Annotated in this window: 58 protein-coding genes and 2 tRNA genes (1 of these 60 only partly in view); 37 read left to right on the forward strand and 23 right to left on the reverse strand. The window is 66.6% G+C overall.

Annotated elements, in window-relative coordinates; all coding sequences use genetic code 11:
* The first annotated feature begins 28 nt into the window (after nt 1-28).
* Nucleotides 29-595, forward strand: a complete 567-nt coding sequence (locus tag ACFVV5_RS00265; protein WP_387237169.1) for a hypothetical protein — start codon at nt 29-31, stop codon at nt 593-595.
* A 113-nt stretch (nt 596-708) separates the two neighbouring features.
* A complete protein-coding gene (locus ACFVV5_RS00270) occupies nt 709-909 on the forward strand; it encodes a PspC domain-containing protein (RefSeq protein ID WP_387237172.1) in 201 nt (66 codons plus the stop codon).
* On the opposite strand, the gene ACFVV5_RS00275 is transcribed toward ACFVV5_RS00270, so the two are convergent.
* A complete protein-coding gene (locus tag ACFVV5_RS00275) occupies nt 906-1,325 on the reverse strand; it encodes an NUDIX hydrolase (RefSeq protein WP_387237174.1) in 420 nt (139 codons plus the stop codon). The two genes, ACFVV5_RS00270 and ACFVV5_RS00275, sit on opposite strands and share 4 nt — an antisense overlap.
* 64 nt (nt 1,326-1,389) lie before the next feature.
* On the opposite strand from ACFVV5_RS00275, the gene ACFVV5_RS00280 reads away from it, so the two are divergent.
* Nucleotides 1,390-2,253 (forward strand): Fpg/Nei family DNA glycosylase, encoded by an 864-nt coding sequence (locus tag ACFVV5_RS00280; RefSeq protein WP_387237177.1) that lies wholly within the window; start codon nt 1,390-1,392, stop codon nt 2,251-2,253.
* 15 nt (nt 2,254-2,268) lie between these two features.
* On the opposite strand, the gene ACFVV5_RS00285 is transcribed toward ACFVV5_RS00280, so the two are convergent.
* On the reverse strand, nt 2,269-2,724 hold the full coding sequence (locus ACFVV5_RS00285) for a rhodanese-like domain-containing protein (protein ID WP_387237180.1): 456 nt from the start codon (nt 2,722-2,724) through the stop codon (nt 2,269-2,271).
* Nucleotides 2,725-2,817: 93 nt separating this feature from the next.
* On the opposite strand from ACFVV5_RS00285, the gene ACFVV5_RS00290 reads away from it, so the two are divergent.
* The gene (locus ACFVV5_RS00290) at nt 2,818-3,282 is read left to right on the forward strand and encodes an Lrp/AsnC family transcriptional regulator (protein ID WP_387237183.1); all 465 of its coding nucleotides are present in this window, start codon (nt 2,818-2,820) and stop codon (nt 3,280-3,282) included.
* A gap of 26 nt (nt 3,283-3,308) precedes the next feature.
* Here ACFVV5_RS00290 and ACFVV5_RS00295 read toward each other — a convergent pair.
* The 10 genes from ACFVV5_RS00295 to dnaA all read right to left on the reverse strand — a co-directional run bounded on the left by ACFVV5_RS00295 (nt 3,309) and on the right by dnaA (nt 14,302).
* Nucleotides 3,309-3,381 (reverse strand) — tRNA-Ala (locus ACFVV5_RS00295).
* Nucleotides 3,382-3,438: 57 nt separating this feature from the next.
* Nucleotides 3,439-3,512, reverse strand: a tRNA-Ile gene (locus ACFVV5_RS00300).
* A 79-nt stretch (nt 3,513-3,591) separates the two neighbouring features.
* A complete protein-coding gene (locus ACFVV5_RS00305; protein WP_271176528.1) occupies nt 3,592-4,005 on the reverse strand; it encodes a DUF3566 domain-containing protein in 414 nt (137 codons plus the stop codon).
* The gene (gene gyrA / locus ACFVV5_RS00310; RefSeq protein WP_387238769.1) at nt 3,995-6,544 is read right to left on the reverse strand and encodes a DNA gyrase subunit A; all 2,550 of its coding nucleotides are present in this window, start codon (nt 6,542-6,544) and stop codon (nt 3,995-3,997) included. The genes ACFVV5_RS00305 and gyrA overlap by 11 nt, the downstream gene beginning before the upstream one ends.
* 28 nt (nt 6,545-6,572) lie before the next feature.
* Complete coding sequence (gene gyrB, locus ACFVV5_RS00315) at nt 6,573-8,555, reverse strand: DNA topoisomerase (ATP-hydrolyzing) subunit B (protein WP_387237187.1); 1,983 nt, start codon at nt 8,553-8,555, stop codon at nt 6,573-6,575.
* A gap of 124 nt (nt 8,556-8,679) precedes the next feature.
* A complete protein-coding gene (locus ACFVV5_RS00320; RefSeq protein WP_387237190.1) occupies nt 8,680-9,183 on the reverse strand; it encodes a DUF721 domain-containing protein in 504 nt (167 codons plus the stop codon).
* The gene (gene recF, locus ACFVV5_RS00325; RefSeq protein ID WP_387237193.1) at nt 9,176-10,351 is read right to left on the reverse strand and encodes a DNA replication/repair protein RecF; all 1,176 of its coding nucleotides are present in this window, start codon (nt 10,349-10,351) and stop codon (nt 9,176-9,178) included. The genes ACFVV5_RS00320 and recF overlap by 8 nt, the downstream gene beginning before the upstream one ends.
* 21 nt (nt 10,352-10,372) lie before the next feature.
* On the reverse strand, nt 10,373-11,260 hold the full coding sequence (gnd, locus tag ACFVV5_RS00330) for a phosphogluconate dehydrogenase (NAD(+)-dependent, decarboxylating) (protein WP_387237196.1): 888 nt from the start codon (nt 11,258-11,260) through the stop codon (nt 10,373-10,375).
* A 42-nt stretch (nt 11,261-11,302) separates the two neighbouring features.
* Nucleotides 11,303-12,448 carry a DNA polymerase III subunit beta gene (dnaN, locus tag ACFVV5_RS00335; protein ID WP_387237199.1) on the reverse strand — a complete coding sequence of 382 codons (1,146 nt, stop codon included), beginning with the start codon at nt 12,446-12,448 and terminating at the stop codon, nt 11,303-11,305.
* A 435-nt stretch (nt 12,449-12,883) separates the two neighbouring features.
* Complete coding sequence (dnaA, locus tag ACFVV5_RS00340) at nt 12,884-14,302, reverse strand: chromosomal replication initiator protein DnaA (protein WP_387237202.1); 1,419 nt, start codon at nt 14,300-14,302, stop codon at nt 12,884-12,886.
* 441 nt (nt 14,303-14,743) lie between these two features.
* Here dnaA and rpmH point away from each other — a divergent pair, with 441 nt between their 5' ends.
* The 9 genes from rpmH (at nt 14,744) to ACFVV5_RS00385 (ending at nt 23,399) form a co-directional block, all read left to right on the forward strand.
* Complete coding sequence (gene rpmH / locus ACFVV5_RS00345) at nt 14,744-14,881, forward strand: 50S ribosomal protein L34 (protein WP_055897189.1); 138 nt, start codon at nt 14,744-14,746, stop codon at nt 14,879-14,881.
* 26 nt (nt 14,882-14,907) lie between these two features.
* Nucleotides 14,908-15,261 (forward strand): ribonuclease P protein component, encoded by a 354-nt coding sequence (gene rnpA / locus ACFVV5_RS00350; RefSeq protein ID WP_387237205.1) that lies wholly within the window; start codon nt 14,908-14,910, stop codon nt 15,259-15,261.
* Complete coding sequence (yidD, locus tag ACFVV5_RS00355; protein ID WP_387237208.1) at nt 15,258-15,569, forward strand: membrane protein insertion efficiency factor YidD; 312 nt, start codon at nt 15,258-15,260, stop codon at nt 15,567-15,569. The genes rnpA and yidD overlap by 4 nt, the downstream gene beginning before the upstream one ends.
* A 7-nt stretch (nt 15,570-15,576) precedes the next feature.
* On the forward strand, nt 15,577-16,539 hold the full coding sequence (gene yidC, locus ACFVV5_RS00360; protein WP_387237211.1) for a membrane protein insertase YidC: 963 nt from the start codon (nt 15,577-15,579) through the stop codon (nt 16,537-16,539).
* Nucleotides 16,540-16,552: 13 nt separating this feature from the next.
* Complete coding sequence (locus tag ACFVV5_RS00365; RefSeq protein ID WP_387237214.1) at nt 16,553-17,122, forward strand: protein jag; 570 nt, start codon at nt 16,553-16,555, stop codon at nt 17,120-17,122.
* A 28-nt stretch (nt 17,123-17,150) separates the two neighbouring features.
* Nucleotides 17,151-17,780 carry a 16S rRNA (guanine(527)-N(7))-methyltransferase RsmG gene (gene rsmG / locus ACFVV5_RS00370; protein ID WP_387237217.1) on the forward strand — a complete coding sequence of 210 codons (630 nt, stop codon included), beginning with the start codon at nt 17,151-17,153 and terminating at the stop codon, nt 17,778-17,780.
* 373 nt (nt 17,781-18,153) lie between these two features.
* On the forward strand, nt 18,154-19,146 hold the full coding sequence (locus tag ACFVV5_RS00375; protein ID WP_387237220.1) for a patatin-like phospholipase family protein: 993 nt from the start codon (nt 18,154-18,156) through the stop codon (nt 19,144-19,146).
* A gap of 2,406 nt (nt 19,147-21,552) precedes the next feature.
* Nucleotides 21,553-22,470 carry a ParA family protein gene (locus tag ACFVV5_RS00380; protein ID WP_387237223.1) on the forward strand — a complete coding sequence of 306 codons (918 nt, stop codon included), beginning with the start codon at nt 21,553-21,555 and terminating at the stop codon, nt 22,468-22,470.
* Nucleotides 22,470-23,399 (forward strand): ParB/RepB/Spo0J family partition protein, encoded by a 930-nt coding sequence (locus ACFVV5_RS00385; protein WP_387237225.1) that lies wholly within the window; start codon nt 22,470-22,472, stop codon nt 23,397-23,399. The genes ACFVV5_RS00380 and ACFVV5_RS00385 overlap by 1 nt, the downstream gene beginning before the upstream one ends.
* 18 nt (nt 23,400-23,417) lie before the next feature.
* On the opposite strand, the gene ACFVV5_RS00390 is transcribed toward ACFVV5_RS00385, so the two are convergent.
* The 6 genes from ACFVV5_RS00390 to ACFVV5_RS00415 all read right to left on the reverse strand — a co-directional run bounded on the left by ACFVV5_RS00390 (nt 23,418) and on the right by ACFVV5_RS00415 (nt 31,197).
* Nucleotides 23,418-24,395, reverse strand: a complete 978-nt coding sequence (locus tag ACFVV5_RS00390; RefSeq protein ID WP_387237228.1) for a D-alanine--D-alanine ligase — start codon at nt 24,393-24,395, stop codon at nt 23,418-23,420.
* 28 nt (nt 24,396-24,423) lie between these two features.
* Nucleotides 24,424-25,746: a PLP-dependent aminotransferase family protein gene (locus tag ACFVV5_RS00395; protein WP_387237231.1), complete on the reverse strand. Its 1,323-nt coding sequence runs from the start codon at nt 25,744-25,746 to the stop codon at nt 24,424-24,426.
* A 157-nt stretch (nt 25,747-25,903) separates the two neighbouring features.
* On the reverse strand, nt 25,904-26,230 hold the full coding sequence (trxA, locus tag ACFVV5_RS00400) for a thioredoxin (protein WP_387237234.1): 327 nt from the start codon (nt 26,228-26,230) through the stop codon (nt 25,904-25,906).
* Nucleotides 26,231-26,244: 14 nt separating this feature from the next.
* Nucleotides 26,245-27,231, reverse strand: a complete 987-nt coding sequence (gene trxB / locus ACFVV5_RS00405) for a thioredoxin-disulfide reductase (RefSeq protein WP_387237237.1) — start codon at nt 27,229-27,231, stop codon at nt 26,245-26,247.
* 74 nt (nt 27,232-27,305) lie between these two features.
* On the reverse strand, nt 27,306-28,925 hold the full coding sequence (murJ, locus tag ACFVV5_RS00410) for a murein biosynthesis integral membrane protein MurJ (RefSeq protein ID WP_387237240.1): 1,620 nt from the start codon (nt 28,923-28,925) through the stop codon (nt 27,306-27,308).
* Nucleotides 28,918-31,197, reverse strand: coding sequence for a DUF6049 family protein (locus ACFVV5_RS00415; RefSeq protein ID WP_387237243.1), 2,280 nt, complete (start codon nt 31,195-31,197; stop codon nt 28,918-28,920). The genes murJ and ACFVV5_RS00415 overlap by 8 nt, the downstream gene beginning before the upstream one ends.
* A 96-nt stretch (nt 31,198-31,293) precedes the next feature.
* Between ACFVV5_RS00415 and ACFVV5_RS00420 the strand changes: the two genes are divergently transcribed.
* The 6 genes from ACFVV5_RS00420 (at nt 31,294) to dnaB (ending at nt 36,447) form a co-directional block, all read left to right on the forward strand.
* A complete protein-coding gene (locus tag ACFVV5_RS00420; protein WP_387237246.1) occupies nt 31,294-32,727 on the forward strand; it encodes a CCA tRNA nucleotidyltransferase in 1,434 nt (477 codons plus the stop codon).
* 159 nt (nt 32,728-32,886) lie between these two features.
* A complete protein-coding gene (gene rpsF / locus ACFVV5_RS00425) occupies nt 32,887-33,276 on the forward strand; it encodes a 30S ribosomal protein S6 (RefSeq protein WP_387237249.1) in 390 nt (129 codons plus the stop codon).
* Nucleotides 33,277-33,280: 4 nt separating this feature from the next.
* Nucleotides 33,281-33,781 carry a single-stranded DNA-binding protein gene (locus ACFVV5_RS00430; protein WP_387237252.1) on the forward strand — a complete coding sequence of 167 codons (501 nt, stop codon included), beginning with the start codon at nt 33,281-33,283 and terminating at the stop codon, nt 33,779-33,781.
* A 62-nt stretch (nt 33,782-33,843) separates the two neighbouring features.
* Nucleotides 33,844-34,107, forward strand: coding sequence for a 30S ribosomal protein S18 (gene rpsR, locus ACFVV5_RS00435; RefSeq protein ID WP_055897232.1), 264 nt, complete (start codon nt 33,844-33,846; stop codon nt 34,105-34,107).
* An 11-nt stretch (nt 34,108-34,118) separates the two neighbouring features.
* Complete coding sequence (gene rplI, locus ACFVV5_RS00440; RefSeq protein WP_387237255.1) at nt 34,119-34,571, forward strand: 50S ribosomal protein L9; 453 nt, start codon at nt 34,119-34,121, stop codon at nt 34,569-34,571.
* A 502-nt stretch (nt 34,572-35,073) separates the two neighbouring features.
* Complete coding sequence (gene dnaB / locus ACFVV5_RS00445; protein ID WP_387237258.1) at nt 35,074-36,447, forward strand: replicative DNA helicase; 1,374 nt, start codon at nt 35,074-35,076, stop codon at nt 36,445-36,447.
* 3 nt (nt 36,448-36,450) lie between these two features.
* Here the strand turns inward: dnaB and ACFVV5_RS00450 are convergent, their stop codons facing one another.
* The gene (locus ACFVV5_RS00450) at nt 36,451-37,053 is read right to left on the reverse strand and encodes a class I SAM-dependent methyltransferase (protein WP_387237261.1); all 603 of its coding nucleotides are present in this window, start codon (nt 37,051-37,053) and stop codon (nt 36,451-36,453) included.
* A gap of 126 nt (nt 37,054-37,179) precedes the next feature.
* On the opposite strand from ACFVV5_RS00450, the gene ACFVV5_RS00455 reads away from it, so the two are divergent.
* Nucleotides 37,180-37,683 (forward strand): hypothetical protein, encoded by a 504-nt coding sequence (locus ACFVV5_RS00455; RefSeq protein WP_387237264.1) that lies wholly within the window; start codon nt 37,180-37,182, stop codon nt 37,681-37,683.
* Nucleotides 37,684-37,718: 35 nt separating this feature from the next.
* Here ACFVV5_RS00455 and ACFVV5_RS00460 read toward each other — a convergent pair whose 3' ends face one another.
* Nucleotides 37,719-38,369, reverse strand: coding sequence for a GntR family transcriptional regulator (locus ACFVV5_RS00460; RefSeq protein ID WP_387237267.1), 651 nt, complete (start codon nt 38,367-38,369; stop codon nt 37,719-37,721).
* Between the two features lie 134 nt (nt 38,370-38,503).
* Between ACFVV5_RS00460 and ACFVV5_RS00465 the strand changes: the two genes are divergently transcribed.
* Nucleotides 38,504-39,091 carry a DUF308 domain-containing protein gene (locus ACFVV5_RS00465; protein WP_387237270.1) on the forward strand — a complete coding sequence of 196 codons (588 nt, stop codon included), beginning with the start codon at nt 38,504-38,506 and terminating at the stop codon, nt 39,089-39,091.
* On the forward strand, nt 39,088-39,396 hold the full coding sequence (locus tag ACFVV5_RS00470) for a hypothetical protein (protein WP_387237273.1): 309 nt from the start codon (nt 39,088-39,090) through the stop codon (nt 39,394-39,396). Before ACFVV5_RS00465 ends, ACFVV5_RS00470 begins: the two co-directional genes overlap by 4 nt.
* Nucleotides 39,397-39,632: 236 nt before the next feature.
* Here the strand turns inward: ACFVV5_RS00470 and purB are convergent, their stop codons facing one another.
* On the reverse strand, nt 39,633-41,012 hold the full coding sequence (purB, locus tag ACFVV5_RS00475) for an adenylosuccinate lyase (RefSeq protein ID WP_387237276.1): 1,380 nt from the start codon (nt 41,010-41,012) through the stop codon (nt 39,633-39,635).
* 70 nt (nt 41,013-41,082) lie between these two features.
* Complete coding sequence (locus ACFVV5_RS00480; protein WP_387237279.1) at nt 41,083-41,472, reverse strand: phage holin family protein; 390 nt, start codon at nt 41,470-41,472, stop codon at nt 41,083-41,085.
* 111 nt (nt 41,473-41,583) lie between these two features.
* Here ACFVV5_RS00480 and ACFVV5_RS00485 point away from each other — a divergent pair, with 111 nt between their 5' ends.
* The 14 genes from ACFVV5_RS00485 to ACFVV5_RS00550 all read left to right on the forward strand — a co-directional run bounded on the left by ACFVV5_RS00485 (nt 41,584) and on the right by ACFVV5_RS00550 (nt 53,860).
* Nucleotides 41,584-42,669: a histidinol-phosphate transaminase gene (locus tag ACFVV5_RS00485; protein WP_387238772.1), complete on the forward strand. Its 1,086-nt coding sequence runs from the start codon at nt 41,584-41,586 to the stop codon at nt 42,667-42,669.
* 4 nt (nt 42,670-42,673) lie between these two features.
* The gene (locus tag ACFVV5_RS00490) at nt 42,674-43,813 is read left to right on the forward strand and encodes a thiamine pyrophosphate-dependent dehydrogenase E1 component subunit alpha (protein WP_387237282.1); all 1,140 of its coding nucleotides are present in this window, start codon (nt 42,674-42,676) and stop codon (nt 43,811-43,813) included.
* A 314-nt stretch (nt 43,814-44,127) separates the two neighbouring features.
* Nucleotides 44,128-45,087: an alpha-ketoacid dehydrogenase subunit beta gene (locus ACFVV5_RS00495; RefSeq protein WP_387238775.1), complete on the forward strand. Its 960-nt coding sequence runs from the start codon at nt 44,128-44,130 to the stop codon at nt 45,085-45,087.
* A gap of 60 nt (nt 45,088-45,147) precedes the next feature.
* A complete protein-coding gene (locus ACFVV5_RS00500; protein ID WP_387237285.1) occupies nt 45,148-46,593 on the forward strand; it encodes a dihydrolipoamide acetyltransferase family protein in 1,446 nt (481 codons plus the stop codon).
* Nucleotides 46,594-46,665: 72 nt separating this feature from the next.
* The gene (locus tag ACFVV5_RS00505; RefSeq protein ID WP_387237288.1) at nt 46,666-47,088 is read left to right on the forward strand and encodes a GNAT family N-acetyltransferase; all 423 of its coding nucleotides are present in this window, start codon (nt 46,666-46,668) and stop codon (nt 47,086-47,088) included.
* 82 nt (nt 47,089-47,170) lie between these two features.
* The gene (locus ACFVV5_RS00510) at nt 47,171-48,082 is read left to right on the forward strand and encodes a metal ABC transporter solute-binding protein, Zn/Mn family (protein WP_387237291.1); all 912 of its coding nucleotides are present in this window, start codon (nt 47,171-47,173) and stop codon (nt 48,080-48,082) included.
* The gene (locus ACFVV5_RS00515; protein WP_387237294.1) at nt 48,079-48,963 is read left to right on the forward strand and encodes a metal ABC transporter ATP-binding protein; all 885 of its coding nucleotides are present in this window, start codon (nt 48,079-48,081) and stop codon (nt 48,961-48,963) included. The genes ACFVV5_RS00510 and ACFVV5_RS00515 overlap by 4 nt, the downstream gene beginning before the upstream one ends.
* On the forward strand, nt 48,960-49,841 hold the full coding sequence (locus ACFVV5_RS00520) for a metal ABC transporter permease (RefSeq protein WP_387237297.1): 882 nt from the start codon (nt 48,960-48,962) through the stop codon (nt 49,839-49,841). The genes ACFVV5_RS00515 and ACFVV5_RS00520 overlap by 4 nt, the downstream gene beginning before the upstream one ends.
* A 10-nt stretch (nt 49,842-49,851) precedes the next feature.
* Nucleotides 49,852-50,238 (forward strand): Fur family transcriptional regulator, encoded by a 387-nt coding sequence (locus ACFVV5_RS00525; protein WP_387237299.1) that lies wholly within the window; start codon nt 49,852-49,854, stop codon nt 50,236-50,238.
* Between the two features lie 194 nt (nt 50,239-50,432).
* Nucleotides 50,433-50,669 carry a 50S ribosomal protein L28 gene (gene rpmB / locus ACFVV5_RS00530; RefSeq protein WP_387237302.1) on the forward strand — a complete coding sequence of 79 codons (237 nt, stop codon included), beginning with the start codon at nt 50,433-50,435 and terminating at the stop codon, nt 50,667-50,669.
* Nucleotides 50,669-50,836: a 50S ribosomal protein L33 gene (gene rpmG / locus ACFVV5_RS00535; RefSeq protein WP_027692168.1), complete on the forward strand. Its 168-nt coding sequence runs from the start codon at nt 50,669-50,671 to the stop codon at nt 50,834-50,836. Before rpmB ends, rpmG begins: the two co-directional genes overlap by 1 nt.
* Before the next feature lie 4 nt (nt 50,837-50,840).
* Entirely contained in the window at nt 50,841-51,146 is a 306-nt protein-coding gene (rpsN, locus tag ACFVV5_RS00540) for a 30S ribosomal protein S14 (RefSeq protein WP_387237308.1), read from the forward strand.
* 322 nt (nt 51,147-51,468) lie between these two features.
* Nucleotides 51,469-51,756, forward strand: coding sequence for an HU family DNA-binding protein (locus ACFVV5_RS00545; RefSeq protein ID WP_387237311.1), 288 nt, complete (start codon nt 51,469-51,471; stop codon nt 51,754-51,756).
* Nucleotides 51,757-51,949: 193 nt separating this feature from the next.
* Complete coding sequence (locus ACFVV5_RS00550) at nt 51,950-53,860, forward strand: cytochrome c oxidase assembly protein (RefSeq protein WP_387238778.1); 1,911 nt, start codon at nt 51,950-51,952, stop codon at nt 53,858-53,860.
* Nucleotides 53,861-53,922: 62 nt separating this feature from the next.
* On the opposite strand, the gene ACFVV5_RS00555 is transcribed toward ACFVV5_RS00550, so the two are convergent.
* Nucleotides 53,923-54,999, reverse strand: a complete 1,077-nt coding sequence (locus tag ACFVV5_RS00555; protein WP_387237314.1) for a hypothetical protein — start codon at nt 54,997-54,999, stop codon at nt 53,923-53,925.
* A gap of 90 nt (nt 55,000-55,089) precedes the next feature.
* Here ACFVV5_RS00555 and ACFVV5_RS00560 point away from each other — a divergent pair, with 90 nt between their 5' ends.
* Nucleotides 55,090-55,628 carry the 5' end (the start) of an ATP-dependent RecD-like DNA helicase gene (locus tag ACFVV5_RS00560; protein WP_387237317.1) on the forward strand. The gene runs 760 nt beyond the window's last position, so only the first 539 of its 1,299 coding nucleotides appear in the window; its start codon is at nt 55,090-55,092; its stop codon lies off the right edge, out of view.

The following is a 55,628-nucleotide window of genomic DNA, read 5'->3' on the forward strand; positions in this document are numbered from 1 at the left end:
TCCGCTACAAGACGCAATGGAGGTCCAGATGAGCCCGACACGGAAGCGTACGAAGGAACTCAAACGCCTGCGCAGTAGCGCCGAAGAATTATGGGGGGCGCAGCAAGACCTGCTCGCGAACGCGAACGCGGTCGCGGCGGAGGCCCGCCGGCAGGCGGCGAACTACACGCGCGAGGAGCTCGCGCCCCGCGTTCGCGATGGGTACCACACCTACGTGCGCCCCGCGGCTCAGTCCGCCAGGCAGGCCGCGAGCGAGATGGCCGGCTCGGCACGCGACCGCCTGGTCTCGGATGTGATCCCGGCCGTCGGTGCGACGATCGGCACCGCGATGTCGGTGGTCGACCACGCCCGTGACGCCCGCGCGCGGGCATTCATCGGCGACGTGAGGAACGAGGTCCGGAGCGCCGGCAAAGACATCTCGAAGAAGGCGCAGGCCGTCACCGAGAAGTCCGGCCCCAGCGCCGGCACGGTCATCGCCGTCGGTCTCGGCATCATCGCCGCCATCGGTCTGCTCTACGCGGTCTGGCAGACCTTCCGCGCCGACGACGAGCTCTGGGTCGCCGACGAGGAGCCCACGGCACCGGTCGCCGAATAGCATTCCCGGTTCGAGAGGGCGGCGCCTGCTGGTGCCGCCCTCTCGTGCATCTCAGGGTCATTACGGGGGTTTCCCCGATGGCCCGGGTGCGCGCGGAGTGAGACCGTTGAAGCATGAACACTCTCCAACGACCTCTCGACGGCCGGATCATCGGCGGTGTCTGCGCCGGACTCGCTCAGCGTTTCGGGTGGAAGCCCCTCACGGTGCGCATCCTGTTCCTGCTTTCGTGCCTGCTGCCCGGTCCGCAGTTCATCGCCTACATCGCCCTCTGGATCATCATGCCCAGCGAGGGATCTGCGCGAGCCACCGCTTAGGGCGCGAGTCCAGCCATCCGCAGCCCCACGCTGACCAGCTCGACGCGACGCGACGGAATGCCCGTGAGCGGAAACCAGGCCGCCTCGTCCGTCGACCCGTCCAGCTCGTTCGTGAGCGCTCCGGACACGACGCTCGCCCGGTAGACGATGCGCAGTGCGTGCAGGGGCCCCGCCTCCGCGACGAACCGCTGCTCGGCGGGGACGATGTGCGAGTCGATGCCGAGCAGTTCGCCGGCCTCGGCCGCGTAGCCGGTCTCTTCGGCGATCTCGCGGATGACGGCATCCGCCGGGTCCTCCCCCGGATCGATGCCGCCGCCGGGCAGCGTCCACCCGGAACGACCGCCTTCGTTCCAGTGCGCGAGAAGGATCCGGCCCTCGTCGACGATCACGCCGTATGCGGCGACCCGGATGTCCATTCCGCCACCATACTCGCGGGGCTCGGCACTCGCGGATGTCGGCGCCTCGATGCAGACTGGGTCCGTGCCCGAGCTGCCTGAAGTCACCGCGCTGGCAGCCGACTTGAACGCGCGCCTGAGCGGCCGCACGATCGATCGGCTGAGCATCGTGTCGTTCGCTGCGCTCAAGACGTTCGACCCGCCGGCTTCCGCCCTGTCGGGGACGACGATCAGCGGCGTCACCCGGCACGGCAAGTTCCTCGACATCGCGGCGGGCGACCTCCACGTGACCATCCACCTGGCGCGGGCCGGCTGGATTCGCTGGCGTGACGCACCTCCTCCTCCGCCGACGGGGCGGCCGGGCCGGGGCCCGCTCGCCGCCCGTCTGGTGCTCGACGACGGAACCGGCTTCGACGTCACCGAGGCCGGCACCAAGAAGAGTCTCGCGATCTCGGTCGTGCACAGTCCGGATGAGGTGCCCGGCATCGCGCGCCTGGGTCCCGACCCGCTCGACCCGGCCTTCACGCTCGACGTCTTCACGCGCATCCTGCACGATGCCGGGCGCGCGCAGATCAAGGGCGTGCTGCGCAACCAGTCGATCATCGCGGGCATCGGCAACGCCTACTCCGACGAGATCCTCCACACGGCCCGCATGTCCCCGTTCAAGCCGGCCGCCATGCCCGAGGCCGACATCGCTCGTCTCTACGAGGCGATGCAGTCGACGCTGCGTGACGCGCTGGCCCGGGCCGACGGTCTGGCCGCCTCCGAGCTCAAGAGCGAGAAGAAGCTGGGGATGCAGGTGCACGGCCGCACGGGTCAGCCGTGCCCGGTGTGCGGCGACATCGTTCGCCAGGTGATCTTCGCCGACTCGACCCTGCAGTACTGTCCCACCTGCCAGACGGGCGGCAAGCCCCTCGCCGATCGCGTGCTCTCGCGGCTGCTCAAGTAGCCGGGAGGCGGCGGGTCAGCAGGCGCAGTCGATCGCGCCGGGACCGATCGGCGCCGTGAGCTCGTCGACCGAACGGTCGATCGCACCGTTGTCGTCGACGATACCGAGACCTTCACGAGCCCAGTACTCGAAGCCGCCGATCATCTCCTTGACCGGGTAGCCGAGCAGGCTGAACTCCAAGGCCGCCCTGGTCGACCCGTTGCACCCGGGTCCCCAGCAGTAGACCACCACGGGTGTGCCCCGCGGGATCAGCGCCGAGGCGCGTCCGGCGATCTCGGCGGTGGGCAGGTGCAGCGCTCCCGGCAGCCGCCCTTGCTGCCAAGCCGCCTCTCCCCTCGAGTCGACGAGCACGAAGCGCTCCCCCGCATCCATTGCCGCTTTCACGTCGGAGGGGTCGGTCTCGTATTGGAGCTTCGCGGCGAAGTGCTGAACAGCCTCGGCCGTCGTGGGAGCGGAAGTGGTGATCGTCATGACCACAAGATTAGGAACCATTCCAGCCGATCTGAAGAGAGATCCGACGGCGTTCGGCCGTGATCGCCGTGTATTTCGTGGAAGAATCCGGGCATGGCCGGAGATTCCACAGTGAGCACCGATTCGATCGACGACGCCCTTCTTGCCGAGCTGCAACGCGACGGCCGGCAGTCGATCGCCGAGCTGGCCCGCTCCATTCACATGTCGAACAGCGCTGTCGCCGAGCGGGTGCGGCGACTCGAAGAGGCAGGGGTGATCGGCGGCTATCGTGCCGTGATCGACCCGGAACGGCTGGGGTATTCGATCCTGGCCTTCCTGCGGCTGCGCTATCCGAGCAGCGTCTACACACCGCTGCACGACCTGCTGGCGAAGACGCCGGAGGTGATCGAGGCGCATCACGTGACGGGTGACGACTGCTTCATCCTGAAGGTGGTGGCGACGTCGATGCGGCATCTCGAGCAGGTGAGCGGCACGATCGGGACACTCGGCAGCGTGACCACGAGCGTCTCGTACTCGAGCCCGTTTCCTGCCCGCCCCATCGTTCCGCCTGCTCAGTGAGCATCCGACGGTCCGTCATCTTCCTGTGGAGCCTAGGAGATTCGAACTCCTGACATCCTGCTTGCAAAGCAGGCGCTCTACCAACTGAGCTAAGGCCCCAAACTCGACGTGACGATCGAATCGCCGGGCAAAGCCGGTGAAGCAATCGACACAGTGTGGGGATACGAGGACTTGAACCTCGGACCTCTTCGTTATCAGCGAAGCGCTCTAACCGCCTGAGCTATATCCCCGATTGGGCAGATTCGAGACTACCCGATCTGCCCCGTCAAACGAAATCGAGCAGGGTCCGAAACGTGCGGCGTTCCTGGTCTAGCTGTTCGTGAATCCGACCAGCAGACCGCCCGTGATCTTCACGGACAGGTTGTACAGCAACGCGAACACCGCACCGAGCGCGGTGATCACGATGATGTCGAGGACTCCGACAACGAGCGAGAAGCCCATCACCTGACCGAGTCCCAGGATCGCCTTCAGGTCGGTCCCGCCGGCGCCCGAGATGTCTTTGAACAGGCTGTTCACCTGGTCGAAGATTCCGGTGCGGTCGAGCACGGTCCACACGAGGAACGTGCCGACGATGGCGATGATCGCGAGGCAGATGCCTGCGAGGAACGACAGCTTCACAGTCGACCAGAAGTCGATGTAGACCAGCTTGAGCCGGACCTGCTTTGCCGACGTCGGTCGACGCGACGACTTCTTCGCGAGTTTCTCGGCGACACTACTGCTCATCTACGGTTTCTTCCTTCCCGGCGTCCTCGTTCTCTTCGTCAGTCTCCTGAGCAACGAGGTTACGTTCGGTGTTCTTCGCCAGAGCGATGATCTTGTCTGTCTCGGCGAAACGAGCGAAAACGACACCCATGGTGTCTCGGCCCTTGGCGGGTACCTCGGCCACGGCAGAGCGTACCACCTTGCCGCTGGCAAGAACCACAAGGACCTCGTCGTCTTCGTCCACGATGAGCGCCCCGACCAGATCGCCGCGATCGTCGCTCAACTTGGCCACCTTGATGCCCAGTCCGCCGCGGTTCTGCAGACGATACTGGTCGGCCGCAGTGCGTTTTGCATAGCCGCCTTCGGTGACGACGAACACGTAGCCCTCGTCGGAGACGACCGACGCGTCGAGCAGTTTGTCCTCACCGCGGAAGTGCATGCCGATCACGCCCGAGGTCGAGCGTCCCATGGGACGCAGCGCCTCATCCGATGCGGTGAAGCGGATGGACATGCCCTTGCGCGAGACAAGCAGCAGGTCGGAGTCCTCCTCCACCAGCAGCGCGGAGACGAGTTCGTCCTCTTCGCGCAGCTTGATGGCGATGATCCCGCCGGAACGGTTGGTGTCGTACTCGCTGAGCGCCGTCTTCTTGATGAGCCCGTCGCGCGTGGCGAGCACCAGGTACTTGGCCGCCGTGTAGTCGCGGATGTCGAGGATCTCCGCGATCTCCTCATCCGGCTGCATCGCGAGAAGGTTGGCGACGTGCTGGCCCTTGGCGTCGCGGCCGGCCTCCTGCACCTCGTATGCCTTGGCGCGGTAGACGCGCCCCTTGTTCGTGAAGAAGAGGAGCCAGTGGTGCGTGGTAGTGACGAAGAAGTGGTCGACCACGTCTTCTCCACGCAGCTGGGCGCCCTTGACGCCCTTGCCCCCACGGTGCTGGCTGCGGTAGTTGTCGCTGCGCGTGCGCTTGATGTAGCCGCCGCGGGTGACGGTGACCACCATCTCCTCTTCGGGGATGAGGTCCTCGACGCTCATGTCGCCGTCGAAACCGAACATGATCTCGGTGCGGCGGTCGTCGCCGAAGCGGTCGACGATCTCGGTGAGCTCGTCGCTGATGATCGTGCGCTGACGCTGCGGGTCGGCCAGGATCGCCTTGAAGTCCTCGATCTCGCGCTCGATCGCGGCGGCCTCGTCGATGATCTTCTGGCGTTCCAGGGCCGCGAGGCGGCGCAGCTGCATGGTGAGGATCGCGTCGGCCTGGATCTGGTCGACCTCGAGGAGCGTCATCAGTCCCTCGCGGGCGTCGTCCACCGTTGGCGACCGGCGGATGAGCGCGATGACCTCGTCGAGAGCGTCGAGCGCCTTCAGGTAGCCGCGCAGGATGTGTGCGCGCTCCTCGGCCTTTCGCAGACGGTACTGCGTGCGGCGCACGATCACTTCGATCTGGTGGTCGACCCACGCCGTGATGAAGCCGTCGAGCGGCAGCGTACGCGGCACGTTGTCGACGATCGCCAGCATGTTGGCGCCGAAGTTCTCCTGCAACTGTGTGTGCTTGTAGAGGTTGTTGAGCACGACCTTGGCGACGGCGTCGCGCTTGAGCACGATGACGAGCCGCTGGCCGGTGCGTCCACTGGTCTCGTCGCGGATGTCGGCGATGCCGCTGATCTTGCCGTCTTTGACGAGCTCGGCGATCTTGATCGCGAGGTTGTCGGGGTTCACCTGGTACGGCAGCTCGGTGACCACGAGGCAGATGCGGCCCTGGATCTCCTCGATCGACACGACGGCTCGCATCGTGATCGAGCCGCGACCCGTGCGGTACGCGTCCTGGATGCCCTTGATGCCGAGGATCTGCGCGCCGGTCGGGAAGTCCGGCCCCTTGATGCGCTTGATCAGCTCTTCGAGCAGCTCTTCACGCGGAGCATCCGGGTTGGCCAGGTGCCAGAGCGCACCGGCTGCCACCTCCCGCAGGTTGTGGGGCGGGATGTTCGTGGCCATGCCGACCGCGATGCCGACCGAGCCGTTGACGAGCAGGTTGGGGAACCGGCTGGGCAGGACCGCCGGCTCCTGGGTGCGGCCGTCGTAGTTGTCCTGGAAGTCGACGGTCTCTTCGTCGATGTCGCGCACCATCTCGAGCGCGAGCGGGGCCATCTTGGTCTCGGTGTATCGAGGAGCGGCGGCGCCGTCGTTTCCAGGAGAGCCGAAGTTGCCCTGACCGAGCGCGAGCGGGTATCGGAGGCTCCACGGCTGCACGAGGCGGACGAGGGCGTCGTAGATCGCGGTGTCGCCGTGCGGGTGGAACTGGCCCATCACGTCGCCGACCACGCGGGCGCACTTGGAGAACGCCTTGTCGGGGCGGTAGCCGCCGTCGAACATCGCGTAGATCACCCGGCGGTGCACGGGCTTCAGGCCGTCGCGCACCTCGGGCAGCGCGCGACCGATGATCACGCTCATGGCGTAGTCGAGGTAGGAGCGCTGCATCTCCGACTGCAGATCGACCTGGTCGATCCGGCCGTGGATGCCGTAGCCGCCTGTCGGCTCGATGGCGTCTTCGCCGTCGGTCACGATGTTCTCGTCTCCGGTGGTGTTGTCGTCAGATGTCAAGGAACCGCACGTCCTTCGCGTTCTTCTGGATGAAATTACGGCGCGACTCGACGTCCTCACCCATCAGGGTGGCGAAGATCTCGTCGGCCGCGGCGGCGTCGTCGAGGGTGACCTGCAGCAGAGTGCGGGTCTCGGGGCTCATCGTGGTCTCCCACAGCTCCTTGTAGTCCATCTCGCCGAGGCCCTTGTAGCGCTGCACGCCGTTGTCCTTCGGGATGCGCTTGCCGGCCGCGATGCCGTCGGCGAGGAACGCGTCGCGCTCACGATCGCTGTAGACGTACTCGTGCTCGGCATTGGTCCACTTCAGCCGGTAGAGCGGCGGCTGCGCGAGGTAGACGTAGCCGAGCTCGATGAGCGGACGCATGTAGCGGAAGAGGAGGGTGAGCAGCAGTGTGGTGATGTGCTGACCGTCGACGTCGGCATCCGCCATCAGCACGATCTTGTGGTAACGCGCCTTGTCGGGGTTGAAGTCCTCGCCGATGCCGGCGCCGAACGCCGTGATCATCGCCTGCACCTCATTGTTGGCGAGGGCGCGGTCGAGGCGGGCCTTCTCGACGTTCAGGATCTTGCCGCGCAGCGGGAGGATCGCCTGCGTCTCCGGGTTGCGTCCCTGAACCGCGGAGCCTCCGGCGGAGTCGCCCTCCACGATGAAGATCTCGGAGATCGACGGGTCTTTCGACTGGCAGTCCTTGAGCTTTCCGGGCATCCCGCCGCCCTCGAGCAGGCCCTTGCGCCGTGCGGTCTCGCGCGCCTTACGGGCGGCGAGTCGTGCCGTGGCTGCCTGAAGAGCCTTGCGGATGATGTCTTTGGCCTGGTTGGGATTGCGGTCGAACCAGTCGCCGAGCTGGTCGCCGACCACCTTCTGCACGAACGCCTTGGCCTCGGTGTTGCCCAGCTTGGTCTTGGTCTGGCCCTCGAACTGCGGCTCGGAGAGCTTGACCGAGATCACCGCGGTGAGGCCTTCGCGGACGTCGTCGCCCGAGAGGTTGTCATCCTTCTCTTTGAGGATGCCCTTCTCACGTGCGTACTTGTTGACCAGCGTGGTGAGCGCGGCACGGAAGCCCTCTTCGTGCGTTCCGCCCTCGTGGGTGTTGATCGTGTTCGCGTAGGTGAAGACGCTCTCGTTGTAGCCCGTCGTCCACTGCATGGCGACCTCGAGGGCGATCTTGCGATCGGTGTCCTCGGACTCGAACGAGATGATCTCCTCGTTCACGACCTCCGCCTTCTTGGCGGCGTTGAGGTAGTGGACGTAGTCGGTGAGGCCCTGTTCGTAGAGGAAGACCTCGGAGCGCGGCTCGCTCTCTTCGTCTTCGGGGTCGCGGGGACGCTCGTCGGTCAGCGAGATGCGCAGTCCCTTGTTGAGGAACGCCATCTGCTGGAACCGGGTGCGGAGCGTGTCGTAGTCGAACTCGACGCTCTCGAACGTGTCGGGGCTCGGCCAGAAGGTGATCGTGGTGCCCGACTCGTCGGACTCCTCACCCTTCTCGAGCGGTGCCTGCGGGACTCCGTGACGGTAGCTCTGGCGGTAGACGTTCCCCTGACGCCGCACCTCGACGTCGAGACGCGAGGAGAGCGCGTTGACGACGGAGCTGCCGACGCCGTGGAGGCCACCGGAGACCGCGTATCCGCCGCCGCCGAACTTGCCGCCGGCGTGCAGGATGGTCAGGACGACCTCGACCGTGGACTTCTGCTCGACGGGGTGGATGTCGACGGGGATGCCGCGGCCGTTGTCCACGACACGCACAGCTCCATCGGGGAGAATGGTGACCTGGATGTTGTCGGCGAACCCGGCGAGGGCCTCGTCGACCGAGTTGTCGACGATCTCCTGCACGAGGTGGTGGAGTCCGCGGGGACCAGTGGAACCGATGTACATTCCGGGTCGCTTGCGTACGGCTTCGAGACCTTCGAGTACCTGGATCTCATTGGCGCCGTAGTCGTGTTCTGCCTCGGCCTTGTTCGGTTCCATCGTCATATGAAATTAGGCTCCTTGACCGCACTGGGTGTGACCTCTCCAGTCTACCAAGAGCCTGATGGCGGATTGCCCGAAATCGCCCGTCTGACGCGTTATTTTTACTCGGCTGACCTCTTTTGTGCACTCAACCGTAAGTATCGCGCGGGCCGCGCCCTGGAATCGACCTGGGGCCTCTTTTCCAGGAGGGGGCGTCGGGCCCCTGGAAACGGATCGATTGGATGTCCGCCTCAGGAAACCGGTCGGCGATGCGCGCGAGCAGGTCGGAGCGCATCATCCGAAGCTGCGTCGCCCACGCCGTCGACTCGCACCGCACGGTGAGGACGCCCTCGGTGATCCCCTCCGGGACGGCATGCTTCGCCGTCTCCTCGCCCGCGAGCTCGCGCCAGCCCTCGAGAAGATCGGACTGCGCCAGCGACGCTCCCCAGCCGAGTTGCGCGGTCAGCTGATCCACCACGTCGCCGAGCCCTCGAGGATCGCGGCCCTTGCCGAACGGCTGGCTCGCGCTCGGGTCGCGGTCGTCCTTCTTCCGGATTCGTCGTGAACGACTGCTCGGCACACCGCCGAACAGTTCACGGAACCGCAGGTAGACCGCCGAGGCCTCGCTCAGCTCGCGCGGCTCGTCAGGCATCGCTCTGCTCCACGACCGCTCCGGCCTCGATGCGGACGGTGTGGGCGGTGAGGTCGCCCGGAACATCGTCGAAGACGGCGGCAGTGATGAGGACCTGCTCGTAACCGGCTACGGCGGTTGCGAGCATCCGGCGCCTCGTCTGGTCGAGCTCGGCGAAGACGTCGTCGAGGATGAGCACCGGGTCGCCGGTGTTCGACTCGCGCCGCAGCAGCTCGGCCGACGCCAGCTTGAGTGCGAGCGCAAAGGACCACGATTCGCCATGGCTGGCGTAGCCCTTCGCCGGGAGGCCGTTCAGCTCGAACAGGATGTCGTCGCGGTGCGGGCCGATCAGGGTCAGTCCACGATCCAGTTCTTTGCGGCGAACGGTCGCGAGGGCCTGCCGGAACGCGTCAGGTGTCGTGACACCGGTCGAGTCGGTTACAGCATCATCGCCGGATGCCGCGTCGGCATCCGGATCGTCGACCTCTGCACCGCGCACGGTCAGCAGCGGGACCAGCCGAGGATGGTGATCGTCGCCGGCCACCGACTGGTAGGCCGCGATGAGCGGATCGGTCAGCCGCTGGATCAGGTCGACCCGCGCATCCACGAGTTCGGAGCCGAGGGCGACGAGCCGCTCGTCCCAGATGTCGAGAGTGCCGAGCTGGCTCTCGCGCAGCCCGGACGACCGCGCCGACTTGAGCAGGGTGTTGCGCTGCTTGAGCACGCGCTCGTAGTCGGACAGCACTCCGGCGAACCGCGGATTGCGCTGCACGAGCAACTGGTCGATGAAACGGCGCCGGATGCTCGGCTCACCACGCACGAGCGCGAGATCCTCCGGCGCGAACAGCACGCTGGAGAAGTATCTCGGCAGCTCCCGGGTCTTGATCGCCGAACGGTTCACCTGGGCGCGATTGGCCGATCCCCGGTTCAGCTGAAGTTCGACCAGCAGTTCGCGGCCGTCGTGCTGGATGCGCGCCCGGACGATCGCGGACTCCGCGTCCTGCCGGATCATCGCCTGATCGCTCGACACCCGGTGCGACCCGAGGGTGCTCAGGTAGCCGAGCGACTCGACCAGATTGGTCTTGCCCTGACCGTTGCGGCCGACGAAGAGGTTCGCGCCGGCCGCAAGCGGGACTTCCGCACGTCGATAGTTACGGAAGTCGGTCAGGGAAAGATGGGTGACTCGCACTCTGGTGGTCGGTCGCCCAGGTCAGTCGACGGCTTTGACGGCGTGGCCGCCGAACTGGTTGCGCAGCGCCGCGACAGCCTTCATCGCCGGCGAGTCCTCCTGACGCGAGACGAATCGCGCGAAGATCGACGCGCTGATCGTGGGGACCGGGACAGCGTTGTTGAGCGCTTCCTCGACCGTCCAGCGACCCTCGCCCGAGTCCTGCACGTAGCCTTCGATGTGCTCGAAGTCCGGGTCCTGCTCGAGCGCGCGCACGAGCAGCTCGAGAAGCCAGGACCGCACGACGGTGCCACGCTGCCAGGCCTTGAACGTCCCGGTGACGTCTTTGATGATGTCCTTGCGGGAGTCGAGGAGCTCGAAGCCCTCGGCGTAGGCTTGCATGAGCGCGTACTCGATGCCGTTGTGCACCATCTTGGCGTAGTGACCCGCACCCACCTCGCCCACGTGCACGAAGCCCTCGTCGCGGGGTCCTTCCGGGCGCAGCGCGTCGAAGACCGGCATCACGCGCTCGACCTGGGCCTTGCTGCCGCCGACCATGAGGCCGTAGCCGTTGTTCAGACCCCAGACACCGCCGGAGACGCCGGCGTCCATGAAGTCGACGCCCTTCGGAGCCAGCAGCTCGGAGTGCTTGAAGTCCTCGGTGAAGCGGGAGTTGCCGCCGTCGATGACCAGGTCGCCCTTTTCGAGGAGAGGCTCAAGGTCGTTGATCACGTCATCTGTGATCTTTCCGGCCGGCACCATCACCCAGACGGTGCGAGGGGAGGGGAGGGCCGCGACGAGGTCGGCGACCGTGGCGACATCCGACACATCGGGGTTCGTGTCGTATCCGGTCACCTCGATGCCGTTCTTCTCGAGGCGGGCGCGCATGTTGTTGCCCATTTTTCCGAGACCGATGAGGCCGATGTGCATGATTGTCCTTCTTCTGTTTCTCTCGGACGCTCGCGCTACGAGTCAGCGCAGCAGCAGGTTGGGCTGCAGCAGGTACTTGTAGTTGTCCGCGCCTGCCTGGTCCTTCGAGGTTTGACTCGTTATGAGCACCGGACCCGGCTTGTTGGGGTTGTCGGTCTTGGTGAAGGAGATGCGCACGAATTCCGAGTGCACGGCACCGAGACCATCGAGCAGGAACTGTGGTTTCAATGAAACCACCGTCTCCTGGCCAGTGAGGAGAGCGTCGATGCTCTCGGATGCTTGCGCCTGCTCCGAGCCGATGGCCTCGAGAGTGAGGCCCTCCGCGGAGAAGGAGTACCGGAGGGCGGCTTCACGCTCGAGCACGAGCGACACACGTCGCGTCGCCTCGATCAGCTCTGCCGTGTTGATGACCGCGTAGTTGTCGACCGTCTCGGGGAAGAGGCGCCGCACCGGCGGGAAGTTGCCCTTGATGAGCAGGGAGGTCACGGTCTTCTTGTCGGCCGTGAACGCGATCAGCTCACGGTCGTCGCGATTGGTGATCGACACGGCGATGGTCCCGCTGTGGCCGAGCGTCTTTCCGATCTCGGTCAGCGTGCGGGCCGGCACGAGCGCGGTGACCGGCTCGCCGGAGGTCGTGCCGTTGTCCCAGTCGATCTCGCGCACCGCCACACGGTAGCGATCCGTCGCGACGAGCCCGAGGGTGTTGTCGCCGACCTCGAGCTGGACTCCGGTGATCACGGGGGTGACGTCGTCGCGCGAGGCGGCGACGCCGACCTGGGCGACGGCCTGGGCGAACTCCTCGGCTGGGACGAGGCCGGACTGACCGCTGACCTGCGGGATGCTCGGGTATTCCTCGACCGGCATGGACAGCAACGTGAAGTTCGCGGAACCGGCCCGCACGACGATCTTGGTGTCTTCGGTCGAGAACTGCACGGGTGCGTTCGGAAGCTTCGCCGCGATCTCGGCGAGCAGCCGGCCGGAGACGAGGACCCTGCCCGGCTCTTCGACCTCGGCGGCGATCTGCGTCTGAGCCGACACTTCGTAGTCGAATGACGACAGCTGGAGCCCGGTGTCGGTGGTTTCGATCAGGACGCCGCTCAGGATGGGAAGTGTCGTGCGCTGCGGCAGGAGCTTGACAGCGAACGAGACGGCTTCACTGAACACATCCCGATTGGCTTGGAACTTCACGAAGTCACCTCTGTCGTCGGCGGGAAATGGATCGTGACAAATCCTAGCGCTTGCCCCTGCCGGTGAAAGTTGTGATTCGAGCTGCGGGCGAAGGTTGTCGGCCTCCCCACTAAGAAGAGTTAACGATTAATGGTGTTAACCGCTGTGGAAACTGTGGATAACTCGGTGGAGTCCGCGAAACGACTGGGAACTACACGTCTGTCACTTGTTGATGGGTTGGGGAGACCAGGTGAATACAGGCGAATCGAGGGCAGGGCCAAAAGTGCTCAATTCACAAGAACTCATGATTCGTCCCCATTAACGGTCCGACTTTCCGGAACTTCTCCACAAGTTATCCACATGTGCGAAGAGCAGCTTGTCCCCACATTGGGGACGAGCGTGTGGATAACCCATGCCGAGCGCGGCAGAGACCCGGCCACTCGGTGGCAGACGCCGCTACTTGCTGTAGCGGTGGTTCTGTTTGATCCGGCTGGTGAGCTCCGTCACCTGGTTGTAGATCGACCGGCGCTCCTTCATGAGCTCGCTGATCTTCTTGTTGGCGTACATCACGGTGGTGTGATCGCGGTTGCCGAACAGCTGGCCGATCTTGGGGAGGGAGAGATTGGTGAGCTCGCGGCAGAGGTACATCGCGATCTGGCGCGCGGTCGCCACAGCCTGCGAACGACTCGAGCCGTAGAGGTCATCGACGGTGAGCTTGAAGTAGTCCGCCGTGTTGGTGATGATGTCGGTCGGCGCGATCACATTGTCGTCGTCGAGTGTGATGAGGTCCTTGAGCACGGTCTGCACGAGAGGCATGTCGACCGGTGTGCGGTTGAGGCTCGCGAACGCGGTCACGCGGATCAGCGTCCCCTCGAGCTCTCGGATGTTGCTCGACACTTTGGACGCCATGAACTCGAGGATGTCGTCGGGCACCTGGATCTTCTCGCTCTGCGCCTTCTTGCGCAGGATGGCGATGCGGGTCTCGAGGTCGGGCACCTGCACGTCGGTGATCAGGCCCCACTCGAAGCGGGAGCGCATCCGGTCCTCGAAGCCGGTGAGGTGCTTGGGCGGCAGGTCGCTCGTGATGACCACCTGCTTGTTGTGGTCGTGCAGCGTGTTGAAGGTGTGGAAGAACGCCTCCTGCGTCTCCACTGCGCGCTGAAGGAACTGGATGTCGTCGATCAGGAGGATGTCGATGTTCCGGTAGCGCGCCTGGAACGAAGAGCCGCGGTTGTTGGCGATCGAGTTGATGAAGTCGTTGGTGAACTCCTCGCTACTGACGTAGCGGACCCGGATGCCCGGGTAGAGGCTCATCGCGTAGTGGCCGATGGCGTGCAAGAGGTGGGTCTTGCCGAGGCCGGAGTCGCCGTAGATGAACAGCGGGTTGTACGCCTTGGCGGGGGCCTCGGCCACCGCGACCGCGGCCGCATGGGCGAAGCGGTTCGACTGGCCGATGACGAAGTTGTCGAAGCTGTACTTGGGATTGAGGCGTGTGTCGTTGTTGCGCGCCGGTGCCGTGATCTCGGGCGGCGGGGCGATGAGGGGAGCCTCGATGAACGCGGCCTCGGACGGCTCGGTGGGTCCGGCCATCGTCTCCTGCTGGATCTCCGGGTTGACGACGATCGCGAAGGTGGTCACGGCGAGGGTGTCGTCGAGCGAGCCGATCGCGTTCAGCAACGGGACCCGGCTGCGCTGCTCGATCATGCCGCGCGTGAACTCGTTCGGCACCTCCAGATAGAAGGTGCCAGCCATGATCCCTTTGGGCTCGACGAGGCTGAGGAAGCCGTGCAACTGCGGGGTGATGCGATCATCGGTCTCCAAAGACTCGAGCACGCTCTGCCATGCCGCTGAGATGGACGCTTCGCCGTCTGCCATCGTTCCCCGTGTTCCTGGTCGTGTGGATGCCGTCAACCGACTTTCGCCCTCACAGCGTCGTGAGTCGAACGTCGGGCCGGAAGCGTGTCGCCGCCGGAGAGGTATTCACAGAGTTATCCACCGCTGTGTGTCCAATACCGTAGCGATCTCCGGCCCTTGTTGGGTATGGCTGGGGATAACTTTCGTTCCCAACGGTAACTAATCCACAGGCTGTGGATCAAATTCGATGTGGGGAATACGGCGGCGCGTCGCTGCTGGCGTTCCTGCCAATCCTGTGCATAATCGATGGATTTGGCACGATCGGTTTGACCTCGTCCAGCCTAGGTCGTAGTTTTAATCAGTTGACTTCAGCCGTTCAGGCTGCCCAAAAACTTTTCATGGCCTCCCCGTGCTGGATTTTCCTCAGCGCCGGCCTGTTAAGAGACCACACGGAGATTGATTATGAGCAAGAGAACGTTCCAGCCGAACAACCGCAAGCGCGCGAAGACCCACGGCTTCCGTCTGCGCATGCGCACCCGTGCCGGGCGCGCCATCCTCGCTGCGCGTCGCAGCAAGGGCCGCACGAAGCTCTCGGCCTAGTCCCTTCCGGTTCGTCAGGCAGCCCTGTGCTGGCCAAGGCCAATCGCATCACGCGGGGGGCGGACTACAAGGCGACCGTGCGACGGGGTGCTCGCTTCACCGGAGCGAACACCGTGACGTACGTTCGCACCGGTCCCGACCCCGATGTGGTGCGATTCGGCTTTATCGTGGGCAAGACGGTGGGCTTCGCGAACCGGCGCAATCTCGTGCGGCGCCGACTCAAAGCGGCGGCATATGAGCTGCTGCCGGAAATGCCGCCTGGCATGGATGTCGTGATCAGGGCATTACCAGCGTCCGCTCATGCGGAGTGGGCTACCCTGCACGAAGAGATCTCCCGAGCCATCAGCAGAATCACCAGTAGAGGCAACGTCCGTTCATGAACACCGCGATCGCAGCTGTGCTTCTTGTTCCACGGAACGCCGCCGTCCTGTTGCTACGCGGATATCGGGCTGTGATCTCACCGCTCTACGGCGATGTCTGCCGCTATTACCCATCGTGCTCGTCGTATGCCTTGCAGGCCATTCAAGAGCACGGTCTGGTGATCGGATCGGCACTCGCCGCCCGCCGGATCGCCCGCTGTCACCCGTGGGCAGCAGGAGGGGTCGATGACGTCCCCCTCAAAAAGAAACGTCGCTATCGGGTGACTCCGTTCGGATTCGTCGTCGCCACAAGCCAGGGAAAGGCCTAGCAACCACATGGACATCTTCGGAACGATTCTGTGGCCCATCAAATGGGTCGTAGAACTGATCCTCGTGGCCTTCCACTGGCTGTTCACGAACATGGGGCTCGACCCCGCCGCCGGCCTCACCTGGGTGCTGTCGATCGTCGGCCTCACCGTGGTGGTGCGCGCGGCTCTCATCCCGATCTTCGTGCGTCAGATCAAGAACCAGCGGCGGATGCTCGAGATCGCGCCGCAGCTCAAGAAGATCCAAGAGAAGTACAAAGGCAAGAAAGACCAGTTCTCGCGCGAAGCGATGTCGCGCGAGACCATGGAGCTCTACAAGAAGACCGGCACCAACCCGCTGAGCTCGTGCCTCCCCCTGCTGCTGCAGATGCCGATCTTCTTCAGCCTCTTCCAGGTGCTGAACGGCGCGCAGAGCGGTCACGCCGGCGTCGGCCCGCTGAACGAGACTCTCGCGCAGCAGTTCGGAAACGCTTCGCTGTTCGGCATCGCTCCCCTGCACCAGAGCTTCCAGGGTGCACTGAACGCCCATCCGCAGCAGGTCGCCGTCATGGTGATCGCAGCGACCATGGTCGTGCTCATGACCGGCTCGCAGTTCCTGACCCAGTTGCAGATCGTCTCCAAGAACATGTCGCCGGAGACCAAGGCGAGCCCGCAGTTCAAGCAGCAGCGCATCCTGCTCTACCTCCTCCCCTTCGTGTTCCTGTTCTCCGGCTTCGCGTTCCCGCTCGGCGTCATGTTCTACTGGCTGACCTCGAACATCTGGACCATGGGTCAGCAGTTCCTGGTGATCCGCAACATGCCGACGCCCGGCTCGGATGCCGCCAAGGCCCGTGAGGCGCGACTCGCCCGCAAGGGGAAGCTCATCCAGGAAGACGGCGCCGTCGTTCTCTCCATCGAAGAGGAACCCAAGAAGACCACTCAGCGTGTTCAGCCAGTGAACAAGAACCGCGCGAAGAAGCAGGCCGGAAAGTAGTAGGGACCCGAGAATGACCGACGTTCAGCAGACCGAATCCGAGTCCACCGTCGACCACGAAGAGGTCGTCGAAGCGGTGTCGTCCGAAGAGACCACGGGTGAGACGGCGTACTCCGAGCCGACCGCCGACCAGCTCGACCAGGAAGGCGACATCGCCGCCGACTACATCGAAGAGCTGCTCGACATCACCGACATCGACGGCGACATCGACATCGACGCCCGCAATGGCCGCTCGTACATCTCGGTCAACGCCGGCGAAGAGACGAACCTGCGCTTGCTCTCCAAGCCGGACACGGTGAGCGCCCTCCAGGAGCTCACGCGTCTCGCCGTCCAGAACAAGACGGGGTCGTTCTCCCGGCTGATCCTCGACATCGGCGGTTCGCGGGATGCCCGCCAGGCGGAGCTCGCGACCCTCGTCGAGCGCGCGATCACTCGTATCGAGGAGGGTGCCGCGCAGGCAGCACTTCCCCCGATGTCGTCCTATGAGCGCAAGCTGGTTCACGACATCGTCTCCGAGCGGGGCTACGTCTCGAACTCGCAGGGCGAGGGACGCGATCGTCACACCGTCATCACCGCCGCCTAGTTTCACGTGAAACTCTGACGGTCGCGACGTGACTGAGACTCTCGAAACCGAGCCCGCAGCGGCGACCAGATTGTTCGGCGATCGCATCGAGCTTGCGCGCCGTTTCACGGACAACCTCGCCCAGCAGGGTGAGGAGCGTGGTCTCATCGGACCACTGGAGCTCCCCCGGCTGTGGTCTCGCCACATTCTCAACTGCGCGATCCTCGCCCCTTTGCTTCGTCCGGGGCGAACCGGCGACGTCGGCAGCGGCGCCGGACTCCCCGGGTTGGTACTGGCGATCGCGCGTCCGGATGTGACTCTCGTGCTCATCGAGCCGATGGAGCGCCGGATCGCATGGTTGTCGGAACAGGTCTCCGAACTCGGTCTCGACAACGTTGAGGTCGTCCGCGCCCGAGCCGAGGACGCGCACTTGGATGCTCCCCTCGACCAAGTGACTGCGCGTGCCGTGAGTGCGTTCCGAAAGTTGATCCCTCTCACTGCGCCGCTGGTTCGCGATGGCGGCGAGTTGATTCTGATGAAGGGCGCTGGTGCCTCCGCTGAAGTGGATGCCGCCGCCAAAGAGATCCGCAGGTTCAAATTGCACGACGTCGAGGTCCTCACTCTGGGCGAAGGTGTCCTCGATGACGTGACCCGAGTGATCAGAGCGGGCGTCCGCTGACCACGAAACGGTCTTAGGTTGGCTCTAGTGGCGCGGAAGCACCCTACTTCGCCGCTCTCAGAGCGATTCTAAGCGCCGTTCTGGAATGTGCTTCCGGCTGTTTTGGTCCTCTCGTGGCTGCATTTTGCTCGCTCACTGCTCATCGCATCACGATCGGTGGCGCTTTCGACAGGGACAGGCTGGGTGGGCCGGCGCCGGTCGTGCGCTCGCGCAGCCGGTGTGCTAGCGTCACGTTGATCGTTATTCGTCGGCAGGAGGTGAGACCCATGAACGCAGTATCCGCACTGGGTGCTCCCCTGCAGTCCACGATCACGCGACCGAGTTAGTCGCCATCGGGAGCGCCCTCTCACGCAACTCGCGAAAGCCGACTCCCATGAACACAACTCCCTTTTACACTTTGCACGTCATCTCATCGACGAGCGCCGACCGGGCGGGGTCGGATCAGCAGTTGCCACAGGTAGCTGCCGCGGGCCGGCTAGGCGCCGCGGGCCGGCGGGCGCTCGTTCTCGGCGGTGGTGGATCGACCGGAAACGCGTGGTTGATCGGCATCGTCGCCGGCCTGTTCGACGGCGGACTGGACGTGACCGCAGCCGATCTGACCATCGGGACGTCCGCCGGTGCGACGGCCGCGGCCCAGTTGGCTGGCGCGACCCCGACTGAGCTGCTTGCCGCCACCCGCGCTGCGGTCCCCCAGCAGCGGTCTGGCTCGGTTGGTTCCGACCGCGGACGCGCTCCGAACAGGCCGGTCACGGACCACCTCGAGAGGATAAGGACCATCATCGCTTCCGCTCAGGATGCACCTGACATGCGTCGCAGGATGGGCGCGGCTGCAGTCGCCATGGATGAAGCGTCCGACGGCTCGTGGCAATCGCAGTGGCGGACGACAGTCGCCTCGCGGCTACCCAGTCAGCTCTGGCCTCAACGCACGGTACTCATGACGGCTGTGGATGCTCAAACCGGTAAACCTGTGGTGTTCGACCAGCACAGTGGAGTCGACCTGGCCGACGCTGTCGCCGCCAGCTGTGCCAGTGGTCTCCCCTACCGGATCGGAGACAACCGTTACATCGACGGTGGCTACCGGCGTAACGAGAATGCTGATCTGGCAGCCGGATACGAGCGCATCCTGGTGCTGTCACCATTGGGTGGCAGGACACTGCATCCGCCTGGCTGGGGCATGCAGCTCGCGTCTCAAGTCGAAGAGCTGCGCGCACGCGGCAGCAGAGTCGAGACGATCGTCCCAGGCGCCGAGTCCGAGCACCTGTTCGGTGCCAACGCGATGGACCTGTCGCTGCGTGAGCCCGCTGCTCAGGCCGGCTATGACCAAGGCAGAGCCCTTGCCGGGCAGCTCACCGAGTTCTGGAACTGACCCGGGCGAGATCACACTGACCCCCTCAGACCGGTCGACTCGGTAGGCGTGACGACACCTGCTCGTCCTTCGTCTTTGCGACGGGGCGATGGTGGGCAGCTGCGTCCGTCGCCGATCGGTTGCGCTGACGCGGGGCGGTCGCCGCGTTCCCCTGAGTCAGTAGCAGCAAGGGGCGCGGAGCGCAGTGGTGGTCAGATTCGTCAGGAATGGGTTCCTCGCCGGCTACCTCGGATGCGCTCATCGTCGGATGGGGGTGGATTCGTCACATGGGTGCAGGTGCCTTGGCTGTTCGGCGATGCGCCATCGGCTGGACCCCACAGGCTCGGGCAGCTCAGTGCTCGGCACGTGACACCCTCGCCAATCACGTTCCCCCATGTTTCACGTGAAACAAGTTGCGCTGAAGTGATGGTTTCACGTGAAACAACGCGCTCTGCGAGTGTGACTAGGTATCCCCACGATTTCGCGATGGCCCAATCGGGGAACTACAAGCCAATCGCTGGTCGGATGGAGAACTCGGTCGGAGGTGGCGTGGGGGCGTGGTGCTCTGCTCGTTGGGCGGGCGGCAGGCGTGCGCGCTCACCGCGTTACCACTCCCCCGCCGGACTACGCTGCAGCTCGAGGCCTTCGCGCCGCAGTGCTGCCGGTATTGTCAGCGCTCCCACCTCGTCGCGCTCTCTCGCTTGTCTGTCCCGTTTTGAACCCTGCAGGCGACGCGTCTGCGCTGCCGTGCTCGCGCGGTGCTGTCTGGCGACTATTCGTCGCGGTGGCGTCGCCGTCTCGCGGCAGTTCGTCGCGGTGATCTCGTCTGGCCGTTCTCGCTACACGGCAGTTCGTCGCGTAGCGGTCCCCGTCTCATCGCGCTCACCGTCTCATCGCGCTCCCCCTCTCGCGGCGCCCCGATTGTCTTTGCTCTCGTCTTGTCGTTGCGCTCGTCTTGTAGTAGCTCTCGTCTTGTCGTTGTACTCGTCTTGTCGTTGTTCTCGCCTCAACTCTGCGTGCGTGTCGTCGGGGTGCGGAGTTGCCCCGTCCCGTCGCGCGCGGCCGTTCCCGTCTCGCGGCCCTTCCGCTCTCGCGTCTGTTGCGGATCCGCGAGTTGGTTTCGCTTCTGCGGTGTTTCGCTTCTGTGGTGTCTCGCAGTTGGGCGGTCGCGGAGCTGACCAGTGCGACCCGCAGCCCGGGCTCGCGTTCCAGCCCGCCGTACATCGTGGACAGCTCGCGGAGGAGGTCGAAGTCGGGCAGGTTCGCCTGGCTCTCGGGATGGGTGCTGACGAGGTTGGGGCTGCCGCCGCCAGATCGTCGGTGCTTCCGACTTGCCGTCCCTTCTTCCGCGGATTCGATAGGCCGCCGCTTCGGACACGTTGCTCCTCCCCTACCGTCAGCGGCTCCGTCGCGCTGCCGTCTCGGGCGCGCTGCTGCTCAGGTCAGGTCGCAACCTTCGTCACGCGCCGACCGCGTACCGAGCCGACGCACGCCGCTCTCGGCGCTCGCGTCATCTGGCGGAGTCAGCTGCGATTGCGCGAGCTCTTGTTGTTGGGGGGCGCGTCGCGTTGTGAGGTTCACTTTCTGGGTGCGTGTCGTGTTGTGGGTTCGTTTCCCGGGTGCGAGTCGTGTTGTGAGGTTCGTATTCTCGGTGCGAGTCGTTTCGTTGGGCGCGTCGTGTAGGCGGACGTGTCCGGTCGTTGGACTCGTCTAGACATGGATCCAGCGCGTTGAGGGCGGATCTCAGCGCCGCGTGGTTTCGGCGTCAGCGTGGTTGCGCCTGCGCGGGGCCACTTAGTCCCCGGAATCGCGTGGACTGCCATATGAGCGTGATTCCGGCCGAGCGAGATGGCGACGCCAGGGGACTTTCTGCGGTCTCCCGAGCGAACCTCGAAGTGGTTCAGCTGAACCATCTGGGAATGCGGAGCTCCCACGTCTCGCGGGCAGCCCGAAACGTTCGTCGAGGGGGCGTGGACCAGTGGCATGAACAGCGACGGCAATTGCCAACCGGTGTGGCCGAGTCTGTCCGGATCAGGGATGAATCGCGACCATTGCGACGCCGGCCTCAATGCTTCACGTGAAACCAGCGACGGCGGAGACAAAGCCCCGGGAGAGGAGCGGGGGGACCGGTGACCAACGCGGACGTCCAGGCCAGGCTCTCGCCCTTCGGATGTTTCACGTGAAACACTGCCGCCGGCGCGCTGCCTCATTCTACAAGCGCCGCCTAAGTCAAGCGCTGCGGCTCTAGACAAAGGCCGCCATTCTCCACAGCTGCAGTCCCCGGGAGATTCATCCACATACGGGCGTTCCAGAACGGGGCGGAGTTTCATTCAAGCTAGAGTTGTCGGGGTGGTCCGCTCCCCCTGGCGAGACTGTTCCCCGACATAGGCACGCGGTGCTGGACACCATCGAGCGACAAGGTTTCACGTGAAACATCCTGATCAGGACTCCCAGGTCGATGAGACCTCTTCCGGGTTCGATGGGTCGACGCCGCTTGCCCGGGAGATTCAAGATCTGACCAGACGCCGGCAGGCGATTGCCGCGGAAACGCTCCCCCTCCCCTCGCGAACGCGCATCTTCACGATCTCGAACCAAAAGGGCGGCGTGGGCAAGACCACGACCGTCGTGAATCTCTCTGCAGCTCTCGCGAAGTCGGGCGCTCGTGTTCTCGTCATCGACCTCGATCCCCAGGGGAATGCGTCGACAGCACTCAGTGTCGAGCACCGTGAGGGCACTCCCAGCGTGTATGACGTCATCGTCAACGACAAGGAACTCGACGAGGTCATCCAGAAGAGCCCGGAGTTCGAGGGACTCTTCGTCATTCCAGCCACGATCGACCTTGCCGGCGCCGAGATCGAGTTGGTCTCGATGGTCGCCCGCGAACAACGGCTCTCGCGATCCTTGGTCACGTTCCTCGACGAATACGACTTCGACTATGTGCTCATCGATTGCCCGCCATCGCTCGGCCTTCTCACGATCAACGCTTTCGTGGCCGCGACCGAGGTACTCATCCCCATCCAGTGCGAGTACTACGCGCTGGAGGGACTGAGCCAGCTGCTCAAGAACATCCAGTTGATCGAGAAGCACCTCAACCCCACGCTCCGCGTGTCGACGATTCTGCTCACGATGTACGACTCCCGCACGAATCTGGCGCACCAGGTCGCCGAAGACGTTCGCGAACACTTCCCGAAGGAAGTCCTCAACACGATCATCCCGCGCTCGGTGCGTATCTCGGAGGCACCCAGCTACGGGCAGAGCGTTATCAGCTACGACACGAACTCATCCGGGTCGCTCTCCTACTTGGAGGCGGCCGCAGAGATCGCAAGAAGAGGAGTACCCCGCTAATGGCAGCGAAGCGCACAGGATTGGGGCGCGGGATCGGCGCGCTCATCCCCACCACCGACCAGTCGGCACGTCCGGTGGACGTGTTCTTCCCGCACTCCTCGGCTCCGACGGAGGAGCTCGTCGCGGTCCCGGGCGCCCGACTCGCGAGCCTCTCCCCCGACGACATCGTCCCGAACGCCATGCAGCCGCGCACCGAATTCGATCGCGAGGCGCTCAACGAGCTGGTGGTGAGCATCCGCGAGGTCGGTGTCTTGCAGCCGATCGTGGTTCGTCCGATTGCGGGACAGCCGGACAAGTACGAGCTCATCATGGGCGAGCGTCGTCTGCGCGCGACCAAAGAGCTCGGTCTCGACAAGATCCCCGCGGTCGTCAAAGACACTGCGGATGAGGACATGCTGCGGGATGCGCTCCTCGAGAACCTGCACCGTTCGCAGCTCAACCCGCTCGAAGAGGCGTCCGCCTACCAGCAGCTCCTCGCCGACTTCGGAATCACCCAGGAAGAGCTCGCGACGCGTATCGGACGCTCGCGACCGCAGATCACCAACACCATCCGCCTGCTCAAGCTGCCCTCCGCCGTCCAGTCGCGCGTCGCCGCCGGCGTCCTGAGCGCCGGTCATGCCCGCGCGATCCTCTCGGTCGGCGACGAAGCTGCGATGGCCCGTCTAGCCGACAAGATCGTGAACGAAGACCTGTCGGTGCGAGCGGCAGAGGCCGCGGCGAGCTCGGCTCCCAAGCCTGTGCGCACCAAAGTCACCGCCGGCAAGCACCGCGGGCACCTCGACGAGATCGCCGATCGCCTCGGAGATCGTCTCAACACGCGCGTGAAGATCTCGCTCGGAGCAAGAAAAGGCCAGATCATGGTCGATTTCGCGACGATCCAGGACCTGAACAGGATCCTGGACGAGATCGGGCAGCCGAGCTTCAGCTGACGACCCCTGCGGGTCCGGCTATTCGGCGCCCGCCTCAGCGAGCGCCTCGCCGATCGCCGCCCGCGCGAGCGCGGCGTATACGTCACCGAGGTCTCGCCCTGAGGCGCTGATCGCCTGCGGCATGATCGACGTCTCGGTGAGTCCGGGGAGCACATTCGCCTCCAGGAACCACGGGAGACCCTCTGCGTCGATGATGAGATCGATCCGCGAGAGGTGCCGAAGCCCGAGCGCACTGTGCGCCGTAGTCGCAGCCGCCGCCACCCGGGCGGCGATCTCGTCATCGAGGCGAGCGGGCACGTAGAAACGGGTCTCTCCCGCGTTGTACCGTGCGTTGAACGTGTAAGCGCCCTCGACGGGTTCGATCTCGACCGCCGGCAGGGCCTCGGGTCCGTCACCCGTGTCGATCACCGCGACCGACACTTCCACACCGTCGACCTTGCGCTCGATCAGCGCGACATCGGCATAGGTGTACGCATCGACCATCGCGCGCGGAAGCTCATCCGCGGTCGTGACGATCGTCACCCCCTGCGCCGAACCGCCCTGCGCCGGCTTGACCACCAGCGGGAGCCCCAGACCGTCGAGCACGGCGGCGAGCACACTGTTCGCGCCGAGTTCGCGGAAGGTCTCCTTCGGCAATGTGACCGAGGCGGGAGTTGCGACACCGGCGCGGGCGACGAGAGTCTTGGCCGTCGGCTTCGACCACGCGAGCCGTGCCGCGTCGGTACGCGAGCCGACGAACGGGATCCCCGTCAACTCGAGCAGCGCACGCAGTGCGCCGTCCTCACCGCTGGCGCCGTGAAGCGCGGGCCAGATCACATCGGGACGCTTCTCCGACAGAAAAGCAAGCAGCGAAGCATCCGGATCGCGGAACGTCACCTGGTGCCCGAGCGAGTTGAGCCCGTCGGCCACGCGTCGTCCCGAGCGGAGCGAGATGTCTCGCTCGTGCGAGATCCCGCCAGCGAGAACCACAATGTAGAGCGCGGAAATATCTGCCATGATCAGGTCTTTTCTGTGCTTCTATCGGCTAACGGAGATCGGTCGGGGGGTTGTTGCTCGTGCGGTCGGCTCGTTCCGCCGACAGCGGTCCGGTGCCTGCGAAGGTGTCGAGAAGGTCCTGCTCGCCGTTGATCACGGTCGCGAGGCGCCGGATGCCGACCCGGATGTTCTCCGGGGTCGGATAGCAGAACGACAAGCGCATGTTGTGGCGGCCGGAGCCGTCGGCGTAGAACGCGGTTCCCGGAGTGTATGCGACCAGTTCGGTCACCGCTCGCGGCAGCATCGCCTTCGCGTCGAGGTGCGGCGGCAGCGTCAGCCAGATGTAGAACCCGCCGTTGGGGTCGGTCCAGCTGAGCTCCGGCAAATGCTCGCGCAACGCCGAGATCATTGTCTCTTTGCGCTCGCGATACACCCCGCGGAAGGTGTCGATCTGCGCCTTCCAGTCGGCATCCTTCAGGTACTCAGACACGACCAGCTGGGTGAATGAGCTGGGGCTGAGTACCGCCGCTTCGTTGGCGAGGATGAGCTTCTCGCGGATCGCATGCGGAGCGAGGGCCCAGCCGACCCGGAAGCCGGGGGCGAGAGTCTTCGAGAACGTGCCGAGGTACACCACCCCGTCGCGCTCGACCGAACGCAGGGCCGCCGGCGGCCTCTCGCCGAAGTAGAGCAGGCCGTAGGGGTTGTCCTCGAGCACCAGGATGTCGTTGGCCCGGGCGATCTCGAGGATCTCCAGTCGGCGCTCCCACGAGAGGGTGACGCCGGCAGGGTTGTGGAACGTCGGGATCGTGTAGAGGAACTTCACCGTGCGGCCGGCGCTCTTGAGCCGCGCGATGTGCTCGCGGAGAGCCTCGGGGATGAGGCCGTGCTCATCCATCGGGACGTGATCGACCTCCGCCTGATACGACTTGAAGATCACCATGGCGGTGACATAGCTGGGCCCCTCGGCGAGCACGACGTCACCGGGGTCGAGGAACAGCTTGCTGAACAGCTCGAGCGCGTGCTGAGACCCGGTGGTGACGACGACATCGTCGGCGCTGGCGCTGATGCCCTCCAAGGCCATCACGTCGAGGATCTGCTCCCGTAGCGCGGGGACGCCCTGACCGGAGCCGTACTGCAGGGCGACGGGGCCTTGCTCGTGCATCACCCGATCCATGGCCCCGACGACGAGGTCTTCGGGGAGGGCGGCCACGTAAGGCATCCCGCCGGCCAGCGAGACGACCTCGGGGCGGCTGGCGACGGCGAACAGGGCTCGGACCTCGCTGGCGGCCAGACCGCTCGTGCGCTGCGCGTAGTGGTCGTACCACGGGTCGAGATTGTTGCCGCGAGAACGCGGGCTGCCCTGATCAGTCACGTGTCTATCCGTTTCTAACGCCGTTCGCCAATGCTATTTGGGTGGAGCTGTGAGCTCGAAATCGAGCCGAGGTGGGAGCTGCCCCCACCACCGCGGAACCGGGTACGAAAAAGACCCGCCCGGCAGGTGCCGGACGGGTCTGTGAAGGACTGGTCGGCTACGCGAGGTAGGCGGCCAGGTCGGCTTCGAGGGCAGGCTTCGGCTTTGCGCCGATGACGGTCTTGACGACCTCACCGCCCTTGTACACCTTCATCGCGGGGATGGAGGTGATCTGGTACTTCGCAGCGGTCTGCGGGTTCTCGTCGACGTTGAGCTTGACGATCTCGATCTTGTCGGAGTGCTCAGCCGCGATCTGGTCGAGGATGGGCCCGACGGCGCGACACGGGCCGCACCACTCTGCCCAGAAGTCGACGAGGATCGTCTTCTCGCTGTTGAGGACGTCGCTCTCGAAAGAGGCGTCGGTGACCGAACGTGCTGCGGACATTGTGTGTTTCTCCTTTATGCGGTTGTGGTGAGTTCGAGATCGCTGGTCTCGGCCGTGAGGGCTTGGGCCAGCAGGTCTTTCGGGAGGGTCGACAGGTAGTGCTCGGCGTCCAGAGCCGCAACGGTTCCGGATGCTGCCGCGGTGACCGCCTGACGGTACGTCGGGTCGATCACATCACCGGCTGCGAACACACCGGCGACCTTCGTCTTGGAACTCCGGCCGGCGACCGCGATGGTCCCCTCCGAAGTGAGGTCGAGCTGGCCGTGGACCAGGTGGACGCGCGGATCGTTTCCGATCGCGATGAACAGGCCCTGCAACTCCAGGTCGCCCTTCTCGCCGGTGACCGTGTCGCGCAGGGTGATGCTCTTCACCGTCTCGTCGCCGTTGATCGCCACGACTTCGGAGTTCCAGACGAACTCGATCTTCTCGTTGGCGAATGCGCGATCCTGCATGATCTTGGAGGCGCGCAGCGAGTCCTTGCGGTGGATGACGTAGACCTTGTCCGCGAAGCGGGTGAGGAAGTTGGCCTCCTCCATCGCCGAGTCGCCGCCGCCGACGACCGCGATGGTGCGCTCGCGGAAGAAGAAGCCGTCGCAGGTGGCGCACCAGGAGACGCCGTGGCCCGACAGGCGCTCTTCGTCGTCGAGGCCGAGTTTGCGGTAGGCGGAACCGGTGGCGAAGATCACCGAGAGCGCCTGGTGCACAGCACCGGAGCCCAGGGTCACGGTCTTCACGTCACCCGACAGGTCGACGGAGACGACATCGTCGAGGATGACCTCGGTGCCGAACTTCTCAGCCTGCTCCTGCATCTTGAACATGAGGTCGGGCCCGAGGATGCCCGCGGGGAACCCGGGGAAGTTCTCGACCTCAGTCGTGTTCATCAGCTCGCCGCCGGCTTCGACGGACGAGGCGATCAACAGCGGCTGCAGGTTGGCACGGGCAGCGTAGACCGCAGCCGTGTACCCAGCGGGACCGGAACCGATGATGATGATCTGCCGCACAGCGGAGCTCCTTGCACTATCTGTAGCGGTCCCAGATGGAATCGCTGACGTGTAGAACACATCCTAAGCGGATGCTATTCCGTGTCACCTGTATGTTCGGAACCGCGTCCGACACGGGTCAGAATCGGCGCCAGACCGGCTTCGAGGTCGCGTGAATGCAGCAGCGACAGGATGCCCACATAGACGATTAGCATCACGGTTCCGACCACCGCCATCGACACGATGGCAGAGAACAGTCCCGAGACCGGGAAGGCGCCTCTGCCGACCCCGCCGAGGAGGACGAGGAACCCGGCGCCGGCGATGATCGAGGCGAGGCCGGCGACGAGGAAGCGCCAGAGGCCTGCGGCGATCCGACGGCCGTCCACTCCCCCGATCCGGCCGCGCAGCAGGACCACGGCGATGATCGCCTGGATGCCGCCGGCGATCGACACGACGAGTGCGATCGCCGCCGCACGCAGGTCGGGTGCGACCGAGAAGCAGAGCAGCACGCCGATGATGATCACCACGACCTGGATCAGGGTGAAGAAGAAGGGGGTGCGTGTGTCTCCGAGCGAGTAGAAGGCGCGCTGCGACATGAACACGATCGAGAACGGCACCAGGCCGATCACGTAGGCGATGAGGACCAGGCCCATCTGCTCGTAGAACGGATGCATGAAGACGCTCGAGATCGGGAAGGCGAGCACGATCAGCACGGCCGCGCAGAACGTGATCAGCAGCAGGATCGAGCGGGCTCCGCTGGAGAAGTCGGAGCGGAACGACAGGATGTCGCCTCGATGCGCGTGCTCGGCCATCCGGGTGTAATAGGCGGTGACGATCGAGACCGCGATGATGCCGTGCGGCAGCATGAAGAACAGCCACGCATTGCTCATCACCAGGGGTCCGGCATAGGCCGGTCCGGATGAGTTGGCCACGTTGACTTCGATGAGCCCGGCCACCTGGGTGGCGATGAGCATGGCGAAGGTCCAGCCGGCGGCCTTTCCCGCATGGCCGAGGTTGACGCCGCGCCAGCCGAAGTCGAAGCGGAACCGCAGGCCGACCCGCCGCCAGAAGTAGAACAGGATGAGGGCCTGGGCGGCCACCCCGAGGGTCGCGCCGCCCGCCAGGATGGCGACCATGCCGCCGGTCCAGTCGTGTGCGCGGTGGCCGGAGGGATCCGCCCCGAACGCCAGGATGAAGATCACGAGCATCACGATGCCGATGATGTTGTTCACGACCGGCGCCCAGGTGAAGGGCCCGAACGACTTTCGGGCGTTGAGCACCTCGCCGAGCAGTGTGTAGAGGCCGAGGAAGAAGATCTGCGGCAGCGACCAGTAGGCGAACGCGGTCGCGAGCTCGGCCTGCGCTCCCCGGAGTCCGAACAGCTGCATCAGGACCGGCGACAGGAGGGTCGCGATGAGTGCGACCACCCCGAAGACGACGATCCCGAGCGTGACGAGCTTGTTGATGTACGCCTTGCCGCCGTCGGCGTTGACCGAGGCGCGGATGATCTGCGGGACCAGGATCGCGTTCAGGATGCCCTGGGCGATGATCGCGTAGATGCTGTTCGGCACCTGCATCGATGTGCTGTAGGCGTTGGCCGCGAAGCTGATGCCCGCGATCGCCTGAAGCAGGAGGAACGCCTTGACGAAGCCGAGCAGCCGCGAGACGAGGGTTCCCGAGGCGAGCATCGCGCTCGCGCGGCCGACGCTAGCCACGCTGCGCGTCCTCGCTGCCCGCGTCCGCGCCCGTGCCCGCGCCCGCATCCGGGTCCGCGCCCGCGCCGGCATCCGGATCGTCGCCCGCCTCCGGATCGTCGCCGTCGCGACCCTTGCGGCGTCGCAGGATGTTGCGCACGATGCCGAACCCGAAGAGCAGCACGAGGAGGATGCCGAAGATCAGCGCCCCGATCCCCTCCCAGTCGGCATGCACGTCCACGGTCACAAAGCTTGGCGAGCCGATCTCCACACCAGTCGGGCTGAAGAGCCGCAGCGTGAGGGTGACCTGCCCGTTGCCCAGCTTGGCCTTGACGGGGACCAGCATCGTGGACCGCGAATCCGCCGGAATGCGCTTGGTCGCGTTCTGGTCGATCTCGAGCCGGCTGTTGGACGGGGAAGCGCTGAGCACCACGTTGGCGGCCTCGTCGGGCAGCTCGTTGCTCACGGTGAACGGGATGGAGCCCTGCGCGCTCACCAGGTTGACGTTCTCGGTCGGCAGGATCTTGATCGAGTCGAGGGTGTCCGAGGTGGCCTGCCGGCTCTTGTCGACGGCCGCCGGCCAGTCGTTGCGCGGATTCTGCCAGGAGACGGCGAGCAGGGTGAGGAACTGAGCGCGGGTGCGACCGGTCATGGTGGCCGGATCGTCGAGGATCGTCGCGAAACCGTCGATCGACTTCTCGTCTTCGAGCAGGTTCTTGATCGCTGCGATGCGGTCCGGCGACTCGGCCGCGTCTTTGAGCGTGAGACCGCTGGTCGTCGGCGACGCGAGTGTGGAGGGCAGTGTGGCAGGAAGCGACCAGGGCGAGCCGAACAGGGCGGCGAGCGTGCGCTGCAGCTGGGTTCCGGACGACGGCCAGGAGCGATCGAAGCCGATGAGCAGGTGCTTCGGATCGTTGCTCTCCTCGCTGATGAGGAGCAGCTGCGCGTTCACCTTCGACATCGCAGCGTTCCAAGCGAGGTCGCTGGGAGCGGATGCGGCCTGGCGGAGCGCGGCGGAGAGTCCGGCGTCGGCGACGGCGAGCTTGTTCCCGCCGGCCGGAAGAACCGCGTTGGGGGTGCTCGGCAGTCCGGCGGCATTGGTGTTCGTGCCGGAGACGATGGTCGTCGTCAGGCCGGCGGCGGCCAGCGGCGCCAGGTCGGAGGCTCGGACGGTCGAGTCACCGGGCCACACGACGCCCTGCATCGTGTACTTCCACGAGATGAGCTCGTCGAGGGTCGGCACGACCGGTCCGGTGGTCGGAGTCGGCGACGGGGTGGGCGCGCCGGTGTCGGCCGGGGTGGGTGTCGAGGTGGAGGCCTCGCCGACCGGAGTGGGCGACGGGGTGAAGTTCTTCGGGTCGAGCGCATAGGCGAGCGAGGTCGGGGCGAGCGGCGGCTTGATTCCGCTCTGGATCTGTCCCACCGCATCCGCATCGCCGAAGCCGAGCGAGAACACGTCGTTCGGGAGCGCCGCCAGCCGGGTCAGCCAGTCACTCGCCGACGCCGGGGCGGCGTTGCCCAGTGCGCGGATCGACGCGACGATCATCGGGTCGATGCCGATCGCCACTGTGCTGTGCCCGATGAGGCCGTCGAGGTCGCGGGTCAGCACGCCGTTCGCGGCCGTGTAGGTGGCGAGGTCTTCTGCGGAGATGAGTCCGCTCGAGGTCGAGGGGCTCACGATCGGCATCACGACGCCGACCGTCGAACGCGTCGCCGCGCCGCCCGGATTCCACACGACGCTGCTCCGGGCGTTCGCGGTGACCGATCCGGGCACGGCGACCGTGGCCCCGATGCCGTGCACAGCCTGCGCTGTGCTGGAGGTGAACGGGATGGAGGCGGCGGGCACGGTGACGGTGACCACGACGCTCGTCCCCGGCTCGAGCGCGCCGACCGCGGCCGTGGCGATCGTCGTGGCGTCGCTCACCGCATCCGTCGCCGCCAGCCAGGACGTGAGGGATGCGCGGGACGTCAGCGACTCGGGGTCGGCCCAGAGCCGCACCGTTCCGGCCGAGTAGGCGGTCTCGGAGGCGTTGGTGACAGTGAGGGAGGCGACCAGGTTCTTGCCGGGGGTGAGCACTCCCCCGTTCGCGGTCGTCAGGGAGGCCGTCAGCGGTGCCGTGGCCGCCGTGGCCGCCGAGACGGTCGAGGTCGCAGCAGTCGACACCCGTGTCGCCTCGGAAGGCGGCACGGCGCTCGCCGCGGAGGCCGGAACGACCGAGAGGGCCAGAACGGTGCCGAGAAGCGCGGCAAGGCCACGGACACCCCGACGAAGGGTGAGGCCGGGTACGCTCATGCGTCGACGCACGATCCCGATTCGGCCTCCATGTCGACGATTCTAGAGTGCGGGCCCTGAGAGACTGCGGCGAGCGCGCCCGTAAACTGGGGCACCATGCACAGCGTCGCCGAATCCCTCGCACGCCTCGGCGACCTCGCGCGGTCGGCGACGGTCTCACGGTTGTCCACCGCCTTCGCCGACGCCGGCTACGAGCTGGCGCTGGTCGGCGGGCCGGTGCGGGATGCTCTGCTCGACCGTCCCGTGCACGACCTCGACTTCACCACGAACGCCCGTCCCGACGAGATCCTCGCGGTGGTCTCCCCGCTCGCCGACGCCGTCTGGGACATCGGACGGCAGTTCGGAACGATCGGCGCCCGCCTCGGCGACGACACCGTCGAGATCACGACGTACCGCACCGACAGCTACGACGGGACGACCCGCAAGCCCGACGTCGAGTTCGGCGACACGCTCGAAGGCGACCTGCTGCGGCGGGACTTCACCGTGAACGCGCTGGCCCTGCGGGTGCCCGAGGTCAAGCTGGTCGACCCCTCCGGTGGAGTCGAGCACCTGCTGAGCCGCACCATCACCACCCCGAGCAGCCCCGAGATCTCCTTCGGCGACGATCCCCTCAGAATGATGCGGGCCGCCCGGTTCGCCTCGCAGCTCGGCTTCACCGTCGACGAGGCCACCGAGGACGCGATGGCGGAGATGGCAGACCGCATCGAGATCGTGAGCGCCGAACGGGTGCGCGACGAGATCTCCAAGCTGCTCATCACCGACGAACCGCGCACCGGGATCGAGCTGCTCGTCTCGACCGGCCTTGCCGACCGCGTGCTCCCCGAAGTCCCGGCCCTGCGGCTGGAGATCGACGAGCACCACCACCACAAAGACGTCTACCAGCACAGCCTGACGGTGCTCGATCAGGCCATCGGCTACGAGAAGGCGCGGCACCCCGGCGAGGAGCCCGACCTCGTGCTGCGGCTGGCCGCGCTCCTGCACGACATCGGAAAGCCGGCCACCCGGCGTCTTGAACCGGGCGGAGTGGTCAGCTTCTACCACCACGACATGGTGGGGTCGAAGCTCGCGAAGAAGCGCCTCACCGAGCTGCGGTTCGACAAGGCGACCATCGACTCCGTCGCCCGCCTCATCGAGCTGCACCTCCGGTTCTTCGGCTACACCGACAGCAACTGGACCGACTCCGCAGTGCGGCGCTATGTGCGGGATGCCGGAGCGGAGCTCGAACGTCTCCACATGCTCACCCGGGCCGACGTGACCACTCGCAATCGGCGCAAGGCCGACCGGCTGGGCTTCGCCTACGACGACCTCGAGGCGCGCATCCGGGAGCTGCAGGAGAAAGAGGAACTGGATGCGGTGCGCCCCGACCTCGACGGAGAGCAGGTCATGCGCATCCTCGGCCTGAGCCCGAGCCGCGAAGTGGGCGAGGCGATGCGCTACCTGCTCGAGCAGAGACTCGACGACGGGCCGCTCGGCGAAGAGGAGGCCACCCGGCGCCTGCTCGCCTGGTGGGAGCAGCGCTCCTCCTCCTAGCCGCGGCGGTTCCGGCGTTCGGCGGCGGATTGGCGTGCATCCGGGCGATCCGCTACTCTTGGTAGGTTGTCTGGGCATTTCTGTGCCCGCACGACCGATGTACAACCCTCCTGCTACAGACCGTCTGTAGCCGCTAAGTCCAAAGGAGGTGGGTTAGTCATGCATCAGTACGAGTTGATGGTCATCCTCGATCCAGAGATCGACGAGCGCACCGTAGCTCCCAGCCTTGACAAGTTCCTCAACGTCGTTCGCGACGCCGGTGGAACCGTCGAGAACGTCGACATCTGGGGCCGCCGCCGCCTCGCCTACGAGATCAACAAGAAGACCGAGGGCATCTACGCCGTCGTTCAGCTGACCTCCGACGGTGAGACCACCAAGGAGCTCGACCGCCAGCTGAAGCTCAGCGAGGCCGTCATGCGCACCAAGGTGCTCCGTGCCGAAGAGGCGATCGCCCAGGTCGCCGCCGCCGCGAAGCTCGCCGACGAGAAGGCCGCCCGCAAGGCTGCCGCTCCCGCCAAGGCTGCTGCCGCCGAGAAGGCAGGCGCTTAGTCCCATGGCAGGCGAGACCGTCATCACCGTGGTGGGAAACCTCACGAGCGACCCGGAGCTGCGCTACACGCAGAACGGGCTCGCGGTCGCCAACTTCACCATCGCATCCACCCCCCGCACGTTCGACCGTCAGGCGAACGAGTGGAAGGACGGTGAGGCTCTCTTCCTGCGCGCGAGCGTGTGGCGTGAATTCGCCGAGCACGTCGCCGGTTCGCTGACCAAGGGGTCCCGGGTCATCGCCCAGGGTCGCCTGAAGCAGCGTTCCTATGAGACGAAGGAAGGCGAGAAGCGCACGAGCATGGAGCTCGAGATCGACGAGATCGGTCCGTCGCTTCGCTACGCCACTGCTTCGATCACTCGCGCACAGTCGTCGCGCGGCCCGGGTGGAGCACCCGGCGGCGCCGTCGAGGAGCCGTGGGCGGCTTCGGCACCCTCCGACGCATCGGCCTCCGGGTCGGACGTCTGGAACACGCCGGGCAACTACAGCGACGAGACTCCCTTCTAAGGGCTCCTCCCGGGAGCTCGCTCCCGCGGACGATACAAACTTCAACGAAAGCAAAGGAAATCATGGCTGGAAAGTCGAGCGGCGACCGCCGCAAGCCGATCCGCAAGGGCAAGGACGGCAAGAACGCCGCTCCGGCGAAGTCGATCCGCGTTGGCGTGATCGACTACAAAGACGTCGCGACCCTGCGTAAGTTCATCTCGGAGCGTGGAAAGATCCGCGCCCGTCGCATCACCGGTGTCTCCGTGCAGGAGCAGCGCCTCATCGCCCGTGCCGTCAAGAACGCACGCGAGATGGCGCTTCTGCCCTACGCCGGCTCGGGCCGTTAGGAGCCACGGATATGTCGAAAGTGATTCTGACGCACGAGGTCTCCGGCCTCGGCTCGGCCGGTGACGTCGTCGACGTCAAGAACGGCTACGCGCGCAACTACCTCATCCCCCAGGGTTTCGCCATCGGCTGGAGCCGTGGCGGCGAGAAGCAGGTCGAGCAGATCAAGGCGGCTCGCACCGCTCGTGAGCTCGCCACCATCGAGCAGGCCCAGGACCTCAAGGCCAAGCTCGAGGCCACCAAGGTCAAGCTGACCGTGAAGGCCGGCCGCGAAGGCCGCCTCTTCGGCTCGGTGAAGACCTCCGATGTCGCGGACGCCGTCAAGGCGGCCGGCATCGGTGAGCTCGACAAGCGCAAGATCGAGCTGCCCAACCCGATCAAGGTCGTCGGCGACCACGAGGCGACCGTTCGCCTCCGCGACGACCTCTCGGCCACGATCACCCTTCAGGTGGTCGCTGCCAAGTAGGCACGGACAGCAGGAAATGTAGCGGCGGGCTTCGGCTCGCCGCTACACCCTGTTAAGGCCCCGCGCAAGCCGAATGCCGATGTTTGTACACAGGGTCCCTCACTTTGGGGGCAAGGTTCGACACAACATTGAGACTAGTTTCTACACACAGGGTGGGGATGGATAAATCCCTGGTCAGGGTATATATCCCAGCCAAGATTTGTTGACTTTCCACAGTTTTCCCCACAGGTTGTGCACATGGCGCGCGGCGTTTCGCGCAGTTTGTCCCCAGCGTTATCCACAGGGCGAGTTGTGGGGATCGTCCGGTGCTCCCTAGGGTGGAGCGACGTCGACGATCGGGGGTCGGCGCAACCGGCTCCAGCAAGTGCGGTGTCGGTCGTGGGTGTGAGTATCGGTCTCGTCAGCGAGCCGCAACGCGCAGAGTCGCGCGGCGGCGGTTCACTGGAACGAGTGCGCTACCCGTGCGCCTGCCGAGAATCAGAAGAAGCCAAGAGGAGAAACCGTGTCGATCGCCCATCTGGGTCTCGCAGACCAACGCGAACCGGGCGAGAGCAGGGGTCACGAGCGCACGCCGCCTCACGATCTCCTCGCCGAGCAGAGCGCCCTCGGCGGCATGCTGCTCAGCAAGGATGCAGTGGCCGATGTCGTCGAGGTCGTGCGCGGAGGCGACTTCTACATCCCCAAGCACGAGATCATCTACGACGCCATCCTCTCGCTCTACTCGCACGGCGAACCGACCGACGTCATCACGGTCACCGACGAGCTCACCAAGGTCGGCGAGCTCTCCCGGGCGGGCGGAGCCGAATACCTCCACACGCTCACCAGCCTGGTGCCGACCGCGGCCAACGCCGGTTACTACGCCAACATCGTCGCCGAGAAGGCGTTGCTGCGCCGTCTCGTGGAGGCCGGAACCCGGATCACGCAGATGGGCTACAAGGCCGAGGGCGAGGTGCTCGACCTCGTCAACAACGCTCAGGCCGAGATCTACTCCGTCACCGGTTCGCAGGAGACAGAGGACTACGTTCCGCTGACGGATGCCGTGACGGTCGCCATCGACGAGATCGAGGCCGCGAAGCACAAAGACGGCTCGATGACGGGCGTTCCCACCGGCTTCGCCGAGCTCGACGAGCTCACCAACGGCCTGCACCCCGGTCAGATGATCATCGTCGCCGCGCGACCCGCGCTCGGAAAGTCCACCCTGGCGCTCGACTTCGCTCGCGCCGCCGCCATCAAGCACGACATGCCGACCATCTTCTTCTCCCTCGAAATGGGCCGAAGCGAGATCGCGATGCGGCTGCTCTCCGCTGAGGCATCCGTGCCCCTGCAGAGCATGCGCAAGGGAACCGTGGACAACCGCGACTGGACCACCATCGCCTCCACGCGCGGCCGCATCAACGACGCCCCGCTCTACATCGACGACAGCCCCAACATGACCCTCGTCGAGATCCGGGCCAAATGCCGCCGGCTCAAGCAGCGCGTCGGTCTCAAGATGGTCATCATCGACTACCTCCAGCTCATGACCAGCGGCAAGCGGGTCGAGAGCCGTCAGCAGGAGGTGAGCGAGTTCTCGCGAGCCCTCAAGCTGCTCGCCAAGGAGCTGCAGGTGCCCGTGATCGCCCTGTCGCAGCTGAACCGTGGTCCCGAGCAGCGGGCCGACAAGCTCCCCGCGCTGAGCGACCTGCGCGAGTCCGGCTCGATCGAGCAGGACGCCGACATGGTCATCCTGCTGCACCGCGAGTCGGCCTATGAAAAGGACAACCCGCGCGCCGGAGAGGCCGACCTCATCGTCGCCAAGCACCGCAACGGCCCCACGCGAACCGTCACCGTGGCCTTCCAGGGTCACTTCTCGCGGTTCACCGACATGGCGCCGATCTAGGTCTCAGACTGCGTCTCTGCGCCGGGCGACAATCGCTGCCTGCGACCGCTGGCCGGACGTCTTCCTGACGTGCGACTCGACCACGTCGAAGCCGGCCGCGACCAGCTCGCCGCTGAGGTCATCCACAGGCCACCGGTACGCCGGGGCGACCGCATGAGCGAATTCCTCGACCACGGGTCCCTCGAAGAACCCGATGAGCAGCGTGCCACCGGGCCGGAGTGCACGGTTGAACTCGCGGAGCGGGACTGCGATCGCGCCGGGCTCGTGATGAATGAGGGAATACCAGGAGAGGATCCCGCCCACGGAACCAGCTGGGGCATCGAGCGCGTTGAGGCTGCCGATCGTGAACGGCACGTCGGGATACCGGGCCCGAGCACGCTCGATGAACTCGGGCACCAAATCCGTGCCGCGGGCAGGAAGCCCTGATTCGGCCAGGAAGTTCGTCCACTGCCCTGGACCGCAACCAGCGTCGATGACGCTGCCCTCGATCCCGCCGGCCCAGGTCGCTACAAGCTGACGATCTGAAGGGTGAACGGCGCTCATCGATCCGAAGAGTTCGATGTATTCCGCCGCTCGGCGCGAGTAGGCATCGCTGACCTCGACCATGCGATCGAGTCTATGGAGGTCTGAACGAGAAGGAATTCCCGCATCGTCCGGAATACCTCTCGAGGATGATGGGCGTCGCCCGGGCGCACGATGCGAGCGGCGCCGCTGACGGTGTGGAATAGAAGCATGAACGTCGTACTGCTCACCCTGCTTCAGGGCGTCGGCTCCGTCACGCTCTCTGTGGTGGCCTTCTCCGTCGCTCTCACCTGGCCGGCGCTCACCGCGTCGATCGAGGGCATGCGCACCGAACGCTCCCGGCTGCTGACGTACGGCGGCCTCGGCGTCGCCCTGTTGATCGCGGCAGTTCCGATCTATCTGGCCCCGGGCCTGCTCCTGCGCGACGAGCTCGGCTTCGCGCTCTCCATCCCGCTCGTCGCCACGTGGGTCATCGCGGCGGCGGCGCTCGTCGTGCGCGGGCTCCTGCTGACCGGGATCGCCCGCGTGATCTCGTACTCGTATGCGATCGTCGCCTGCGCGGGGCTGCTGGCCGGCATCGTGTCCGGCCTCTACGCCCAGCACCGGATAGCGGACACGATCACTCCGACAGGCGGGTTCCTGCTGGCCCTGGCCGCCGTCACGGGCATCGTGCTCTGGTCGAACACCGACTCCCCCACGACGCAGCGAGCCTGAGGGTCAGCGCGGCTGAGGGTCAGCGCGGCAGGGGGTCAGCGCGGCAGCCCGTGGATGGCGCCCGTCGCGAGTTCGGCGGCCACCGCATCCCGTGAATCGGTGGCGGCGCGAAGCCGCCCGTACTCGTCGTGCAGGGCCTCCCAGTCGGGCTCCATGCGGTTGCGCGCGACGCGCATCCGGAACGTGAGGCCGTCGACGTTCTCGCGCGCGAGCTTGAGAAGCGGCTCGTTTCCGCAGTTCGTCACGAAGAGCCGGAACAGCCGGCCGCGGCGGCGCGAGTAGGCGTCGGCATCCGTGGCGGCGACCGCCTCGAGCACCGAGTCGATGGCGGCGACGACGGATGCACGACCCTCGTCGCTCAGGACGGGCACGGCGAGACGCGCGGCCCCGCCGAAGATGACGCCGAGCGACCGGAGCAGTGCCCCGGCGTCCTCGTCGCTCGGGCCGGCGACGCGGGTGTACCGGTTGGCCGACATCTCGACCAGACCGGCCCGCGTGAGCTCGTTGAGGGCATCGCGGATGGGCGTGCGGGAGACGCCGAGCCAATCCTGCAGCTCTTTGTCGTGCAGGATCTCGCCGGGCTCGAAGGAGCCGTCCATGATCGCTTCGTGGATGCGCCGTTCGACCGTGTCACGCAGCATCTCGCGCGCCGGCAGTGGAGCGCGAGAGGAATCCGGGATGGGCATCCTTCATTCTGACGCGTTCTCCGGCTCGATCGAAGGGTTCGGTGGCCGTCGACGGGAGATCCGTTGGCGGCAAACGCGCAGCGAGGCCGCGACTAAACTGGGGAACAATCCATGTCTTTGAGAGAGGTCGCCGCGTGGCACCCGCTGTTCCCGCCCAGAAATCCAAACGATACTGGGTCGTCCCCGTCGTCAGGGCCGTCGTCGCTCTGATCGCGGCCGCCGTCATCACGTTCACGCGGGATGCGCACACGGCACAGTTCGGATTGATCGTCTTCGGCGCGTACGCCGTGGTCGAGGGGGCGGCCGTCGCTCTGCTGAGTCTGCGCACCGTCGCCGACTCGCTGACGCGCACGCTGTTCGTGGTCCAAGGCGCGATCGGCGTGCTCGCGGGCATCCTGGCCCTCACGCTCTCCGGCAGCGGTCTCGGCCTCTACCTGTTCGTCGTCAGCGTGTGGGCGGCTCTCACCGGCTGCCTCGAGCTGTACTGCAGCCTGCGCAACCGGGGCAAGGACCCGGCGGCGCGCGACTGGCTCGTGACAGGTGCCCTCACCGCGGTGCTCGCCGTCGTCTTCCTCCTCATCCCGTCGGATGCGGTGCTCGCGATCGGGCTGTTCGGCGCGTGGGCGGTCGTGGTCGGCGTCTTCCAGGGGATCGGCGGCGCCTCCCTGCAGATGGGCGCCCGCCACGATTCGGCCGCCGAGAACGCGGGGAGTGGATCGTGACCAAGCGCGACAAGAAGGACCCGAACGTGACCACCAGCGCCCAGCCGAGCCGTAAAGACCGTTTCCTGCCGACCGAGCTTCTCGGCATCTCGGCAGGGCTGGGCGTCTTCGTCGGCCTGATCGTGCTCATCGCCACGCGGGAGTTCGTGCTCGCGGCCGTGTCTCTCGGGGTGGCCTTCATCCTCTCGCTCGTGCTGATGGCGCTGTTCGCGCTCGCGTTCAAGCCGAATGCGGCCGAGGTCCACGACCTCGAAGAGCAGAACGCCGAGCAGAAGAAGAAGAACGACCCGCCGAGCGCTCACTGACCCCCCGGCTGCGCGCAGCCGCCCCGCTGCGCGCAGGCTCCCGCCGCGCGCAGCCGCGCAGCCGCGCCACAATCGAGTCCTGACTTGTTGGGTCGAAACCGCGCGTTTCGACCCATTAAGTCAGGACTCGATTGCGGGACGGACTCGATTAGGGGACGGGCTCGGCGGCGGGACGGACTCGATTGCGGGACGGACTCGATTGCGGGACGGGCTCGGCGGCGGGACGGGCTCGGCGGCTAGAGGTCGTCGACGAGCGCGGACGCGAGGCCGGTGTAAGTCTGCGGCGTGAGCGCGAGCAGGCGCTGCTTGGCGGCCTCGCCGATGTCGAGCGCGCTGACGAACTCGGCCAGGCCCTCGCGGTCGACGCGCTTTCCCCGCGTGAGCTCCTTGAGCAGCGCATACGGGTCGGTGATCTGCGAGCGGCCGGCGGCGACCTCGGCGCGGATGACCGTCTGGATCGCCTCGCCGAGCACCTCCCAGTTGGTGTCGAGGTCGGCCGCGAGGAGACCGCGGTCGAGGGCGATCTGCCCGAGGCCGCGCTGGAGGTTGTCGAGCGCCAGGAGCGAGTGGCCGAGGCCCACGCCGATGTTGCGCTGCGTGGTCGAATCGGTGAGGTCGCGCTGCAGGCGGCTCGTGACGAGCGTGGCGGCCAGCGAGTCGAGCAGGGCGCTCGACAGCTCGAGGTTGGCTTCGGCGTTCTCGAACCGGATGGGGTTCACCTTGTGCGGCATCGTCGACGATCCGGTGGCGCCCGGCTCCGGAACCTGGCGGAAGTAGCCGAGCGAGATGTAGGTCCAGATGTCGGTGGCGAGGTTGTGCAGGATGCGGTTGACGTGCGAGACGCGGTTGTACAGCTCCGCCTGCCAGTCGTGCGACTCGATCTGGGTGGTGAGCGGGTTCCATTCGAGGCCGAGGCTGGTGACGAACTCGCGGGAGATGCGCGGCCAGTCGGCTCCGGCATCCGCCACCACGTGCGCAGCGAACGTGCCGGTCGCACCGCTGAACTTGCCGAGGTACTCGGTGCCCGCGATCTGCTTGGCGACGCGCTCGAGGCGGTGGACGAACACGGCGAGCTCCTTGCCCATCGTGGTGGGCGTCGCGGGCTGGCCGTGGGTGCGGGAGAGCATCGCGTCGTCGCGGTACTCGAACGCCTGCGCGCGCAGTTCGCCGATCACCGCGCGCAGCTTCGGCAGCCACACCTCGTTGATCGCGGCGCTCACCGTGAGGGCATAGGCGAGGTTGTTGATGTCCTCGCTGGTGGCGGCGAAATGCGTGAGCTCGGCGATGCTGTCGAGCCCGAGCGCGTGCAGTCGCTCCCGCACCAGGTACTCCACGGCCTTCACATCGTGCTTGGTGGTGGCCTCCAGCTCGGCGAGGCGGTCGATCTCCGGCTGGCCGAAGTCCGACGCCAGGGCGCGCAGCGATTCGACCTGCTGCCCGGTGAGGGGGCTCGAGCCGAACATCCGGTGACTCGTCAGGTAGATGAGCCACTCGACCTCGACCTGCACGCGGGCCCGGTTGAGACCGGCCTCCGAGAGGTGGTCTCCGAGGCCGATGACCGCCGAGCGGTAGCGGCCGTCGAGGGGGCTCAGCGGCTGGGGAGGCAGGGCGGTCATGAGGCTCCTTGCGTGGTGGGGTACCTCTCTATTGTCCCGCATCCGCGACGGGCGCCGGACGACGCGCGCGTCAGTCGCGCCGGGTGAGCGGGCGCAGGATGAGGCCGAGCAGCCAGGCGATGATCGCCAGCACCAGCGCACCCAGCACACCCCACCAGAAGCTCGCGATGAACAGTCCGAAGCCCATCAGGCTGCTGATCCAGGCGACCAGCAGCAGGAGCAGCCCGTTCACGATGAACGAGATCAGGCCGAGCGTGAGGATGTACAGCGGGAACGCCACGATGCGGATCGCCGTGCCGATGATGGCGTTGACGACACCGAAGATGAGCGCGATCAGCAGGTAGGTCAGGATCGTCGGCAGTGTGCCCGTGTCGTACGGCTTCACGGTGACGCCCGCGACGATGAGCGTGGTCAGCCAGAGTGCCACGGCGTTGATGATCAGCCTGAGGAGGAATCGCATGGCACCCATGATGGCAGGAGGGGCGGTCGGGGCAAGCCCCGACGAGGAATTCCCCCCGAGGAATGCACCCGCGGGTAAGTTGGGTCTGTGAGTACCGATGACGCCCCTGGGGTGAGACTTCGCCAGGAGATCGTGGACGTTCCTGCCTACAAGCAGGGGAGGGCGGCGCCGTCCGACGGCTTCAAGCTGTCGAGCAACGAGAATCCGTTCCCGCCACTCACCGGGGTGATGGATGCGGTGGCCGGCGTGCTCGGCGACCTCAACCGCTACCCGAACGCCGGTGGGCTCGACCTGCGTGAGCGGCTCGCGCAGCGCCACGGCGTCGGTGTGGGCCAGGTGCATCTGGGCAACGGCTCGGTGTCGCTCCTCGCCCAGCTGATCTCGGCTGCGGCCGGAGCCGGCGACGAGGTCGTCTATTCGTGGCGGTCGTTCGAGGCGTACCCCGGGCTCGTCACCGTCGCCGGGGCGACCAGTGTCCAGGTGCCGAACCGGCCCGACGCCGGTCACGACCTGCCCGCGATGGCTGCGGCGATCACCGACCGGACGCGCGTCGTCATCGTGTGCACGCCCAACAACCCGACCGGCCCGATCGTCACGGCGGCCGAGTTCGACGCCTTCATGGCGCTGGTGCCGAGCGACCTCCTGGTGCTCCTCGACGAGGCGTACTACGAGTTCGCGACCGATGACACGTCGGTGGACGGCATCCCGCTGCTCGTGCGCCACCCGAATCTCGTGGTGCTGCGCACCTTCTCGAAGGCGTACGGGCTGGCGGCCCTCCGCATCGGCTACGCGGTCGGACCGGAGGCCGTGCTCAACGCCGCACGCTCGGCCGCGATCCCCCTCTCGGTCACCGACGCAGCTCGAGTGGCCGCCCTCGCGTCGATCGACGCCGAAGAAGAGCTCATGGAGCGGGTCGCCCGCGTCGCGATGCGTCGCGACGAGCTCCGGGATGCGCTGATCGAGCAGGGCTGGAACGTTCCGCAGGCACAGGGCAACTTCGTCTGGCTGGCCACCGGCGAGCAGACCGCCTGGGCCAACGATGCCTTCTTCGACGCCGGGCTCACCGTTCGAGCGTTCGCTCCGGAGGGCATCCGGATCAGCGTCGGGGAGCAGGAATCTGTGGGGAAACTCCTTGAGGTCGCGGGCGATCTTGTGCGAAACCTACCAAATGGGCACCCCGCCAAGCGGTTAGGTTAGTACGGTGGCTGCCACGAACGATAACCCGCGCCCGGCGAACACCGTCCAGTTGCTGACGGCCGACGGCCGTTTTCAGCCGAGCGACCCGGCCGCGGAGTACCTGCCCTACCTGGAGCGTCTCGGCGAAGACGACTACCGGCGGCTCTACCGCGATATGGCGAAGGTGCGAGCCTTCGACCTCGAAGCGGCCAACCTGCAGCGCCAAGGGCAGCTCGGCCTCTGGGTGCCGAGTCACGGCCAGGAAGGCGCCCAGGTCGGCTCCGCCTACGCCGCCAAGCCGCAGGACAACCTCTTCCCCTCCTACCGCGAGCACGTCGTCGGCATGATCCGCGGCATCGACCCGATCGGCATCATCGGCCTGCTGCGCGGAACGACGCACGGCGGCTGGGACCCGACCGACCCCGCGGTCAACAACTTCCACCTGTACACGCTCGTGATCGGCTCGCAGTCGCTGCACGCGACCGGCTACGCGATGGGCGTGAAGTTCGACGGCAAGGTCGGCACCGGCGACCCCGAGGTCGACGAGGCCGTCATGGTCTACTTCGGCGACGGGGCCACCAGCCAGGGCGACGTGAGCGAGGCGTTCGTCTTCGCCGCCAGCTACCAGACTCCGCAGGTGTTCTTCCTGCAGAACAACCACTGGGCGATCTCCGTGCCGGTGAGCACGCAGTCGCGCACTCCCCTGTACCTGCGTTCGAGCGGCTTCGGCATCCCGGGTGTGCAGGTCGACGGAAACGACGTGCTCGCGACCTACGCGGTCACCGCGAAGCACCTCGACGACGCCCGTAACGGACACGGTCCCAGCATGATCGAGGCGCTCACGTACCGCATCGGCGCGCACACCTCGAGCGACGACCCGAGCAAATACCGCACCGACGAGGAGCTCGCCTACTGGTCGGACCGCGATCCGATCATCCGGTTCCGCACGTTCCTGGAGCACCAGGGCGTCGGGCAGGGCTTCTTCGACGGCGTGGACGAGGAGGCGGCCGACCTGGCCGCCGACATCCGGCGGCGCACCCTCGAGCTCGGCAACCCGCCCGTCGCGTCGATGTTCGAGAACGTCTACAGTGAGCCGCATCCTCTGATGGAGGAGCAGAAGCAGTGGGTCGCTGACTACGAGGCATCCTTCGGAGGTGACGCATGAGCGACGTGAGAAGTGAAACAGAAGTGGTCGAAGCGGAGTTGATGGATGCTCCGCCGGAGCCGTCGACCGACGAGCAGCCGCAGACTCAGGCGATCGACGTGGTCGAGATCGTCGAGGCCGAGCCGTCGTCGACCTCGCTCGAGAACCATGTCGCCGAGCAGGAGTGGACCCGCGAGTTCGCGATCGAGGACGACGCGCCCGGCCCGGTGGCCGAGCAGGACCTCCCGCAGGAGGACCTGCAGGAGGAGCGCACGGAAGTCGCCGCGGACGCGGCCGTCGCCGAAATCCGCGAGGCTCCCGTGCAGACCCTTCCGATGGTCAAGGCGCTCAACGCGGGTCTGCGCAAGGCGCTCGCCGACAACGACAAAGTGATCATCATGGGTGAGGACGTCGGCCCGCTGGGCGGCGTGTTCCGTGTGACCGAGGGCCTTCAGCAGCAGTTCGGCGCGCAGCGCGTCGTCGACACCCCGCTCGCCGAGGCCGGCATCATCGGAAGCGCGATCGGCCTCGCCATGCGCGGCTACCGTCCCGTGGTGGAGATCCAGTTCAACGGCTTCATCTTCCCGGGCTTCGATCAGATCACCACGCAGCTGGCCAAGATGACCAACCGGCACAGCGGGAGGATCTCGATGCCGATCGTGATCCGCGTGCCGCACGGCGGGCACATCGGAGCGGTCGAGCACCATCAGGAGGCGCCGGAGGCGTACTTCGCGCACACCGCGGGCCTCCGGATCGTGGCGCCGTCCACCCCGCACGACGCGTACTGGATGATCCAGGAGGCCATCGCCTCCGACGACCCGGTGATGTTCTTCGAGCCGATGAGCCGGTACTGGCCCAAGGGCGAGGTCGACCTCACGCAGAACCCGACCCCGCTGCATGCCAGCCGGGTCGTGCGCACGGGCACCGACGTCACCGTGCTGGCCTGGGGCGGCATGGTGAGCGTGCTGCTGCGTGCGGCCGAGCTCGCCGCCGACGAGGGCATCAGCCTCGAAGTGATCGACCTCCGCTCGATCTCCCCCATCGACTACGGCCCCATCCTGGAATCGGTCCGCAAGACCGGTCGCCTTGTCGTGGGGCAGGAGGCACCCGGAAACGTGAGCGTCGCATCCGAGCTCGCCGCGACCGTGACCGAGAAGGCCTTCTACTCGCTGGAGGCGCCCGTGCTGCGCGTCACCGGCTTCGACACCCCGTTCCCGCCGGCCAAGCTCGAGGACATCTACCTCCCCGACGCCGACCGCGTGCTCGAGGCCGTCGACCGCGCACTCGCGTACTGACCGGTCTCCCGGCCCGGCCGCCGACCTCGCACCCGACCTCGTAACTGAAAGAAGCCGCCGATGAGCGAATCGAAGTTCCTCCTGCCCGATGTGGGCGAAGGTCTGACCGAGGCCGAGATCGTCTCGTGGAAGGTCGGACCCGGCGACGCCGTCGCGGTCAACCAGGTGATCGTCGAGATCGAGACGGCGAAGTCGCTCGTGGAGCTGCCGTCGCCGTTCGAGGGGGTCGTGGGCGAACTCCTCGTGTCCGAAGGCGACACCGTCGACGTCGGCACGGCGATCATCACCGTTTCGAGCTCGGGCGACGCGCCCGTCCCGGCACCGGAGCCCCTGAGCGAGGTCGCCGAGGCGGCGGCGGATGCTGCGGCCAGCGTCTCGCACGAGACCGACGCGCCCGCCGAGGCCGAGAAGCCGGGTGCTGTGCTCGTGGGCTACGGCTCGTCGGGTCACGGTGCCAGCCGTCGACGGCGGGTCACCCACCCCGGGACCAACGCGATCCCGGTGGCTGTCGCCGCGGGATCCGCCGGCGCCGCAGCGCCAGCCCCGGCCGTCGCGCCCGTTCCGACTGCTGCATCGCCCGTTGCTGCTCCGGCCGCGCCGGCCCAGCCGCTCACCGTGCGCCACGAGGTCGGCGTGAAGCCGAACGTCCCCGTGATCGCCAAGCCGCCCATCCGGAAGCTCGCCAAAGACCTCGGCGTCGAACTCTCCGAGGTCACGGCCACGGGCCCGATCGGCGACATCACCCGTGACGACGTGCTGCGCGAGGCGACCCAGGCGAGTGTGTTCCGCAACATCCAGACGCCCGAGTGGCCGGATGACCGCGAGGAGCGCATCCCCGTCAAGGGCGTCCGCAAAGCGATCGCCAACGCGATGGTGTCGAGCGCGTTCAGCGCTCCGCACGTGAGCCTGTTCGTGGACGTGGACGCGACCCGCACCATGGAGTTCGTCAAACGCCTCAAGAACTCGCCCGACTTCGCCGGGGTCAAGGTGTCGCCCCTGCTGATCATGGCGAAGGCGATCATCTGGGCGGTGCGCCGCAACCCGACGGTGAACTCGTCGTGGACGGATGAGGAGATCGTCATTCACCACTACGTGAACCTCGGCATCGCCGCTGCCACCCCGCGCGGCCTCATCGTGCCGAACGTCAAGGACGCTCAGGACATGTCGCTGCTGGAACTCGCCGGCGCCCTCGAGCAGCTCACCATCACGGCGCGCGACGGCAAGACGCCGCCGGCCGACATGGCGAACGGCACGGTCACGATCACCAACATCGGCGTGTTCGGGATGGACACCGGAACCCCCATCCTCAATCCGGGCGAGGCCGGCATCGTCGCCCTCGGAACGATCAAGCAGAAGCCCTGGGTGGTCGACGGCGAAGTGCGCCCGCGCTTCGTGACCACGCTCGGCGCCTCGTTCGACCACCGGATCGTCGACGGCGATGTGGCGTCGCGCTTCCTGGCCGACGTCGCGTCGATCATCGAGGAGCCCGCACTCCTGCTCGACTGAGGCCCGTCGGCGCGCGTCGGTCGTCCCGGCGTGCATCGGTCGCGCTGGCGGGAGGCGTCCTAGGCTGGTGGGATGACCGTCGTCGCACTCGAAGACCCCTCCTCCGTCGGCCGGGAGGAGGCGCTGGCGCTGTACGGGACCGTCGGCTGGAGCGCGTACACGAAGGACGGCGAGCGGCTGTCGCGAGCGATCGCCGGCTCGAGCCTGGTGGCGACGGCGCGCGCCGACGGCCGGCTCGTTGGACTCGCACGCGTGGTGAGCGACGGGGCGAGCATCCTGTATCTGCAGGACGTGCTGGTCGACCCGGCCCTGCAGCGCACGGGCGTCGGCCGCCGTCTGGTGAGCGCCCTGCTCGACGCGTTTCCGGATGTGCGGCAGAAGGTGCTGCTCACGGACGACGAGCCCGGTCAGAAGGCCTTCTACGAGGCGCTCGGATTCGGGGACACCCGTGAGGCGCACGGCGGAGTGCTGCGGGCGTTCGTGCGCTTCGACTGACCAGTTTTGACAATCATTATCAATAAGCGTTACGGTCGTGTGTGGCCCCTTCCGGCCCGCCCTCGACTTAGACAGGTCCCCCATGAAGACGCGATCCCTCGTCTCCTTCCTCGCCCTCGCCGCTGCCGCCGCCCTCGCGCTCACGGGATGCTCGTCCGGAGCATCCGGCCAGACGGCCCCCGGCACGCTCTCCGTCGTCGCCAGCACCAACGTCTACGGCGACATCGCCCGGACCATCGCCGGCGACGCCGTCAGTGTCACCTCGATCATGAGCAACCCCGCGCAAGACCCGCACTCGTTCGAAGCCAGCGCGCAGAACCAGCTGCAGATCTCGAAGGCGGACATCGTCATCGAGAACGGCGGAGGCTACGACGACTTCATGGACACCATGCTGAAGGCGGCGCACAACGACAAGGTCGTGGTGCTCGACGCCGTCGACATCTCCGGCAAGAAGGCGTCCGGCGGCGACGACCTCAACGAGCACGTCTGGTACGACTTCCCCACGATGCAGAAGGTCGCGGACGCGCTGGTCGCGACACTCTCGAAGGCCGACGCCTCGCAGGCGGCCACCTTCCAGAAGAACGGCCAGGCGTTCACCGCGCAGCTCACCGCGCTCGAGAACCGCACCGCCCAGCTCAAGCAGAAGTACGCCGGCGAGGGTGCGGCGATCACCGAGCCCGTCCCCCTGTACCTGCTCGACGCGATCGGCCTCACCGACAAGACCCCGAAAGCGTTCAGCGCGGCCATCGAAGCCGGCACCGACGTCTCCCCCGCCGTGCTCGAGCGGACGCTCGACCTGTTCCGCAACGGCGACGTGAAACTGCTCGCCTACAACGAGCAGACCAGCGGCCCCGAGACCCAGATGGTCCTGGCCGCGGCCAAGAAGGCCGGCGTGGCGACCGTGCCGGTCACCGAGACCCTCCCGAGCGGCACGGACTACATCGGCTGGATGACGGCCAACACTGACGCCGTAGCCAAGGCCCTCGGCGAATGACAGGCATCGCAGACGGCATCACCACCGAGCCGCTCGACCGCGTCCCCGACCCGGCCGAGGGCCCGGTGGTTCTCAGCCTCCGCAACGCGGACCTCGGCTTCGGCGACCGCACGCTCTGGAGCGGGCTCGACCTCGACGTGCACGCAGGAGAGTTCGTGGCGGTGCTCGGCCCCAACGGGTCGGGCAAGACGAGTCTGCTCAAGACGATCCTCGGCCAGCAGCAGCTCGATTCCGGGACGATCGATTTCGACGGGCATCCGGTGCGCCGCGGCGATCGCCGCATCGGGTACATCCCGCAGCAGAAGCTCATCGCGGCCGGAACGCCGATGCGCGCCCGCGACCTGGTGGCGCTCGGCGTCAACGGGCACCGGTGGGGGCTCCCCGTTCCGTCGCGGTCCGACCGCGAGCAGGTGGAGCGGCTGATCGAAGCGGTCGGCGCCCAGCGCTACGCGGACGCGCCCGTCGGCACGCTCTCCGGCGGTGAGCAGCAGCGGCTGCGCGTCGGGCAGGCGCTCGCCGGAGACCCGTCGCTGCTCCTGTGCGACGAGCCCCTCCTCTCGCTCGACCTGCAGCACCAGCGCGGGGTCAGCGAGCTCATCGACCGCCGCAGACGCGACCACGGCAGCGCGGTGGTCTTCGTCACCCACGACGTGAACCCGGTGCTCGGGATGGTCGACAAGGTGCTCTATCTGGCCGGCGGCCGGTTCCGGGAGGGCACCCCCGACGAAGTGCTGCGCAGCGACGTGCTGACCGACCTGTACGGGACGCCGGTCGACGTCATCCGGACCCACGGACGCATCGTCGTGGTCGGGATCCCGGATGCGGAGACGCACGACCACCACGCGGACACGCACGAGAGCCACCGCGAGGCGGCCTCGTGATCGCCCAGCTCGCGGACTCCCCCGATCTCTGGTCGCAGCTGTTCAACTTCGCCAACTACGGCGAACTGCTCGGGCTCGTGCAGAACTCGATCCTCGCCGGCGCCGTGCTCGGGGTGGTCGGCGGCCTGATCGGCGTGTTCGTGATGCAGCGCGACATGGCGTTCGCCGTGCACGGAATCAGCGAGCTGTCGTTCGCCGGGGCGGCCGCGGCGCTGCTGTTCGGGGCGAATGTGGTGATCGGCTCGATCGGGGGCTCGCTCATCGCGGCCGTCCTGATCGGGGTGCTCGGCGCGAAGGCGCGGGACCGCAACTCGATCATCGCCGTGCTGATGCCGTTCGGCCTCGGCCTCGGCATCCTGTTCCTCGCGCTGTATCCGGGACGCAGCGCCAACAAGTTCGGGCTGCTCACGGGACAGATCGTCTCGGTCGACGACCCGCAGCTCGGCTGGCTCATGCTGATCGGAGCCGTGGTGCTCATCGGGCTGCTGGTGATCTGGCGCCCCCTGACGTTCGACAGCCTGGATGCCGACGTCGCAGCCTCGCGCGGCGTGCCGGTGCGATTCGTCTCTCTCGCGTTCATGGTGCTGCTCGGGCTCGCGGTGGCGGTCTCGGTGCAGATCGTCGGAGCGCTCCTGGTGCTGTCCCTGCTCGTCACCCCGGCAGCGGCCGCGATGCGGATCTCGTCGTCACCCCTCGCCGTCCCCCTGCTCAGCGTCGGATTCGCGCTCGTGTCGGTTGTCGGCGGCATCCTCCTGGCCCTCGGCGGCTCGCTCCCGATCAGTCCCTACGTCACCACCATCTCATTCGTCATCTACGTCATCTGCCGGCTCGTCGGGGTGCGGCAGAGCTCACGGCGACTCGTGAGGGTGGCGGGTTAGCCTTGGACACGTGAAACGCAACACCTGGCAGCGAGAGGCCGTCCGCGAGGCTCTGACCTCGACGGAGGGCTTCATCAGCGCGCAAGGACTTCACCTGAGCCTGCACGAGACCGGCTCCCCCATCGGCCTGGCTACGGTGTACCGCGCGCTCGCGGACCTCGCCGCCGAGGGCGACGCCGACTCGCTCCAGTCCCCCGAGGGCGAGAGCCTCTACCGCGCCTGCACCACCGGCCACCACCACCACCTGATCTGCCGCAACTGCGGCCTCACGGTCGAGATCGAAGCGGATGCGGTGGAGCAGTGGGCGCAGGCGGCCGCGGCATCCCACGGCTTCACGCAGGCGCAGCACGTGGTCGACGTGTTCGGGCTGTGCGAGAACTGCTCGCGCGTGGTGTGAGCCGCTCGCGCGTGGCGTGAGCTGCACGCGATTGGCGCGGCGCGCATCCGTCGCGTAGTATTGATGTTTGGTCGAGTGGGCCTCTCCCGCTCCGATCGTACGCAAACCCCCACCATCCTCGGATCACGGGGGTTGAGCGTGCCGACAAGTGACCTTGGGCGGAGCATTCGGCTCCGCGGTATTGGAGAAAACAAATGGCAGCAGTGTGCCAGGTGACTGGAGCCGTTCCCGGCTTCGGGCACAACATTTCGCACTCGCACCGACGCACGAAGCGTCGTTTCGACCCGAACATCCAGAAGAAGACGTACTTCGTTCCGTCGCTTCGCCGTAACGTGACCCTGACCCTGAGCGTCAGGGGCATCAAGGTCATCGACGCCCGCGGCATCGAGTCCGTGGTCAAGGACCTCCTGGCCCGTGGGGAGAAGATCTAATGGCAAAGCAGCAGGACGTTCGTCCGATCATCAAGCTTCGTTCGACGGCTGGTACCGGTTACACCTACGTGACCAAGAAGAACCGCCGCAACGACCCCGACCGTCTCGTGCTCAAGAAGTACGACCCCGTAGTGCGCAAGCACGTCGACTTCCGAGAGGAGCGCTAGACACATGGCAAAAACGTCCAAGATCGCCAAGAACGAGCAGCGCAAGGTAATCGTCGAGCGCTGGGCCGCCAAGCGCCTCGAGCTCAAGAAGGCTCTCGTCGACCCGAACGGCACCGACGAGTCGCGCGAAGCGGCCCGCCTGGGCCTGCAGAAGCTCCCCCGCGACGCTTCGCCGATCCGCGTCCGCAACCGCGACGCCGTCGACGGCCGTCCCCGTGGAAACCTCAGCAAGTTCGGCATCTCGCGTGTCCGTTTCCGCGACATGGCGCACCGTGGCGAGCTGCCCGGTATCACCAAGTCCAGCTGGTAACAGCGCGACAGCATCCTGAAGGGGTGTCCGGCTTCGGCCGGGCACCCCTTCGGCGTTGGTGGTGGTGGTGGCGTCCGCAACTCAGGAGAAGTCGGCCCGCGAGGGCCGTCCAGACCTCTATTCAGGAGGAATCGGGCGGCGGGATGCGAAATCTCCTGTGTTACGGGTGTGGAGTTCGCGAAAAACGCCGTGAATCCGCGTGTTCTCGCGGGATTCTGATACATTCGAGGCGGTCAAACCGACCAAACGTTACGGCCCGCGTGGCCTCAACCGTTCCACTCAAGAGCTGTAAAAACAGCACAAGGTCCGAGGAGGACACTCAATGGCTGACAAGTCGCTGAACAAGACCGAGCTCGTTGCCGCAATCGCCGCATCGTCGGGTCAGAGCCAGGCTGCCGTCGGCGGCGTGCTCGACGCTTTCTTCGCCACGATCGCGGAGACCGTCTCCAACGGTGGCAAGGTCACCATCCCGGGCTGGCTCGCTGCAGAGCGCACCGAGACCGCTGCTCGCACGGGCCGCAACCCGCAGACCGGCGCCGAGATCAACATCCCGGCCGGCCACCGCGTCAAGCTGACCGCGGGCTCGAAGCTCAAGGCTGCCGTCAAGTAGTCTCATCTGCTTGCTCGAGGGCGGTGCCGCGTTGCGGTGCCGCCCTCGTCGCGTCTGCGGCCGGCCGGGCATCCGGAACCGCGCGACGGGGCCTGTGTGCGGGCTCCCAGCGCTGCCGACGTAGGCTTGACGAGTGCCCCGAATCGTCCGGATAGCCGGCCCTGCCGTGCTGCTGATCGTCGCCGTGCTCGCGATGATCGCGGCACTGGCGTTCGGCGGCGGCGCGTCGGCTCCGCTCCTCGCGGACCCGGGTGCACTCGTGCGCTGGGGACTCCCCGCCTCGACCCTCGTCGTGAACCTGAGCCTGGCCGGCGTCATCGGTGCGCTGGTGCTCGCCTGCTTCGCCTTCAGCTCGGACCGGGACGAATACGGCAAGGCGCTCGACTTCGCCGCCGGATCGGCCGGGGTCATGACCGTCGCCGCCGCCGTGACCGGGTTGTTCACGTTCGTCAGCGTCTCGAGCGTTCCGCTCTCGTTCGACCAGACCTTCAGCAACGGCCTGAGCTCCTTCGTCACGAGCGTCTCGATCGGGCAGGCGTGGCTGGGGATCACCCTCATCGGTGCGGCCGTCACCGTGCTGTGCTTCGCGGTCCGCAACCAGACGGCCCTGGTGTTCGTCACCGCTCTGGCGATGGCCGCGATCGTCCCGATGGCCCAGCAGGGCCACAGTGCGGATGCCGCAGGCCACGACGCCGCCGTCACCTCCTTCGGCCTCCACGTGCTTTTCGCCTCCCTCTGGCTGGGCGGGCTCGTCACCCTCGTCGTGGTGCGGCGCTCGCTCGACGGCGGCCGCATCGTGCCCGTGCTCGAGCGGTACTCCTCGATCGCGCTCATCTCGTTCATCGTCGTCGCGGCGTCGGGCTACGTGAACGCCGAGCTGCGCATCGGCACTCTGGCGGAGCTGGCCACGCCGTACGGCATCCTGGTGCTCGTCAAGGTCACCGCGCTCGTGGCGCTCGGCCTGTTCGGCGTGCTGCAGCGGCGCTACCTGATCGGCCGGCTGAAGACCGGCGCATCACGGAACACGTTCTGGTGGCTCGTGACCGCCGAGCTCGCCTTCATGGGCATCGCGTCGGGCGTCGCGGCGGCGCTCGCCCGCACGGCCACTCCGGTCGCCGAGAAGCTCGGCGCAGCGCCGACGCCGGCGGAGATCCTCACGGGTCAGAAGCTGCCGCCGGAGCTCACCTGGGGGCGACTGGTCACCCTGTGGAACTTCGACCTGCTCTGGGTGCTCGGCTGCGCGTTCGCCCTCTTCTTCTATCTCGCGGGCGTCTGGCGGCTGCGCAAACGCGGAGACAAGTGGCCCATCCACCGCACGGTGTTCTGGGTGGCGGGTCTCGTGCTGCTGTTCTACATCACGTCGGGCGGCGTCAACGTCTACGAGAAGTACCTGTTCTCGAGCCACATGCTGGCGCACATGGTGCTCACCATGATGGTGCCGCTCCTCCTCGTGCCCGGAGCGCCGGTCACGCTCGCGCTGCGCTCGATCCGCAAGCGCACCGACGGGTCGCGCGGCGGACGCGAGTGGATCCTCCTGGCCGTGCACTCGAAGTTCGCCGACGTGATCTCCAACCCCATCGTCGCGGCCGTGCTCTTCGCCGGATCCCTGTGGGCGTTCTACTACACGCCGCTGTTCCGCTGGGCGACCACCGACCACGTCGGCCACGAGTGGATGATCACCCACTTCCTCATCACGGGCTACCTGTTCGTGCAGTCGCTCATCGGCATCGACCCGGTCAAGTACCGGCTCGCGTACCCGTTCCGCCTGCTCCTCCTCCTCGGCACGATGGCCTTCCACGCGTTCTTCGGCCTGTCGATCATGACCAGCCAGGCGCTTCTGCTCGCCGACTGGTTCGGCTCGATGGGACGCGTCTGGGGAGCGGTCCCGCTCGTCGACCAGCAGACCGGCGGGGGCATCGCGTGGAGCGTCGGCGAGATCCCCACGGTCATCCTGGCCATCGTCGTCGCCATCCAGTGGGGCCGGAGCGACGATCGCGAGACCAGACGGCGCGATCGCAACGCCGACCGCACGGGAGACGCGGAACTGCAGGCCTACAACGAGCGTCTGGCCAGACTCGCCTCCCGCGACGCGGTGAAGCGCTAGCCCCGGACGCCGTCGGCCCGGTTCTCGTGGGCTCAGTCCTCGTGGGCTCAGTCCGCGTGGGCTCAGTCCGCGACAGTGATGTCGAGCGAGCCATCGTCGTCGCGGATGACGATGGACGACAATGACACGGTGAACGCCTCGTCGCGCTCGCGCTTGGAGACCGTGCCGTCGAACAGGGACTGGACCGTGACCGAGAGGTGCGCGATCCCTTGAGCATCCGGCATCATCCATCCGCTCGGCCCGGCGACGATCGAGACCATCGGATACTTGACGATCGACCAGCTCGGCTGGCCCTCCACGCGGTCGTCGATGACCACACCGAACGGGCATCCGGTGGGCTGCAGCACATGCTGCTTCGCGCAATCGTCGAGGTACCCGTTGAGCTGCTTCTCGACATCGGCCACGAACGCGTTGTTCGGGTCGGCGACCACGCTGACGTCGAGCTGCCGTCCCGGGCTGCTGGCCGTGAGCGTCACCGGCTGGGCATCCAGATACTTCGAGGTGTGGCCGAGCACGTAGACGGCGGGCGCGAAGACGAGATAGTCGGCCGCGACGCTGAACGAGCCGACGGGTTGGGCCTCCGCCGCCCGGGGTTCCAGGGTGTGGCCCCCGACCGTGAAGGTGTCGGCGTGCTCGACGGTGATGTGTGCGACGGTCAGCGGCGTCGCGCCGAACCGCCAGGTGGGGAGGAGCCCGAGCACGGCGCCGGTCTGGCGGACGCTGAACCGCGCGGTCACCGGATGCCCGTCCGCTTTCGCCTGCACCTCCACGAGATGCTCGCCCGTGCCCAGATCGTCGTCGTTGAGCACCCGGATGTCGGTCAGTGTCGGGAGCACGTCGGCACGCAGGAGCTCGCGCGAGGGCGTCGGAGGCAGCCCCTGCGCGCGCAGGCTCGCCTCGGTCGGGGCGGCGCCGGGCATCGCGAGGGCCGCGCGGAGGTCGTGCGCGGCCAGGGACTCGACGTAGGACGATGCGAAGCCGCCCGCGCTGTAGAGACTCCGCTGGAGGGCGCCGACGGCAGCGGCGAACGCGAGCAGGAGCAGCAGGGCGACGCCCGACCAGAGCAGTACGACACGCGTGCGCGGGGAGAGGGCCGCGAGGGGATGCGGCGGCGGGCTGTCGACCTCATCCCCAACCATGAGGCCATCCTAAGGTCCTGTGGAGAGTGGGCCACGGCATCCGGGACCGCGTTAGAGTAGTTCGGCAGGTCGCGCGAGGGAAGGACTCGGATGGGCCGACTCTCCCTCTCTCCCGAACAGAAGGCCGTGTTCGAGCTGATCGAGCACACCCGGGAGCACGTGTTCGTCACCGGTCGTGCCGGCACCGGAAAGTCCACGCTGCTCAATCATCTGGCGTGGAACACCGAGAAGTCGTTGGTGATCACCGCGCCCACAGGCGTCGCCGCGCTGAACGTGGGCGGGCAGACCATCCATTCGCTGTTCCGGCTGCCGATCGGCGTGATCGCCGACCACGACATCGAACAGAGCGCAGAGCTGCGCAAGCTCCTCAACAGCATCGACACGCTCGTCATCGACGAGGTCTCGATGGTGAACGCCGACCTGATGGACGCGATCGACCGCAGCCTGCGCCAGGCGCGTCAGAAGCCCGCCGAGGTGTTCGGCGGCGTGCAGGTGGTGCTGTTCGGCGACCCGTACCAGCTCGCGCCGGTGCCGGGCGACCCCGAAGAGCGCGCCTATTTCAGCGACACCTACCGGTCGATGTGGTTCTTCGACGCCCGGGTGTGGCTCGAAGCCGATCTCAAGATCGT

It is taken from the genome of Leifsonia sp. NPDC058248, from assembly GCF_042881905.1.
Lineage (GTDB): Bacteria > Actinomycetota > Actinomycetes > Actinomycetales > Microbacteriaceae > Leifsonia.

Coding starts and splice junctions, on each gene's coding strand:
- gyrB (WP_387237187.1), bottom strand. CDS start 8,555: ATGACGATGGAACCGAACAAGGCCGAGGCAGAACACGACTACGGCGCC.
- rpmH (WP_055897189.1), top strand. CDS start 14,744: ATGAGCAAGAGAACGTTCCAGCCGAACAACCGCAAGCGCGCGAAGACC.
- ACFVV5_RS00390 (WP_387237228.1), bottom strand. CDS start 24,395: ATGGCAGATATTTCCGCGCTCTACATTGTGGTTCTCGCTGGCGGGATC.
- ACFVV5_RS00265 (WP_387237169.1), top strand. CDS start 29: ATGAGCCCGACACGGAAGCGTACGAAGGAACTCAAACGCCTGCGCAGT.
- rplI (WP_387237255.1), top strand. CDS start 34,119: ATGTCGAAAGTGATTCTGACGCACGAGGTCTCCGGCCTCGGCTCGGCC.
- ACFVV5_RS00365 (WP_387237214.1), top strand. CDS start 16,553: ATGACCGACGTTCAGCAGACCGAATCCGAGTCCACCGTCGACCACGAA.
- ACFVV5_RS00320 (WP_387237190.1), bottom strand. CDS start 9,183: ATGCCTGACGAGCCGCGCGAGCTGAGCGAGGCCTCGGCGGTCTACCTG.
- ACFVV5_RS00500 (WP_387237285.1), top strand. CDS start 45,148: ATGAGCGAATCGAAGTTCCTCCTGCCCGATGTGGGCGAAGGTCTGACC.
- rpsN (WP_387237308.1), top strand. CDS start 50,841: ATGGCAAAAACGTCCAAGATCGCCAAGAACGAGCAGCGCAAGGTAATC.
- ACFVV5_RS00275 (WP_387237174.1), bottom strand. CDS start 1,325: ATGGACATCCGGGTCGCCGCATACGGCGTGATCGTCGACGAGGGCCGG.
- ACFVV5_RS00480 (WP_387237279.1), bottom strand. CDS start 41,472: ATGCGATTCCTCCTCAGGCTGATCATCAACGCCGTGGCACTCTGGCTG.
- yidC (WP_387237211.1), top strand. CDS start 15,577: ATGGACATCTTCGGAACGATTCTGTGGCCCATCAAATGGGTCGTAGAA.
- ACFVV5_RS00460 (WP_387237267.1), bottom strand. CDS start 38,369: ATGCCCATCCCGGATTCCTCTCGCGCTCCACTGCCGGCGCGCGAGATG.
- ACFVV5_RS00385 (WP_387237225.1), top strand. CDS start 22,470: ATGGCAGCGAAGCGCACAGGATTGGGGCGCGGGATCGGCGCGCTCATC.
- ACFVV5_RS00375 (WP_387237220.1), top strand. CDS start 18,154: ATGAACACAACTCCCTTTTACACTTTGCACGTCATCTCATCGACGAGC.
- ACFVV5_RS00270 (WP_387237172.1), top strand. CDS start 709: ATGAACACTCTCCAACGACCTCTCGACGGCCGGATCATCGGCGGTGTC.
- rpsR (WP_055897232.1), top strand. CDS start 33,844: ATGGCTGGAAAGTCGAGCGGCGACCGCCGCAAGCCGATCCGCAAGGGC.
- ACFVV5_RS00415 (WP_387237243.1), bottom strand. CDS start 31,197: ATGAGCGTACCCGGCCTCACCCTTCGTCGGGGTGTCCGTGGCCTTGCC.
- ACFVV5_RS00550 (WP_387238778.1), top strand. CDS start 51,950: ATGATCGCGGCACTGGCGTTCGGCGGCGGCGCGTCGGCTCCGCTCCTC.
- ACFVV5_RS00420 (WP_387237246.1), top strand. CDS start 31,294: ATGCACAGCGTCGCCGAATCCCTCGCACGCCTCGGCGACCTCGCGCGG.
- dnaA (WP_387237202.1), bottom strand. CDS start 14,302: ATGGCAGACGGCGAAGCGTCCATCTCAGCGGCATGGCAGAGCGTGCTC.
- rpmB (WP_387237302.1), top strand. CDS start 50,433: ATGGCAGCAGTGTGCCAGGTGACTGGAGCCGTTCCCGGCTTCGGGCAC.
- purB (WP_387237276.1), bottom strand. CDS start 41,012: ATGACCGCCCTGCCTCCCCAGCCGCTGAGCCCCCTCGACGGCCGCTAC.
- ACFVV5_RS00510 (WP_387237291.1), top strand. CDS start 47,171: ATGAAGACGCGATCCCTCGTCTCCTTCCTCGCCCTCGCCGCTGCCGCC.
- ACFVV5_RS00290 (WP_387237183.1), top strand. CDS start 2,818: ATGGCCGGAGATTCCACAGTGAGCACCGATTCGATCGACGACGCCCTT.
- ACFVV5_RS00555 (WP_387237314.1), bottom strand. CDS start 54,999: ATGGTTGGGGATGAGGTCGACAGCCCGCCGCCGCATCCCCTCGCGGCC.
- trxA (WP_387237234.1), bottom strand. CDS start 26,230: ATGTCCGCAGCACGTTCGGTCACCGACGCCTCTTTCGAGAGCGACGTC.
- ACFVV5_RS00545 (WP_387237311.1), top strand. CDS start 51,469: ATGGCTGACAAGTCGCTGAACAAGACCGAGCTCGTTGCCGCAATCGCC.
- ACFVV5_RS00515 (WP_387237294.1), top strand. CDS start 48,079: ATGACAGGCATCGCAGACGGCATCACCACCGAGCCGCTCGACCGCGTC.
- yidD (WP_387237208.1), top strand. CDS start 15,258: ATGAACACCGCGATCGCAGCTGTGCTTCTTGTTCCACGGAACGCCGCC.
- ACFVV5_RS00430 (WP_387237252.1), top strand. CDS start 33,281: ATGGCAGGCGAGACCGTCATCACCGTGGTGGGAAACCTCACGAGCGAC.
- ACFVV5_RS00455 (WP_387237264.1), top strand. CDS start 37,180: ATGAACGTCGTACTGCTCACCCTGCTTCAGGGCGTCGGCTCCGTCACG.
- ACFVV5_RS00450 (WP_387237261.1), bottom strand. CDS start 37,053: ATGGTCGAGGTCAGCGATGCCTACTCGCGCCGAGCGGCGGAATACATC.
- ACFVV5_RS00305 (WP_271176528.1), bottom strand. CDS start 4,005: ATGAGCAGTAGTGTCGCCGAGAAACTCGCGAAGAAGTCGTCGCGTCGA.
- ACFVV5_RS00285 (WP_387237180.1), bottom strand. CDS start 2,724: ATGACGATCACCACTTCCGCTCCCACGACGGCCGAGGCTGTTCAGCAC.
- ACFVV5_RS00495 (WP_387238775.1), top strand. CDS start 44,128: ATGGTCAAGGCGCTCAACGCGGGTCTGCGCAAGGCGCTCGCCGACAAC.
- rpmG (WP_027692168.1), top strand. CDS start 50,669: ATGGCAAAGCAGCAGGACGTTCGTCCGATCATCAAGCTTCGTTCGACG.
- ACFVV5_RS00505 (WP_387237288.1), top strand. CDS start 46,666: ATGACCGTCGTCGCACTCGAAGACCCCTCCTCCGTCGGCCGGGAGGAG.
- rpsF (WP_387237249.1), top strand. CDS start 32,887: ATGCATCAGTACGAGTTGATGGTCATCCTCGATCCAGAGATCGACGAG.
- gnd (WP_387237196.1), bottom strand. CDS start 11,260: ATGCACATCGGCCTCATCGGTCTCGGAAAAATGGGCAACAACATGCGC.